Below are 40,718 nucleotides of genomic sequence, written 5' to 3'. Positions count from 1 at the left end.
AAAACCGCGCCGGCGCCGGGCTCGCCTACCTTCACACCGCTTTGGACGATCACACCCGGCTCGCCTACACCGAAGACCTGCCCGACGAGAAGGCAGGCACCTGCGCGGACTTCCTCACCCGGGCCACGGCCTGGTTCGCCGCCCGAGGCATCACCATCGAACGTGTCCTGACCGACAACGCCTGGGCCTATTCCAAGAACACCTGGCGCCGCACTTGTCGCGACCTGGGCATCCAGCCGCGCTGGACCAAACCTTGGCGCCCGCAGACCAACGGTAAGGTCGAACGCTTCCACCGCACCCTGCTCGACGAATGGGCCTACCACCAGCCCTACACCTCAGACACCCAACGACAAGCAGCCTTCCCCGACTGGCTCGACTGGTACAACTACCACCGACCCCACACCGGCATCGGCGGCCACACCCCAGCCAGCCGCGTCACCAACCTCTCCGAACAACACACCTAGTCGCTGGACATCGAACGTCTCCCCCAGGACACCGACGCGGCTCTGGCCACGGCCTCCGTCGTCATCGTGGAGGGGCTGTTCGCCCGCCGTGTCACGCCGTCGACGCCGTGCGCGCGCCTGGACATCTTCGTCGATCTGCCGGCCGACCTCCGGCTCGTACGCAAGATCCAGCGCAAGTGCCTGCGCCACGGCTTCCCGCTCGACGTCCTCCTGCGCAACTACCTCCACCACCGGCGTGACGCGCACGAACGCCACGTCGAACCGGCCCGTCACGACAGCGATCTGGTCCTGGACGGGACCCGGACCGTCGCCGCTTTGGCCCGACAGGTCTGGTCGAAGGCCGAGGACGAGCTTCGTGCCCAGGCCGTCATCGGTGCCGAGGGTACGGATGTGGCGGGTGTCGACTGCGGAAAGTCGATGTGAAGTTCGCACTTTGCTGGTTATTGACTATTTCTTGGCCATTCATTGCCGGTAGCGTCCGGTCCTGATCGGTGATCCCGATCGATCAGGACTGCCATCGGAGGATGCATGACCTCGCGTATCGCCGCCGCCCTCGCCACATGCGCACTGAGCCTCGGAGCCCTCGCCTCGGGCATGGGTGCCGCCGCAGCGGCACCGTCGGCCCCGGCTCCGGCCCCCACCCCCGCCGTCGACGCGCGCGCCGCGGCCGTGGACCGGTGCAGTTATCAGGTGGTCCGCTCCGACGACTCCCGTTACGTCTACTCCGTGAGTTCCGTGAACGGAGTCGGCGGCGTTCGCGAGCTGCCGGTCCAGAAGGAAGATGTCGTGCGGCTCTCCGGCCAGTGGTTCACGGTCGTCCAGGTCGACGCTTGCGCGGGCGGGCAGACGCAGACCCCCGCCACGCTCCGCGTCACGGGGAAGCTGGAGAACCCGGAGGGCTATGAACCGTCCGTGCCGCGCACCATCCGCAGCAGCACCTTCAAGCCGGCGCCCTCCTCGGTGATCCCGAAGGCGCCGGAACCGACCTCCGTCGACCGCATCGACGAGGCCACCGTCCGCGTGAACTGGGCGCCCGCGCCGGGCAGTCCGGACCAGGTCGTCCTGCTGGAACGCAAGCCCTTCTACAGCAGCGAACTGGGCCTGTGGCATCCGTACACGTTCCGCTGGACCGTTCCCGGCGGCGCCACCTCGATGGACCGGAAGCTCCAGCGGGACGCCGCGATCCCCGCCGGCGCCCGGTCGCACTCCTACTGGATGCGCGCGGTCAAGAACGGTTTCGTCAGCGACCTGCGCGCCGAGCGGCCGACCACGGTCGAGCCGTAAGAGCCTGTGCCGTAACCGGCTGGTCAGGGAGGCGGCGCGTCGATCCAGCCCAGCGGATACCGGTCCCGCCCGTTCGGCGGCGTGACCGGCTCGCCAGCGGCGTGGGCGAAGGCGGTGAGCGCTTCGACGAGCGCCGCGCCCTGCTCGGGAGCCATGCACCCGACGATCGCGGCGATCTCTCTGCGCCGGCGGGCTATGGTCTCTTCGACCAGACGCCGTCCGGCCTCCGTGAGCTGGAGCCGGGTCTCCCGCCGGTTCCCCGGGCTGGGCTGCCGGTCGGCGAAGCCGGCCGCGATCAGGCGGTCGATCATGCGCATCGCGGTGGAGGGGTTGACGCCCAGGTGCCCGGCGACGGCGGTCAGTTTGGCGGTGCCGTGGGTGAACAGGACGACGAGCAGCCGGAACTGAGGGAGGGTCACCGTGTCCCCGACGGCTGCGAGCGAGCGGGCGGAAATCCCGACCAGGACACGCGACGCGGCCAGGACCGCGCCGGTCACCGCGTCCACGTCGCTTCTGTCGTGTGACTTTTCCCGCATCTGCTCGGTCATGGTTCTTTTTACCGCGTAATCCTGCTTTCGGACACTCTCCGGCCCGTCCGCCTCATCAGCCACACACTCAGGACCGAGCCGCTACCAGCAGGTCGACGAGGTACGTCTCTTCCAGTACCTCCTCCGGGAACGCGTCGCGCAGCCGCCGCCGTTCATCGGCGAGGAAAGCGGCGTTGGTGTCCCGGCCGAGAACCAGGAACGCGGAACGGCTGCTGATGTTGGCCAGGTGTGTGTCGAGCGGGACCCTGCGGCTCCAGCGCAGTTGGCGGCGCGCCACCCGCAGGCCCGTCAGGCCCGCGAGCCGGACGGCTTCGTCGTCGTCCGGGCGCGGTCCGGACTTCGGGTTCGTTCCGCAGTGGTGTGCGATGCGCTCGTGCTGAGCGCGGATCCACGGCACATCGAAAGCCGTGGTGTTCCACCAGATCGCGAGCGCGCCGCCGGGGCACAGCACCCGCAGCGCCTCCGGGACGGAACGGCTGGTGTCGGTCCACTGCCACGACTGTGCGTACGTGATGAGGTCGTGGGAGGAATCGGCAAGGGGGAGGGCGTTTCCGTCACCTCGGACGACCGGCACGTGCGGCAGCGCCCGGCGGAACCCGGCGGCCATCGCGGCACCGGGCTCGACGGCGACGACCTCGGCTCCCCGGCCGTACAGGAGGGCGGTCGCGATGCCGGTGCCGGCGCCGACATCGGCGACGTACGCACCTGCCAGCGGGCGGCGCGCGCATTCCTCGACGGCGTCGAGGAGCGCCGGTGGGTAGGACGGCCGGTTCGCCGCGTACTGGTCAGCGGCTTCGTTGAAGGCGTGGGCGCGCGGGTCGGGAGACATCCCCGCATCATCGCAACTCAGACGGCGGCCTCGGGCTGTGCCGGGCTGAGGTGATGGATGGCTGTGTGCCCGGCGTGCGGGGTGAGCAGGCTCCGCAGTTCCTCCGCCGCGGCCGTCAGGAGGTGGCCTTCGTGCGGGGCGCGGAGGGTTTCGAGGGCGAACGCGACGTGGGTGGAGTCCTCGGTGACGCGCGTGCGGTGGGCGTCGCGGTGGTTCCAGTGGCGGGTCAGGACGCCGGTGGCGTCCGCGTAGATGACCTCGCCGGGCTTGGGGTGCTCGACGGTGCCGGGTTCGCCGAGCGGGGTGAAGGACTCGGTGCCGTCCGCGTGCCGGATCTCCACGTCCCCGGTGACGCGGGCCAGATCGAAGGCACCGGCAGGCAGGCCGTGCCGGACGGAGACGGCGTTGTAGGAGTCGACGGCCGGGTTGATGCGCGGCAGGGCGCCCTTCTTCGTGAAGCGGCGGCCGAGCGCGTCGACGCTGGGGCGGACGCGGCGCGGGTTCGTACCGAAGGAACGGTAGGCGGTGTGCCATGCCTCGATACGGGGGTCGTTCTCGTCGGCGGGCTGCCAGACGCCGTCGGCGAGCCGGCGCTCCAGGTCCTCCAGCGTGGTGGCGGTGGCGGGCCAGGTCTCACGGCCGCGCAGTCCGGTGGCGGTGACCAGGGCGATGAGGGTGTCGGGGAAGGCGTCCGCGATGGCGGGGGCGATGCGGAAGGTGTGCATGGGGAGGTTCCGGTTTCTGTGCGGGGGAGAGAGGTGGGAGGCCGGTGTTCCGGGCGGCGTGGTGGCTCAGGTGAGGGCCAGGAGGCTGACGGCGACGGCGGCGGTGCCCAGGCCGACGAGCTGGCCGCGGTGGATGCGTTCGGCGAGCACGCCGCGGGCGAGCAGGACCGTACCGGCCGGGTAGAGGGCGGTGATCACGGCGACGACGGTGAGGTCCCCGCTGCGTGCGGCGAGCAGGAACAGCAGGTTGGCCAGCGAGTCCAGCACGCCCGCGGCTGCCGACATCGCGTAGGCGGGCCGTTCCGGGCCCAGCTTGCGGTGCAGCAGGCCGGCCGCGGTCAGGGTGATGGCCGAGGAGACCGTCCGGCCGATGACCAGCGGAGCCACCCCGCTGTCGGCGGGCGCCTGGTGCAGGAAGATCAGCTGGAGGGCGATGGCGGCACCCGCACCGAGGGCCAGCAGCAGCGCCGTACGCGAGGGACGCGCGGCCCCGGCACCGTGTCCGGCGCTGACCAGGACCACCGCCACCAGTGCGAGGGGCAGGCCGATCAGCCCGGCGGTGGCCAGGTGCTCGCCCTGGAGCAGGCCCACGCCGACCGGCAGGGCCGCGGACATCAGCGCGGTCACGGGGGAGAGGACACGCATCGGGCCGATGGCCAGAGTGCGGTAGAGCAGGGCGAACGCGGCGGCGGAGGCGACACCGGACGCGGCGCCCCAGCCGAGGGCGGCGGTGCTGAACGAGGCGCCGAGCACCGGCCACAGCACCAGTTCGATCGCGAGACTGACCGGGGCGGCGATCATCACGGTACGCAGGACATGAGCTTTTCGGGCGCCGAGGCCGCCGAGGAAGTCGGCGCACCCGTAGGCGAGTGAGCTGCCCAGGGCCGGCAGCAGAGCGATCACGGTTCATCCTTTACCATTCAGTGGAACGACTGAACCGTACAACGAAACGACCGGGCGTCGTCAACCAAACGACCGCACGGTTCAATCAAATGCCCCCACTCCGAGGAAGTGATCAGGTGGCCGAGACAGCCGCAGCCCTGCGGACGGTCGCACGCAACGTCCGGGCGGCCCGGGTCCGCGCGGGCCTGTCCCTGGAGGAACTCGGCCGCCGCGCCCAGGTCAGCAAGGGCGCCCTCGTCGGACTGGAGAAGGCCCAGGGCAACCCCAACCTGGCCACCCTGGTCCGGCTGGCCGACACCCTCGGCATCTCGGTGTCCGCCCTGATGCAGGGGCCGTCCGAAGGCCGCGTCCGCGTCGTGGCCGCCGATGAGGTGGCGCCGCTGTGGACCGGAGCGCGCGGCGGCGAGGCCCGGCTGATGCTGACGACCTCACAGCCGGCGCCCGTCGAGGTCTGGCGCTGGCAGCTGGAACCCGGTGAGGAATATCCCAGCCACCCCCACCAGGCCGGAGTCGTGGAGACCGTCAGCGTCACCGCGGGCCGGATGGTCCTGGCCGTCGACGGCACCGAGCACGCGGTCGAAGCCGGGCAGACCGCCACGTTCGACGGTGACGTCCCGCACGGCTACCGCGGCGCGGGCGACGGGACCTGCCGACTGATCATGACGGTCCACCTGCCGCCGGACCCCGCATCCGTGACCTGACCCCCGTGTCATGACGGGGTGGGGTCGCGAGGGAGTCTCAGGTCGCCGGCCACGATGTCGCGGGCGACATCGGCGACGGGGCGGCCGACGGCGAAGGCGTGGGCGCGCAGCCGCGCCAGGGCGTCGGCCAGCGGTACCCGCAGGTGGACACCGAGAATTCCGGTGGCCTGGTGGACTTCCGTACGGTGCAGGTCCGATGGGCTCAGCGGCTGTGACTCGGCGTGCCGGCCGCCGAGCAGGAACAAGGACAGGGCGTCGGCGAGCTGCAGGGCGTCGGCCGCGTTGTCCGACGGAAGCCGGTGCGTCGTGCGCCGGTGGCAGGTCAAGGCGCCGAAGCGCAGAGCGCCGAGCCGCAGAGGGAACGCGAAGACGGCGCGGATACCCAGTTCCAGCGCTTGCGCGGCGAACATCGGCCACCGGGAGCCGTACGGGCGGACCAGGTTGGCGACCAGGCACAGGGCGCCCTCGCGGGCCGCGTCCAGGCTCGGGCCCTCGCCCAGGGTGAATTGGAGATCGTCCAGGCGTGCGCCGTCCTGGTCGCTGTGCCACAGCAGTTGCGACCCGTCGAAGACCAACGAGATCGCCGCGCCGTCGACGCCGAGCAGTACGGCACACTGCGTACACCACTGCGTGGACGGCCCTGGCCCGCCGGGCTGCAGCTTCTCGATCAGGCTCGTGACCGTCTGTCCCGACATGCCTCCCTCACCCACCGCAGCGTGCCTGCTCGTGCCCGCTGCCGGCCGCTGTCCCGCCAATGTATGCCGGTCCTGGGCCCGGGGGGGCAGCCCTCGTGAAGCGGAGCGCGCCGATCCGTGAGCGCGGCCTGACCCGGGTGCGCCGGACTCGGGCCGCGTCCGGCAGCGTGCGGCCATGGACAGCCTCCACAGCGGCGTAGTAGACACTGTCTATGCAGCGAGAAGGCACGGCGCGAGCCGCGGATGGCCGTACGGACCCGAACGATACCGAGATCGCGACGGCCGCGGCCCGGGCCGGCGCGGAGGTGGTGCGTGCCTTGTACGGACAGCACCTCTCCCGCATCGACAAGGGGGCCGGGGACTTCGCCACCGCAGCCGATGTGGCGGCCGAAGAGGCGATCCTCGACGTCATCCGGGCCGCCCGGCCGGATGATGCCGTGCTCGGCGAAGAAGGCGGGCAGCAAGGTGCCGCGGGGGCTGCGCGACAATGGCTGGTCGACCCGTTGTGCGGCACGTTGAACTACGCCGTCGGCAATATGCTCGTGGCGGTCAATGTGGCACTGCGCGATGGCGCGGCGGCGGTGGCCGACCCGTTCAGCGGCGAGATCTTCCACACCGACGGTGCGACCGCGTGGAGGTGGCACGAAGGCGCCGACGCCCAACTGGCACCCACGTCCGCCACGCGGCTCGTGGACGTCAACCTCGACCCGCCATTCCCCAACGCGCCTGGTTTCCGGGCCGCGAGCCTGCTCGGACTTCCCTCGTTCGTCGAGCATTTCCGGCCCCGGGTCGTCTCCACGACCCTGGCATTGGCCTGGGTCGCCGCAGGCAAACGCGCCGCGTACGTCACGGACGGCGGCGACCTGTCCGGCAGCGTGCACTTCGCCGCCGGCATCGCCCTGTGCCGGGCCGCCGGCTGCGTCGTCACCGGGATCGACGGCGCCCCGCTCGGCCCGGCGGGCCGCGGACTTGTCGCGGCCGCCGACGCCGGGACGCATCGGCTGCTGATGTCGGTGATCCGCCGTCAGGAGGAGTTCCGGGCCTGACCATTCCCGGCACCGTCCGGCGTCCGAAAACTCGGTGGCGTGTCACGCAATTCGGAATGCGTACGGCTGAATGTCACGCCTTCATGGGTGTCGCGCGCAAAAGCCCCTAGGGCGCGGAGTCCGGTAATGCGTTCGCGCAGCAGTCCGTTGATGTGGTCCTTGCAGTACCGGGCGACGCTCCAGGGGGCGGGCAGGCCCGGCCGGAAGCCTGTCGAGAGCGCCGGCCGGGCCTGGAGGGGGGCACACACGGACAGTGCAGCGCACCGCTCACCGGAAATTCCCTAGAGTGTCCCGCCGGTGGAGTACTGCGGGCCGTACCGGGACCCGCTTCGGGTACCAATCCCAACAACGCGGTGTGGCCGGGAGTTTGGGACTCGGAAATTCCCTAGAGTGCCCGGAATTTCTTGACACCGTGACCGGCGGCTTGGAAGCGTGCGATTACCCAGCGTCCGGACCACGGCGTGTGCGTTGCCATCCGATGCCATTCGAGGTCAAGCAGCCATGAGGTCAGGTAGCCGAATCGGCTCTGCGTTTGGGCGGTCTGTTCTGTGCGAAGGAGAGGAATGAGATGTCCAAGCGTGCGCTGATCACCGGAATCACCGGGCAGGACGGCTCCTATCTGGCCGAGCACCTGCTGGCGCAGGGGTACCAGGTGTGGGGTCTGATGCGGGGGCAGGCGAATCCCCGGAAGTCGCGGGTCAGCCGGCTCGTCTCCGAACTGAACTTTGTCGACGGTGACCTGATGGACCAGGCCAGCCTGGTCTCCGCGGTCGACAAGGTGCAGCCCGACGAGGTGTACAACCTCGGTGCGATCTCCTTCGTGCCGATGTCCTGGCAGCAGGCCGAACTGGTCACCGAGATCAACGGCATGGGCGTCCTGCGGATGCTCGAAGCGATCCGTATGGTCAGCGGTCTGAACGGCTCGCGCGGCGGTGACAGCGGCGGCGCCGGCCAGATCCGCTTCTACCAGGCGTCCTCGTCGGAGATGTTCGGCAAGGTCGCCGAGACCCCGCAGTGCGAGACCACCATCTTCCGGCCGCGCAGCCCGTACGGCGTGGCGAAGATCTACGGGCACTTCATCACCCGTAACTACCGTGAGTCCTTCGGCATGTACGCGGTATCCGGCATGCTGTTCAACCACGAGTCGCCGCGCCGTGGCGCGGAGTTCGTGACCCGGAAGATCTCCCTCGCGGTGGCCCGCATCAAGCTCGGGTACCAGGACAAGCTGTCCCTGGGCAACCTCGACGCCGTACGCGACTGGGGCTTCGCCGGTGACTACGTCCGTGCCATGCACCTGATGCTCCAGCAGGACGAGGCGAGTGACTACGTGATCGGGACCGGCCAGATGCACTCGGTCCGCGACGCCGTCCGTATCGCCTTCGAGCATGTGGGCCTGAACTGGGAGGACTACGTCAGCATCGACCCCTCGCTGGTGCGCCCGGCCGAGGTGGAGATCCTGTGCGCGGACGCCGAGCGCGCCCGCACCCAGCTGGGCTGGGAGCCCAGCGTCGACTTCCCCGAGCTGATGCGCATGATGGTCGACGCCGACCTGCGCCAGGCGTCCCGGGAGCGGGAGTACGGGGACCTGCTGCTGGCCGCCAGCTGGTAACCGGATGTACGGGACACCCCCGGAGCGCGATGGGCGGTGTCGGCTCCGGGGGCGTCCCGTACGGGTCCGGAACGGCGGGCCCGCCGTCACGTGGAGCGGGAACACTAGGTGATTTCCCGTGGTCCTCCTTGTGGGATGGACGTGTGGAACACAGGGGCCGGTGATCGGCCGCCGTACCCCGGCGGGCCGGTCCGGTGCCATCGCGAGGAGGAGGAAGCAGCACCATGACGACGACCACGGCGGAAGGGCTCTGGGCCCGGTCCTACCACCCGGCGCCGGACCGTCCGCGCCAACTGGTCTGCTTCCCGCACGCGGGCGGTTCGGCCTCTTTCTTCTTCCCCGTGTCGGCACAGCTGACGTCCGTGGCGGAGGTGCTGTCGGTGCAGTACCCCGGCCGTCAGGACCGGCGTGGCGAGACCAGTCCCAGTGACCTGGCGACCATGGCCGATCAGGTGTACGCGGCCCTGGGGGACCGGTTCAGGTCGCGGCCGACGGCGTTCTTCGGGCACAGCATGGGCGCGATGGTCGCGTTCGAGGTGGCCCGGCGGCTGGAGGCGGACGGCGGTGAACTGACGCATCTCTTCGCCTCGGGGCGTCGCGCGCCCTCACGGCACCGCGCGGAGAGTGTGCACCGGCGCGACGACGACGGGATCGTCGCCGAGCTGAAGCTGCTGTCCGGCACGGATGCCTCGCTGCTGGGCGACGAGGAGCTGCTGCGGATGATTCTTCCGGCGATCCGCAGTGACTACACCGCGGTGGAGACGTACCGTTGCGCCCCCGATGTGACGATCAAGGCGCCGATCACCGCCCTGACGGGCGACGACGATCCGAAGACCACGCTGGAGGAGGCCGGGGACTGGCGGGCGCACACCACGGGCGCGTTCGACCTCAAGGTCTATCCCGGTGGTCACTTCTTCCTCGGTCCGCAGGCCCCGGCCGTACTGGCGCTGCTCCGTGAACACCTGGTGGTGGGCGCTTAGTTCAAGCTTTGAAAGATTACCTGGTCGCGAAGTCTGCCGGTCATGTACTGTGGCGCACGTCAGGCATCACTCTTTAGAGTGATTTACAGCACGATGTGGTCATGCCCCGTCGCATCTGTGGTGTCTCTGAGGTGCGAGGAGCTCTATGGTGCAGGACCGGAGCGCCACATCCTGCCCAGCCGGCACCTTGGCCGGCCGAACCGATGCCACGGGGGCGCTCGGCCGTCTCGCCCGCAGGGCACGCCGGGGGCACGCGGGCTCGGCGGTCGTGACAGGCCCGGTCGGTATCGGCAAGTCGGCCCTCCTGCGTGCTTTTCTTGAGGGAGACGCCTGCCGGCAGGCGACGGTTCTGCACGGGCGGTGCGAGGAGGGCGCCTCGGGCGCATTAGGCGGCGTACGGACCCTGCTCGGCCCGATCGCGCAGGACGCGCCCCTCGACGAGGCCGCCCGCTCCGCCCTCACCCCGGGCGCGCTGGCCGGAGAGCCGCCGCACGCCCCCGCCGTCCAGCGCGCGTTCCACGGCCTGTACCGCCTCGCGGCGGACGAGCTGAGCCGTCGCCCGCTCGTCCTGGCTCTGGACGACGTCCACCACTGCGACGAGCTGTCCCTGCGCTGGCTGGACTTCCTGCTGCGCCGTGCCGACGGCCGCCCCCTGCTCATCGTCCTCACCCGGCAGTCCGAGGCCGCCTTCCTCGACCGCGGCGCCCCGGCCCACCGCGCCCTGGCGGACCTCACGGCCCGTCACCGCACCACGGTGCTGCGCCTGCGGCCGCTCACCGAGACGGATGTCGCCGAGGCCGTACGGCAGTTCTTCCCGGCCCCCGCCGCCCCCGCCTTCATCACCCGCGCCCGGGCCGTGACCGGCGGCAACCCCCGCCTCCTGGGCCGCCTGCTGCGCGAACTGCGGGCCGCGGGCGTCGGCTCGGGCGTGCAGGGCGCCGACCGGGTGGACGAGGCAGGCGGCCGTGTCCTGGCCCAGTGGGTACGTGAGTTCCTGGACCGGCGGCCGCCCTGGGTCGGCGAGGTCGCGCGGGCGGTGGCGGTCCTCGGCGAGCGGGATGCCCACCATGCGGGCTCCCTGGCCGCCGTCCCCGCCGACGCCGTCGAGGACGCCTTGGCCCTGCTGCGCGAGGCCGCACTGCCGGTGCACGGCGGCGGCGGGCCGGCGGACGACGCGGTGCGCGCGGCGGTGCTGGCGCCGCTGGACGCCCAGGCGCTGTCGGCGCTGCGCGCGCGGGCGGCCCTGCTCCTCAGCGACGCGGGCCGGCCCGCCGAAGAGGTCGCCGCCCACCTGCTGCCGCTGCCTGCACTGTCCGAGTCGTGGATGCCCGGCGTCCTGCTGGAGGCAGCCGCCCGGGCCGAGGCGCGCGGCGTCCCGGAGGACGCGGCCCGCTGCCTGTACCGGGTACTGGCAGTGGACCCCGGCAGTGTGGAGGTCCGCGTCCGGCTGGCCGGAGCGCTGGCCGAGACCGATCCGCACGGGGCCATGGTCCTGCTGCGCGGAGCGCTGGCGCCCGACGTCGATATCCGTACCCGGGCGAGGGTCGTCGCGCAGTTCGGCACGACCAGCCTGGCCGCCCGCGAGAACTGCGCCGCCCTCCGGATGCTCGAAGACGTCCTGGACGGCCTCGACGCCGAACTCGGCCCCGACCCCCGGCCCGCCGACCGGGAACTGCGCACGCTGGTCGAGTCGGTGCTGCTGATCGTCGGCTCGCACGGCCGCAGCACGATCGCCGCGACGCGGAAGCGGGCCGCGGCGATGACCGTACCCGAGGGCGACACCCCCGCCCAGCGGGAGAAGCTGGCGGCGATGGCCATGGTGACGGCACTCGACGCCCAGGACCCCGAACCGGTCGTGCGCCACGCCCGGCGCGCGGCCCGCTGCTCCGACCTTCCCCTGAAGCACTGGCCCCTGATCAACTCCGCGCTGGTCCTGGACCTCGCCGACCGTTCCGAGGACGTGCTGTACGCGCTGGACCGTCTGCTGAGTCACGGCCGGGAGGACTCCGTCCTGTGGTCCTCCGCACTGGCCCTGGCCACCCGGGCCCGGCATCTGCACGGCCTGGGAGCGCTCCCGGACGCGCTCGTGGACGCCAGGAAGGCGGTGCAGATCACCGACACGGAAGGGTGGCGCGAACTGATCATCCTGCCGCGACTGGTCCTGGCGGACCTGCTCGTGGACCGGGGCGAGACCGTACGGGCCGAGAAGCTGCTGGCCGGCACCGCACCCGGCCGGCGCGCACAGTACGTGTGGACCCACCACCGCTACCTGTTGGTCCACGGCCGGGTGCGTCACGCCCTGGGGGACGCGGCGGGCGCGCTGGCGCAGTTCCGCGAGTGCGGCAGATCGCTGGAGGAGGACGGGATACGGCACGCGGCCTACCTGCCCTGGTGGGTGGAGGCGGCCTGTGTCCTCGCGGAACTGGGCCGCGCGGAGGAGGCCCGGGAGCCCGCGGCACACGGTACGCGGCTCGCCCGGCGCTGGGGCACCCCACGCGTCCTCGGCCTGGCCGCCCTGGCCCGCGGCGTGGCCACCCCCGGCGAACAGGGCATCGAGCTGCTGGGGGAGGCGGTACGGGAACTGGCCGCCTCACCGGCCCGCATCGAGCACGCCCGCGCCGAACTCGTCCTGGGCCAAGCCCTGTTCGCGGCCGACGACCGGCGCGCCGCCCGCGAACACCTGCGTACGGCGGCCGACCTCGCCCAGCGCTGCGGCGCCCTCGCGCTGGGCCAGAGCGCCCGCGGTGCCCTGCTGGCGGCGGGCGGCCGGATGCGGAAGATGACCGCCTCGCCCCTGGACCTGCTCACCAGCATGGAACGCAAGGTCGCGGGCCTCGCCGCGGGCGGCGCCAGGAACCGCTCGATCGCCCAGTCGCTGCACGTCACCGTACGTACGGTCGAGACGCACCTGACCAACGTGTACCGCAAGCTGGGGGTGTCCGAGCGGGCCCAGCTCGCCGCGGTGCTCCGCACCCCGGGCGTCGGCGGGGCGCGGGTGCCCCAGCAGGTGGCGCGGTCGCGCGGACAGCGCTGAGGGCGGCCGGGCCATGTCGGAAACGGGATCGAGCGACGATCAGCTGTACGTGGGGTTCATCCGGGCCGGGCGGCGGCGCAGCGATCCGCCCCTCCTCGAACGCGAGGAAGAACAGGCGGAGCTGCGGCAGGTGGTGCTCGCGCTGGACGAAGGCCGCCCCACCGTCGTCTCCGTGACCGGCCGCCCCGGCTTCGGCCACAACGCACTGCTGCGCTGGACCGCCCGCCTCGCCGAGGAGCGCGCGGTACGGGTCCTGAGCGTCAGCGGCTCCCTGGCCGAACGCGATCTGCGCCACGCGGCCGTGACCCAGCTCTTGGCCCAACTGGGCGAGGAGGCCGAACGGCCCCTGCGGGCCCTGCGCGAGCAGCACGGGCCGGACTGCCTGCGGGGCCTGCCCGAACTCCTGCACGCCGCCCGCCGCACCCCCACCCTCGTGACGGTGGAGGACGCACAATGGCTGGACGCGGCCTCCCTGCACTGGCTGCAGGCCCTGGTACGCCGCCTTTCGGCCGGCGTCCCCCTCGCCCTGCTCGTCGGCCACACCGGACTGGACCCGCACGGCCCCGAATGGCTGGCCGGCGCCGCGCCCTCCGCCTGGCTGACCCGCCGTCTCACCGTCCACCCACTGAGCCGGGACGCGGTCACCGCCCTCGCCGAACAGATCTGCGGTACCCCCTGCGACGAGGAGTTCGCCGCCGCGGCCACCCAGGCCTCCCAAGGCGGCCCCGCCGTACTGCACGCGGCCCTGCACCGCTTCGCCGACACCGGCCACCGGCCGGTCGCCGAACATGTCCCGCAGTTGCGCGCCCTGATCACCGGCATCGTGGGCGATCGCGCGGGGCGCGCCCTGAGCGGACTGACCGATGAGGCCACCGTCGTACTGCGCGCGCTGGCCGTCGCCGGTGACCTGCTGGACTTTCCGCTGATCTGCACCCTGGCCGGGCTGCGTACCGTACGCGAATCCCAACTGCGCGCGGCGCTGGAAACGGCCGGCTTCACCATCCCCGTCGGCTCCTACGAACGCATCCGGCTGCCGGTCGTCCAGGCTCGCGTCCTGGAGGACATACCCGCCGCCGAACGCGCCGACCTGTACGCCCGCGCCGCCCGCCTCGCCCACCAGGCCGTGGCCCACGACGAGGACATCGCCCGCCTCCTCCTCCAGGCACCCCCGATGGGTGAGCCCTGGGCCATACACGTCCTGCGCGGCAGCTACGGCGCCGCGGTCCGCCGCGGTGATCTCGCCCGCGCCGCCACCTACCTCGAACGCGCCCTCGACGAGCCCCAGGAACCATTGCAACGCGCCCAGCTCAGCCTCGACCTGGCCAGCGCCGAAGCCGTGGCGGCGCCCGAAGCCGGTGACCGCAGACTCGCCGCCCTCGCCCACGCTCGGGGTGACGGCGAAGCCTGGTCCCAACTGCGCGTACAGGCAGTCGACATGGGGATGGCCCGCGGCGACGACGCCTGGGGCCGCCGAGTGGCCGCCCAGGCCCTCGCCACCGCCCACGGCAGTGAGCGCGACGACATGATCGCGCTGTACTGGTACGCCGCCGAGGCAGGGCCCGGGGTCGCCGAAGGCTCCCATGCCGACGTCCCCGGCCTGCCCGACCACCCTCTCGCCCCCGCCCAGGCCGGCATCCGCGCCGGACAGCTAGCCGCGCGCGGCCGCAACCGCGAAGAGGTCGCGGAGCTGGCCCGACGCGCCCTGGACGCGGGCAGCGCCATCCCCGCGGCGCCGCGCCTGGTCGCCGCCAGGGCACTGTGGCTGACCGACGCCGCCACCGAAGCCGAGGACCGGCTCGCCGCCATCGTCACCGAACTGCGCCGCCGCCACTGCCACCCCGTACTGGCCCGCGCTCTGAACCTGTGCTCCGAACTGCATCTGCGCAGCGGCCGTCTGGACGCCGCCGACCGCGTCGCGGACGCCGCCGAACGGGCACTGCCCATCGCCGCGTGGCACCCCCTGGCCGCCACGCACCACCTGGCCGTACGCGCCGTCATCGCCCTGGAGACCCGCCGCTACGACGAAGCGCGCGCCCTGTCCGAGGCCCCCATGCCGCCCGGAGCCGAATACGGCATCCACTGGCCCGACCTGCTGTACGCCCGCGCCCGCGTGGCCGCCGTCGAAGAACGCTGGGCCGAGGCCGTCGAACTGTTCAAGGAGAGCGGACGCTGGCTGATGCGCAGGGGATGGGCCAACCCCGTCGTGCTGCCCTGGCGGTCGGCGGCCGCCCGGGCCTGTCACACACTCGGCGACCAGGACCAGGCTCAGCGCCTGATCCAGGAGGAACTGGCCCTCGCCCGCCAGTGGGGCGCCCCCACCGCACTGGGCCTGGCCGAACTGAGCGCCGGCAGCCTCGATCCCCGGTCGTCGACGGCCGCCGCCGGCGGCCGCGAAGCGGTCGAGGGCCGCGAACCCGCCGGCGGCCGTGCACCTGCCGATGCCCCGCTGCCCACCCGGCTCGTCTACGCCTGGGTCCTGGCCGAACGCGCCACCGAGGAAGTCGCCGCGGGCGATCGCGCCACCGCCGCCCACCTGCTGACCGAACTGTCCCGGCTCACCGTCACCCACACCTCCAGCCGCCTGGCCGAACGCGTACGGTGGCTGACCGCACGGCTGGAGCAGCCCACCACCGCCGACGACACGGCGCTCCCCGAGGGGTGGGCCGCCCTGTCGCCGGCCGAGCGGCAGACCGCCGAACTGGCCCGCCGCGGCCTGGGCAACCGGGAGATCGCCGAACAGCTCGTGGTGAGCCGGCGCACCGTCGAGCACCGGCTGAGCAGTGCGTACAAGAAGCTGCGTATCACTTCACGCAAGGAACTCCGCGCGCGGAGCCGGCCGACGGAAAGGGACGTAACGGATGCTGTATGAGCGGGAAACCGAACTGACCCGCATCGATACCGCAGTACGCCGAGCGCAGGCGGGCCGTTCTTCCGCACTGCTCCTGACCGGCCCCCTGGGCATCGGCCGGTCCATGCTCGTCCAGGAGGCCGGCAGCCGCGCCCCCGACACCCTGCAGGTGTTACGAGCCAATGCCGCACCCATGGAGCAGGACTTCGCCTTCGGCATCGTCCACCAGCTCCTGGGGCCCCTCCTGGGCGGTGGCTTCACCGCCCCCGGCGACCAGGAGGCGGACGGCGCCGGCCGGCCGGGCCACACCGACGGCCTCCCCGTACCCGGAGACCCGGACACCCCCGCCTCCGAAGCGATCCTGCACAACCTGCGGTCCGTGCTGGCCGAAGCCTGCGCCACCGCCCCCGTACTCATCCTCGTCGACGACCTCCAATGGGCCGACCGCGCCTCCCTGCGCTGGCTCGCCTACCTGGCCCGGCGCCCGTACGGGCTGCGCGTCGCCCTCGTGTGCACCCTGCGCGACGGCGACCCCCGCGCCCAGCACCCGCTCATCCGCGACATCGCGGACGCCGCCGACGTGCTGCGCCCCGCGCCGCTCTCCCTGGACAGCACCCGGGCCCTGATCCACGACCTTCTGGGCGAACCCGCCGACGACGCCTACGCCCAGGCCTGCCACGAGACCTGCGCGGGCAGCCCCCTCATCCTCCAGTCGGTCCTGCGCGACCTGGCCCACAGCGGTCACCACCCCACGGCCGAACACATCGGCCAGCTCCGCGTGCACCGCCCCGCCCAGCTGCGTGACCACCTGGCGGGCTGCCTCTACACCCAGCCCGCCCCCGTACGCGACCTCGCCGCCGCTATCGCCGCCTTCGGCGACCACGGCGAGCCCGACCTCATCCGGCGCCACGCGCGACTGGACTCCATCGGCTTCCAGCAGGCCCTGCGCGCCCTGCACCACCTCGGACTGCTCGCCCCGCACGACACCCCGCGCTTCATCCACCGCGTCGTCCGCGACGCCGCCGACTCCGCCCTCACCGTCGCCGAACGCGAACGTTCCCGGGACACCGCGGCGGACCTCCTCCACCAGGCCGGCCGGCCCGCCGAACACGTCGCCGATCTGCTGATGGCCGTCACCACCACGCACCGCCCATGGGCCGTACGGGTACTGCGGACCGCGGCGCAGGCCGCGCTGCGCCGCGGTGTACCGGGCACCGCCGCCCGCTACCTGCAGCGCGCGCTCCTGGGCAGTACGGGCGACTTCGAGCGCGCACGCCTGCTGATCGAGCTGGCCGGCGCCGAACGCAGCTTCGACCCCGCCGCCTGTGAACGCCACATCGGCCAGGCCATCCGCCTCCTGCCGTCGGCCACCGACCGGGCCGCCGCCGCCCTGCTCGTCCCGCCCAATCTGCTGGGCGAGGCGCCCCCCTCGGCGGTGGACCTGCTGCGCCGGGTGGCCGAGGACCTCGACGTCACGGCGTCGCACCAAGGATGCACCCGCGAGATCGCCCTCCGCCTGGAAGCCCGCCTGTGGCACTCCGCGCACGAGAACCCCACGGAACTGGCCGGTGCGGTGGAACGCCTGCGGGCACTGGGCACCCCGCCCGCCTTGGACACCGGCGGCGACCGCGAGCTGGCGGCCGTCCTGGCCAACGCGGCGGTGCTCTCCAGCGCGTTGCCGGCGTCGGATGTCGCGGACCTGGCCGGAAGAATCCTGGAACGCGAACCGGTGACCGCCGCCCGCGCCTGCCTCGCACTCCCGCTGGTCGCGGTGGCCCTGTACGCCACCGACTCGGCGGAAGGCATCCACACCCGCCTGGCCTGCGCACAGCACTCGGACCGCCCGAACGCCGTGCTGCACGCCGAGAACGCCCTGATCCAGCTCGCCCGCGGCCATCTGACGCAGGCCCGCGAACAGGCCGACCGGGCCGTCGAACTGGCCGACGCCGACTGGCGGGAGCCGATCGTCGTCGTCCTGGCCGCCGTGGCCATGGAGACCGGCGACATCCAGCTGATCGAACGCCTCCTCGAAGACGCCGGGAAGCGCTGGACGGACAGCCTCGGCCTGACGGCCATGATGCAACTCCTCAAAGCCTCGCTCGACGCCCGCCGAGGCCGCGGCGTCCACGCCCTGGAGTCCCTGCTGGCCTGCGGCCGCCGGCTGGAAGCGGCCGGCTGGCGCAACTCCGCCCTCTACCCCTGGCGGCCCCGCGCCATCGCCCTCCACCACCGCCTGGGCGAACTGCGCCCGGCGCTGGCCCTGGCGGAGGAGGAACTGGCCTGGGCGCGGCAGTGGGCGGCCCCCGCCACCCTCGGCCGCGCCCTGCGGCTGAAGGCCCTGCTGCCCGGCGGCGGGGGCGTACCCGTCCTGCGCGAGTCGGCCGAGGTGCTCGGCGCGTCCGCCAACTCGCTCGAACGGGCGCGTACGCTCCTCCAGTTGGGCCGGGCCGTGGAGAGCGGCAAGGAGGCGAAGGCGATGCTGCGCGAGGCCGCCGATCTCGCCACTGCCTGTGGCGCCCCCTGGCTGACCGAACGCGCCTACGCGGCCCTGGGGGCCACCACCACCGCCCCGAGTGCGGAGGTCTCGCTCACGCACAGCGAGCGCAAAGTCGTCTCTCTGGTGGGCCGGGGGCTGACCAATCAGGAAATCGCCGATGAACTGGGTGTGAGTACCCGTGCGGTGGAGAAGCACCTGACCTCGTGTTACCGCAAGTTGGGCGTGGCCGGGCGGCGGGAGCTGCTGGGCGGGCGGAGCGGGGCCGGGGTGTTCGCGGCACGGTGAGCGCTCCGTGGCGGTGCCTGCGGCTTACCGGCGGTAAGGGTGCGGAGTGTTCGGGGGGACCGAAAGGGCGGGGCGGGACCGTACCCCGCGGGAGGGCGACCACAGGTTTAGCGGCGGCGGCCCGGGCGGACGTTGACGCTTGTCTGGACCTATCCCTAGTGTCGAACGTGTCGGGGAGAGCGGAATTCTCCCCGGGCAACTACCGGGCCTCCCAGGTTTCCAGCACGTTAAATTCTTCGGGTTTCTCTTTCTCGCTCGGTCACTCTTGAACTTTGATTTGCGGACGGGGGTTGAAAGGATGTCGGTCCCTTGAAGTTCTCTGCTCTGGTGGATTCCCCGCAGCTTTCGGCAGGCCGGAGTGCGGCCGGCGCGGTCGCCACGCTCGGTGCCACGGGACGGCGGGAAGAGCGGCCGCCGGCCGACCGGCCGGGTGTGTGCATGGCCGTACTGGACCCGTCGCTGACGATCCGTCAAGCCTCGCAGGATTTCTACCGCCACTTCGCGACCCCCGACGCGGCCGCCGCCGACGTGCTCGCCGCTTCCCCCTCCGATTCCTCCACAACGGCTCCCGACGTCTGCGGCCGTGATTTCCGCGACCTCGTGCACCCCAGCGTCCGCCAGCCGCTCATGCGGCAGTTCGAACGGCTGCTGACCGGCCGCTGCGACCGGTTCGCCGCCCACGTGGTGGCGCTGCGGTCGACCGGCGACACCTTCACCGGAAACCTCACGGCCACCGCCGTGAGCGGCTACGCCCCCGGCCCGGCCGCGGTGCTCGTCACGATGCGGTCGGGGCAGAGCGCGGACGGCGACGCGGTGATGGCACCGCGGAAGAAACTGCTCAGCGAGATCGACGCGCGCATTCTGGAAGGAATCGCGGCGGGCCTGTCCACGATTCCGCTGGCGTCCCGGCTCTACCTCAGCCGGCAGGGGGTGGAGTATCACGTCACCGGACTGCTGCGGAAACTGAAGGTCCCCAACCGGGCGGCCCTGGTCTCCCGCGCGTACGCGATGGGAGTGCTGACGGTGGGAACCTGGCCGCCCCGTGTCGTGGACGGCTTCATCAAGTAACACCCTCGTGAAGTAACACCCTCGCGTTCCCCGGGGTTCGCCGCGTACGGACCCGTCGGCCGGGCCTGCCCTCGCGGCCCGGCCGGAATGCGAGCCGAAGGGACACCAGGCGCCGGGGCACCGCGGAGCATCCGCGGCACCCCGGCGCCTCGCAGTACGGCCGGCCCCGATGACCGGCCGATTCTAGGGAATTCCATGGCCGCCCTTGCCGAGACTGGGCTGGTGGCGTGCGGGAAGTCGAGCTGCCTCGTGCAGGGCACGCAGAAAACTCAGTCGCTGTGGAACAGCCGTCCCCAGTGCCGGATGTCCACAACGAAATGCTCTGCTGTCCGCCGGTCTTGAGATGGGTTGGGTTGAACGTGGCGAACATGGACCAGGAACAGAAACTCCGCGACTACCTGAAGCGGGCCAGTGCCGATCTGCGGCGCTCCCGGCAGCGGGTGGGCGAGCTGGAGGCGGCGGCCCGCGAGCCGATCGCGATCGTCGGTATGAGCTGCCGCTTCCCGGGAGGAGTACGCAGCCCCGAGGAGCTCTGGTCCCTCCTCGCCGCCGACGGGGACGGCATCACCCCGTCCCCCGACGACCGCGGCTGGGAGCTGACGGCCGAGGACGCGGGGGAGTTCTCCGGCGGCTTCCTGCACGACGCGGCCGAGTTCGACGCCTCCTTCTTCGGGATATCCCCCCGTGAGGCCCTCGCCATGGACCCGCAGCAGCGCCTGCTGATGGAGTCCTCCTGGGAGGCCTTCGAGCGGGCCGGCATCGACCCGGCGGCCGTCCGGGGCTCCCGTACGGGCATGTTCGTCGGAGCGATGCCCCAGGAGTACCGGGTGGGGCCGGACGACGACGTCCAGGGCTTCGCCCTGACGGGCACCACCACCAGCGTCATCTCGGGCCGGCTCGCGTACTTCTTCGGGGCCGTGGGCCCGGCGGTCACCATCGACACCGCCTGCTCGTCCTCCCTCGTGGCCCTGCACCTGGCCGCCCACTCCCTGCGCCAGGGCGAGTGCTCCCTGGCGCTGGCCGCCGGCGTCACCGTGATGTCCAGCCCCACCACCTTCGTGGAGTTCAGCCGCCAGGGCGGGCTCTCCGAAGACGGTCGCTGCCGATCCTTCGCCGACTCCGCCAACGGCACCGGCTGGGCCGAGGGCGTCGGCGTCCTGGTCCTGGAACGCCTCTCGGAGGCCCGCCGCAACGGGCACCGGGTCCTGGCCGTCGTACGGGGCTCCGCCGTCAACCAGGACGGCGCCTCCAACGGCCTGACCGCGCCCAACGGGCCCTCGCAGCGCCGGGTCATCGAGCAGGCCCTGGTCAGCGCGCGGCTCTCGGCCGACGAGGTCGACGCCGTCGAGGCCCACGGCACCGGCACCACCCTGGGCGACCCGGTCGAGGCCCAGGCCCTGCTGGCGACCTACGGCCAGGGCCGCGAGGCCGACCGCCCGCTGCTGCTGGGCTCCGTCAAGTCCAACCTTGGCCACACCCAGGCGGCGGCCGGCATGGCCGGAGTCATCAAGATGGTGCTGGCCATGCAGAACGGCCTGATCCCGCGCACCCTCCACGTGGACGCGCCGTCCTCGCACGTCGACTGGACGCAGGGGGCCGTGCGCCTGCTCACCGAGCAGGTCCCCTGGCCCCAGGGCGAACGGCCCCGCCGGGCCGGTGTCTCCTCGTTCGGGCTCAGCGGCACCAACGCGCACACCATCCTGGAGGAGGCCCCGGCCGCCCCCCAGGAAGACACCGAGCAGCCGGTCGCGGCCGAACCCGTGGCGGCGGGTGCCGTCCCGTGGCTGGTCTCCGGCCGTACCCGCGAGGCGATGCGCGCCCAGGCGGCGCAACTGCTCGAACACCTCGCATCCCACCCCGACCTCGCGCCCGCCGACGTGGCCTACTCCCTGGCCACCGCCCGCTCCGGCATGGAACACCGCGCCGCGTTCACCGCCACCGACCTGGACCGGGCGCGCGCCGCCCTCACCGCGCTCGCCGACGGCGTGCCGGACCCGGGCCTGGTGCAGGACACCGCCCGGACCCGGTCCAAGCTCGCCTTCCTCTTCACCGGACAGGGCTCCCAGCGCCCGGGGATGGGGCGTGAACTGGCCGCCCGCTTCCCCGCCTTCGCCACCGCCCTCGACGAGGTCCTCGCCCACTTCGACCAGGGCCTCGAACGGCCCCTGAAGGACGTGCTGTTCGCCGCCGAGGGCACGCCCGAGGCCGCCCTGCTGGACCGGACCGGCTACGCCCAGCCCGCGCTGTTCGCGATCGAGGTGGCGCTGTACCGGCTCGCCGAGTCCTTCGGCGTCAAGCCGGACTTCGTCGCCGGACACTCCATCGGCGAGATCGCCGCCGCGCACGCGGCCGGGGTCTTCTCCCTGGCCGACGCCGCGGCCCTGGTGCTCGCCCGTGGCCGCCTCATGCAGGCGCTCCCCGAGGGCGGCGCCATGATCTCCCTCGAAGCCACCGAGGAGGAGGTGCTGCCCCTCCTGGAGGACCGGCGGGACCGCCTCTCGGTCGCCGCCGTCAACGGGCCCGCCGCCGTCGTGATCGCCGGCGCGGCCGACGACGCCGCGGCTGTCGCCGAGCACTTCGCCGCACTGGGCCGCAAGACCAAGCGGCTGCGCGTCTCGCACGCGTTCCACTCCCCGCTCATGGAACCCATGCTGGCGGAGTTCCGCACGGCCGTCTCCGGGCTCGCGCCGCAGGCGCCCGTCCTCCCGGTCGTCTCCGGCCTGACCGGCACCCTCGCCACGGTGGAGCAGCTGACCTCCGCCGATTACTGGGTGGACCACGCCCGGCACACCGTGCGGTTCGCCGACGCCCTCGCCTGGCTCGACGGCCACGGCGCCGCCACCTTCCTGGAACTGGGCCCCGACGGCGTCCTGTCCGCCATGGCCCAGACCTGCCTGGCCGCCACCGCCGACAGCACCCCCGCACCCGGACCCGCCGACGGGGCACCGGCCGACGGCGTGCCCGCGACCCTCGCCGTGCTGCGGCCGGGCCGCCCCGAAGCCGAAACCCTCACCACCGCGCTGGCCGGCCTGCACACCCGCGGCGTGACCGTCCAGTGGGAGTCCTACTTCCAGGGCACCGGCGCCCGGCACACCGACCTGCCCACCTACGCCTTCCAGCGCCGCCGCTACTGGCCCAAGAGCCTGCCCGCGACGGGCGGCGACGTACGCGCCGCCGGCCTGGGCGCGGCACACCACCCGCTGCTCGCCGCGGCCGTGTCGGTCGCCAACTCCGACGGCCTGCTGCTCACCGGCCGCCTGTCGCGGCGCACCCACCCCTGGCTCGCCGACCACGCCGTACGCGGCACCGTGCTGCTGCCCGGCACCGCCTTCCTGGAGCTGGCCGTACGCGCCGGGGACGAGGCCGGCTGCGGCCGCGTGGAGGAACTCACCCTGGCCGCCCCGCTGGTACTGCCCGAAGAGGGCGGCGTCCAGGTGCAGGTGTGGGTGGGCAGCCCGGACGAGACCGGCCGCCGCGCCGTGAGCGTCCACGCCCGCCCCGACGGACCGGAGGAACTGCCCTGGACCCAGCACGCCGTCGGCACCCTCGTCGCCGGCGAGCACCACACCGGCTTCGACGCCACCGTCTGGCCCCCCACCGACGCGCGCCCGCTGGACCTCGACGGCTTCTACGACCGCATGGCCGCCACCGGCTTCGGATACGGCCCCCTGTTCCAGGGCCTGCGCGCCGCCTGGCGCAGCGGCGACGACGTGTACGCCGAGGTGACCCTGCCGGCGGCGGACGACTCCGGGGCCGCCGCGTCGTTCGGCATCCACCCGGCCCTGCTGGACGCCGCGCTGCACGCCGCGGCCTTCGTCGACCTGGGCGAGCACGCCCGCGGCGGCCTGCCCTTCGCATGGCAGGACGTGACCCTGCACGCGAGCGGCGCGAGCACCGTCCGCGTCAAGCTGTCCCCGGCCGAGGACGACGCGGTGGCGATCGCCGTCGCCGACACCTCGGGCGCTCCCGTCGCCTCCATCGGCTCGCTGGTCCTGCGCACCATGCCCGACGAGCAGCTCGGCGCCGCCGGGGCCCTCGTCCGCGACGCCCTGTTCGAACTGCGCTGGACCGCAACCCGACAGGCCGCCCAGGCGGCGCCCGCCACGGCCGCCGTCCTCGGCCCAGACCTGTTCGGCCTGGAGCAGGCCCTCGCCTCGCCGGACCGCACCGTCACGGCGCTGACCGGCCTGGACACCGTCACGGACGCCCCGGACGTGGTCCTCGCCCCCGTCGCGGGCGCGGCCAGTGACGAGCCCGTGACGGCCGTGCACGCCGGCACCGCCCACGCCCTGGAACTGCTGCGGACCTGGCTGGCGGACGAGCGGTACGCCGCGTCCCGCCTGGTCCTCGTCACCCGCGGCGCCGTCGCCACCGACGCCCGGCAGGCGCCGGACCCGGTGGCCGCCGCCGTCTGGGGCCTGGTGCGGGCCGCACAGAGCGAACACCCCGGCCGCTTCGCACTGCTGGACCTCGACCCGGACACCGACCGGCCCGCCGCTGAGCCGCTGGCGCGGGCCCTGGCCCTGGACGAGCCGCAGACCGCCGTCCGCGGGGCCACCGTCCTGGCCGCGCGGATCGCCCGCGCCCAGATCTCGCAGGCCGCTGCGGAATGGGACCCCGAGGGCACCGTGGTGCTCACCGGGGCCACCGGCGGCCTGGGCCGCGTACTGGCCCGGCACCTGGTCACCGAGCGCGGCGTACGGCACCTGCTGCTCGCCAGCCGCCGCGGTGCCGACGCCGACGGCGCCGGAGAACTCGTCACCGAACTGACCGGCCTCGGCGCGCACGTCGCCATCACCGCATGCGACCTGGCCGACCGCGACGCCGTGCGGACCCTGCTGGCCGGCGTGCCCGCCGAACACCCCGTCACCGCTGTCGTGCACAGCGCCGGCACCCTCGACGACGGCGTACTCGAATCGCTCACCCCCGAGCGGATCAGCGCGGTGCTGCGGCCCAAGGCCGACGCCGTCTGGCACCTCCACGAGGCCACCCGGGACCTGGACCTGGCCGCCTTCATCGTCTTCTCCTCCCTCTCCGGCACCGTCGGCGCGGCGGGCCAGGGCAACTACGCCGCCGCCAACGCCTTCCTCGACGCGGTCGCCCAACTGCGCCGCGCCGAAGGCCTGCCGGGCCTCTCGCTGGCCTGGGGCCCGTGGGCGCCCACCGCCGGAATGACCGGCGGCCTGACGGACGAGGACCTCGACCGCCTGGCCCGTATGGGCACGCCCGCGCTCACCGAGGAACAGGGCGTCACCCTCTTCGACGCGGCCACCGCCACGGACGCCGCGGTCCTGCTGCCCACCCGCCTCGACCTGTCCGTCCTGCGCGTCCAGGGCGAGATACCGCCGCTGTGGCGCGGCCTGATCCGCACCCCGGCCCGCCGCGCGGTGGTCTCGGGCTCGGAGACCGCCGTCACCCTCGTACAGCAGCTGTCCCGGCTGGCGGAGACCGACCGCCGCGAGGTCGTCCTCGACCTCGTGGCCGGACAGGTGGCCGGGGTGCTCGGCCACTCCACCACCGCCGACATCGACGCGCGGCGCCCGCTGCGGGAGCTGGGCTTCGACTCGCTGACCGCCGTGGAACTGCGCAACCGGCTCAGCGCGGCCACCGGCCTGCGCACCGCCGCCACGGTCATCTTCGACTACCCGACCGTCGACGCCCTCGCCACGCACATCCTGGCCGAACTGATGGGCTCCGAAGCCGCCGCCGCGGCCGGCGCCCCCCGGGCCGCCACCGACCAGGACCCCATCGTCATCGTCGGCATGAGCTGCCGCTACCCGGGCGGCGTCGCCTCGCCCGAGGACCTGTGGCAGCTGGTCAGCGAGGGCACCGACGCCATCTCCGGCCTGCCCACCGACCGCGGCTGGGACCTGGACGCGCTCTACGACCCGGACCCGGACCGCACCGGCACCTCCTACTCCCGCTTCGGCGGCTTCCTGCACAACGCCGCAGACTTCGACCCCGCGTTCTTCGGCATGAGCCCCCGCGAGGCCCTGGCCACCGACTCCCAGCAGCGGCTGCTCCTCGAAGCGTCCTGGGAGGCCGTCGAGCGGGCCGGCATCGACCCGGTGTCTTTGCGCGGCAGCCAGACCGGTGTGTTCGCGGGCGTGATGTACAACGATTACGCCACGGTGCTCTCCGGCGGGCAGTTCGAGGGCCACCAGGGCAGCGGCACCGCACCGAGCGTCGCCTCCGGACGCGTCTCCTACACGCTCGGCCTCGAAGGCCCCGCCGTCACCGTCGACACCGCGTGCTCGTCCTCGCTGGTCGCCATGCACTGGGCGATGCAGGCACTGCGCTCGGGGGAGTGCTCGCTCGCCCTGGCCGGCGGCGTCACGGTCATGTCGACACCGGGCGCCCTCATCGAGTTCTCCCGGCAGCGCGGCCTGTCCCCGGACGGCCGCTGCAAGGCGTTCTCCGACAGCGCCGACGGCGTCGGCTGGTCCGAAGGCGTCGGCGTACTCGTCCTGGAGCGCCTCTCCGACGCGCGCCGCAACGGGCACCAGGTACTGGCCGTCGTACGCGGCTCCGCCGTCAACCAGGACGGCGCCTCCAACGGCCTGACCGCCCCCAACGGCCCCTCCCAGCAGCGGGTGATCCGGCAGGCACTGTCCGCCGCCGGGCTGACCGCCACGGACGTCGACGCCGTGGAGGGCCACGGCACCGGCACCACCCTCGGCGACCCCATCGAGGCACAGGCCCTGCTCGCCGCATACGGGCAGGAGCGTGACGAGCACAACCCGCTGCTGCTGGGCTCCGTGAAGTCCAACATCGGCCACACCCAGGCCGCGGCCGGCGTGGCGGGCGTCATCAAGATGGTCATGGCCATGCGCCACGGCGTACTGCCCCGCACCCTGCACGCCGACGAGCCGTCCTCGCACGTGGAGTGGGACTCCGGAGCGGTGCGCCTGATCACCGAGGAGACCCCCTGGCCGCAGGCCGGCCGGCCGCGCCGCGCCGCCGTCTCCTCCTTCGGCTTCAGCGGCACCAACGCGCACCTCATCGTCGAAGAGCCGTCGGCCGCCCCGGAGGAGCGCGAAGAGCCGGCGCTCAGCCCGGCCGTCGTGCCCTGGACGCTGTCCGGCAAGAGCCGGGCGGCGCTGCGCGACCAGGCCGCCCGCCTGCGGTCCTTCCTCGACGAGCGCCCCGGCCTCGACCCGGCCGACGTCGGGCTCTCCCTCGCCACCACCCGCTCGGACTTCGACCAGCGCGCCGTCGTCACCGGCGACCGCGACGAACTGCTGCGCGCCCTGGCCAGCCTGGCCGCCGACCGCCCCGACTCCGCGCTCACCGAGGGCGAGGTCGGCGGCGCCGGCAAGCTGGCCGTGGTGTTCTCCGGGCAGGGCAGCCAGCGCCCCGGCGCCGGCCGCGAACTCGCCGCCCGATTCCCCGCGTTCGCCCAGGCCGTCGACGAGGTGGCCGCCGCACTCGACCCGCACCTGGACCGTCCCCTCAAGGACGTCCTGTTCGCCCCGGAGGGCACCCCCGAGGCGGCGCTGCTGGGCCGCACCGAGTGGACCCAGCCCGCGCTGTTCGCCATCGGCGTCGCGCTCCACCGCCTGCTGCGCACCTGGGGCATCCGTCCCGACGTGCTGCTCGGCCACTCCATCGGCGAGATCACCGCCGCGCACGTCGCGGGCGTCCTCTCGCTGCCCGACGCGGCCCGCCTGGTGACCGCCCGGGGCCGGCTGATGCAGGAGCTGCCCGCCGGCGGCGCGATGATCTCCCTCCAGGTCACCGAGGACGAACTCGCGCCGCTGCTCGCCGGGCGCGGGCACGAGGTCTCCGTCGCCGCCGTCAACGGCCCCCGCAGCATCGTGATCGCCGGGGACCTGGCCGCCGCCGAGGAGATCGCCGCCCACTTCGCCGACCAGGGCCGCAAGACCAAGCGGCTGCCGGTCAGCCACGCCTTCCACTCGCCGCTCATGGAGCCCGCGCTCGACGGGCTGCGGGAGGTCGCCGCCGGGCTCGCTTACCACGCGCCCGACGTGACCGTGATCTCCGGCCTGACCGGACGCCCCGCCACCGAGGCCGAGCTGCGCTCCGCCGATTACTGGGTCGCGCACGCCCGCGGCGCCGTCCGCTTCGCCGACACCATGCGCGCCGCGCACGACTGCGGCGCCGGCACCTTCCTCGAACTCGGCCCCGACAGCGTGCTGTCGGCCGCCGCCGAAGAAGCCCTCGGCGACGACGCGGACGCGCAGATCGTCCCGATGCTGCGCACCGGGCGCGGCGAGGAGCGCTGCGCGGCCACCGCCCTGGCCCGGCTGCACGTACGCGGCACCGCCGTCGACTGGACCGCGTACCTCGCCGGCACCGGAGCGCGTACGGTCGGCCTGCCCACCTACGCCTTCCAGCACGAACGTTACTGGCCCGAGCCTGCCCCGGCCCGCCTCACGCAAGGCGCCCCCGATCCCGCCGACGCCGAACTGTGGAGCTCCGTCGAACGCGGCGACGCCGCGCAGGTGGCCACTCTGCTGGGGCTGCGCGACGAACAGCACGCCTCCCTGTACGCGCTGCTGCCCGCGCTGTCGTCCTGGCGCCAGCAGCGGCACGAGAAGGCGCTGCTGGACTCCACCCGCTACCGCGTCGCCTGGCGGCCCGTACGGGCGGCCGCCGCACCCGTACTCGACGGCACCTGGCTGCTCGTCACCGCCGACGGCATCGACAGCGACGAGATCCTGGACGCGCTGCGCGGCCACGGCGCCCAGTTCGAAACCCTCGTCCTGGACGACGCCTGCCGCGACCGCGCCGAACTCGCCGCCCGGCTCGACACCGTACGCACGGAGGAGCGCGGCTTCTCCGGCATCCTTTCCCTGCTCCCGCTCGCCGACCGGCCCGGCCACCGGCCCGGCACCGACGTGCCGGCCGGGCTCGCGCTCAGCCTCGTGCTGACCCAGGCGCTCACCGACACCCCGCTCGACGCACCCCTGTGGGCCCTGACCCGCGGCGCGGTCACCACCGGCCCCGACGACCCGCTGACCAACCCCCTCCAGGCCGCGGTCTGGGGGCTGGGCCGCGTCGCCGCCCTGGAACACCCGCAGCTGTGGAGCGGCCTGATCGACCTGCCGGCCACCCTCGACGCCCCCGCCACCCAGCACCTCGTCAGCACGCTGGCCGCACAGGGCGGCGAGGACCAGCTCGCGATCCGCGCCACCGGGGCACTCGGCCGGCGCCTGGTGCGCCACCCGCAGGCCGAACTGCCCCCGGCCGACGCGTTCACCGCGCGCGGCACCGTACTCGTCACCGGCGGCACCGGAGCGCTCGGCGCCGAGACCGCGCGCTGGCTCGCCCGCAGCGGCGCCGGCCACCTCCTCCTCACCGGCCGCCGCGGCCCCGACGCTCCCGGAGCCGCCGAACTGGCCGCGGAGATCGAGGAACTGGGCGCCCGGGTCACCATCGCGGCCTGCGACACCGCCGACCGCGACGCCCTCGCCGCGCTCCTGGCCTCCGTCCCCGCCGAACACCCGCTGACCGGCGTCGTGCACGCGGCCGGCGTCGGCCAGAACGCCGCCCTCACCGACACCCCCCTGGACGACGCAGCGGCGGCGATGGCCGCCAAGATGCTCGGCGCCGCCCACCTCGACAGCCTCCTGGACGGCCACGACCTGGACTTCTTCGTCCTCGTCTCGTCGATCGCCGGAGTGTGGGGCAGCGCCGGACAGAGCGCGTACAGCGCCGCCAACGCCTACCTCGACGCCCTCGCCGCACACCGCGCGGCCCGAGGCCTGCCCGCCACCTCCGTCGCCTGGGGCCCCTGGGCCGAAGCCGGCATGGCCACCCACGAGGCCGTCACCGACGAACTCCAGAGGCGCGGCCTGCGCTTCCTCGCTCCCACGGCCGCCATCACCGAACTGCGGCGCGCCGTCGTCCACCGGGACGTCACCGTCACGGTCGCCGACATCGACTGGGAGCGCTACCACCCCGTCTTCACCTCCACCCGGCCCAGCGCCCTCTTCGACGAACTGGGCGAGGTCCAGGCCCTCGTACGCGCCGAGAGCGACACCCGGGGCGCCGTGCCGGAGTTCGCCGCCCGCCTCAGCGGCCTGGACCAGGACGAACAGGAACGGCTGCTGGCCGACCTGGTACGTGCCGAGGCGGCCATCGCCCTCGGCCACGACTCCGCGGACGCCATAGCGGACCGGCGGGCCTTCCGGGACGCCGGCTTCGACTCGCTGACCGCCGTCGAACTCCGCAAGCGGCTGGCCACCCTCACCGGCCTGAACCTGCCCGCCACCCTCGTCTTCGACTACCCGACCCCCGCCGTCCTCGCCCGCCACCTGCGCGGGGAACTCCTGGGCACCGGCGGTGCCACGGCCGCCCCGGCGGCCACGGCGGCGGGCGGCTTCGACGAGCCGATCGCCATCGTCGGCATGAGCTGCCGCTTCCCCGGCGGCGTCCGCTCCCCGCGGCAGTTCTGGGAACTGGTCTCCGAAGGCGTCGACGCGATCACCGACTTCCCCGTCAACCGCGGCTGGGACACCGCCCTGCACCACCCCGACCCGGACCACCCCGGCACGACGTACTCCAGCCAGGGCGGCTTCCTGCACGACGCGGGCGAGTTCGACGCCTCCTTCTTCGGCATCTCGCCGCGCGAGGCGCTGTCCATGGACCCGCAGCAGCGGCTGCTGCTGGAGACCACCTGGGAAGCGTTCGAGTACGCCGGCATCGACCCCACCACCGTCCACGGCAGCGCGACCGGCACCTTCATCGGCTCCACCTACCAGGAGTACGGACTCGGCATCGAGGACGGCTCCGCCGGACACCTGGTGACCGGCACCAGCCCCAGCGTCCTCTCCGGACGCCTGGCCTACCTCTTCGGCCTCGAAGGACCGGCCGTCACCGTCGACACCGCCTGCTCCTCGTCCCTGGTCGCCCTGCACCTGGCCTGCCAGTCGCTGCGCAACGGCGAGAGCTCCCTGGCGCTGGCCGGCGGCGCGACCGTGATGACCAACCCCAACCCGTTCGTCGCCTTCAGCCGGCAGCGGGCCCTGGCCGGCGACGGCCGCTGCAAGGCGTTCTCCGACGGCGCCGACGGCATGACCCTCGCCGAAGGTGTCGGCATCCTCGTCCTGGAACGCCTGTCGGACGCCCGGCGCAACGGGCACGACATCCTCGCCGTCGTCCGCGGTTCCGCCATCAACCAGGACGGCGCCTCCAACGGCCTGTCCGCCCCCAACGGCCCCTCCCAGCAGCGCGTCATCCGCCAGGCCCTGGCCAACTCCGGGCTGGCCCCGGCGGACATCGACGCCGTCGAGGCACACGGCACCGGCACCGCCCTCGGCGACCCCATCGAGGCGCAGGCCCTGCTCGCCACGTACGGGCGGGACCGCGACCCGCAGAACCCGCTGCTGCTGGGCTCCGTCAAGACCAACATCGGGCACACCCAGTCGGCGGCCGGCGTGGCCGGCGTCATCAAGATGGTCCTGGCCTTGCGCCAGGGCGAGCTGCCGCGCACCCTGCACGCGGACACCCCCTCCAGCCACATCGACTGGACACCCGGCACCCTCGCCCTGCTGAACGAACCCGCCGACTGGTCCGAGGGCGAGCGCCCACGCCGCTGCGCGGTCTCCTCCTTCGGCATCAGCGGGACCAACGCCCACACCATCCTGGAAGAGGCCCCCCGGCCGAGCGGTACGACGCCCGAGCGGCCGGTGCCCCCGGCCGGTGACGCCATCCCCTGGGTGCTGTCCGCCCGTACCCCGGGCGCGCTGCGCGCCCAGGCCGCCAACCTCGCCGCCCACCTCGACGGCGAGCAGGCACCCGACGCGTCCGACGTCGCCCACAGCCTGGTGGCCTCGCGCACGCTCTTCGACCACCGCGCCGTCGTCGTCGGCACCGACGACACGGCCCGGCGCGCGGCCCTCGCCGCCCTCGCCGACGGCGGCTCCGCACCCGGCGTCGTCCAGGGCACCGCCGACACCGACGGCAAGACCGTCTTCGTCTTCCCCGGCCAGGGCTCCCAGTGGGCCGGCATGGGCGCACGGCTCCTCGAAGAGTCCCCGGTCTTCGCCGAGCGTCTGACCGAATGCGCCACCGCCCTCTCCGAGTTCACCGACTGGTCACTGCTCGACGTGCTGCGCCAGACCGAAGGCGCACCGACCCTGGACCGCGTCGACGTCGTCCAGCCCGCCTCCTTCGCCGTCATGGTCTCGCTGGCCGCGCTGTGGAAGTCGCACGGCATCACCCCCGACGCCGTGGTCGGCCACTCGCAGGGCGAGATCGCGGCGGCCGCCGTCGCCGGGGCGCTCACCCTGCAGGACGCGGCCCGGGTCGTCGCCCTGCGCAGCCAGGCCATCGCCCGCGGGCTGGCCGGGTCCGGCGGCATGATGTCGGTGCCGCTGCCGGCCGCCGAGGTCGAACAGCGCCTCGCTGCGTACGACGCCCTGTCGATCGCCGCCGTGAACGGCCCCCGGTCCACCGTCGTCTCCGGTGCCGTCGCGCCGATGGACGCCCTGCAGGCCGAGCTGGTCGCCGCGGACATCCGCGCCAAGCGCATCGCCGTGGACTACGCCTCGCACTCCGCGCAGGTCGAGCTGGTGCGGGACGAACTGAGCACCGTCCTCGCGCCGGTCCGCCCGCGCGCGGCCGAGGTGCCCTTCTTCTCCACCGTCACCGGCGACTGGCTGGACACCACGGTCATGGACGCCGGTTACTGGTACACCAACCTGCGGCAGACCGTCCACTTCCAGCCCGCCATCGGAGCCCTCCTCGACCAGGGGCACCACTTCTTCATCGAGGTCAGCTCCCACCCCGTCCTCTCCATGGGCATCCAGGCGACCGCCGAGGAAGCCGGCACCGCGGCCGCCGTACTCGGCACGCTCCGGCGCGACACGGGCGGCACCGACCGCTTCCTGACCTCCCTCGCCGAGGCCTTCGTACGGGGCGCGGACGCCGACTGGGCCGGTGTCCTCGCCGGCACCGGCGCCCGCCGCGTACCGCTGCCCACGTACGCCTTCCAGCGCGAGCACCTGTGGGCCGTCCCCGAGCGGCCACGGGACCGGGCCGAGGCGGACCCCGCGGACGCCGAGTTCTGGACGGCGGTCGAGGAGGAGGACGTCGACGCCCTCGCCTCCAGCCTGCGCCTGGACCGCGCCTCCCTGGCCCCGGTCCTGCCGGCCCTCTCGCACTGGCGCAAGCGCCGCCGCGACCTGACCACCGTGGACTCCTGGCGCTACCGCACCACCTGGAAGCCACTGACCAGCCTGCCCACGGCGGCCCTGACGGGCACCTGGCTCGTCGTCGCCCCCGAAGGCACCCGCACCGACACCGTCACCGCGATCCTCGCCGCCCACGGCGCCGACCCGCGCACCCTCGCCCTGGACGACGCCTGCACCGACCGCGCCACCCTGACCGCACGCCTGACCGCCCTCGACGACGTGGCGGACTTCACGGGCGTGGTGTCCCTGCTGGCCGAGGCCGAAGGACACAGCGCGGCCCATCCGGCGCTCACCCGCGGGATCGCCCTGACTCTCACTCTCGTCCAGGCACTCGGCGACGCCGGGGCCGACGCACCCCTGTGGTGCCTGACCCGCGGAGCCGTCTCCACCGGCCGCGCGGACCGGCTGACCCGCCCCGACCAAGCCCAGATCCTCGGCCTCGGCTGGACCGCCGCCCTCGAACACCCGCAGCGCTGGGGCGGCCTGGTCGACCTGCCCGAGCAGCTCGACCAGCGGGCCGGCGAACGGCTGGCCGCCGTCCTGTCCGGCCGCACCGGCGAGGACCAGCTCGCCCTGCGCGCCTCGGGCGTCCTCGCCCGCCGCGTCGTACGCGCCACCCCCGCCGACCCCGCGCCGGCCCGCCCCTGGACGCCGAGGGGCACCACCCTCGTCACCGGCGGCACCGGCACCCTCGCCCCGCACCTGGCCCGCTGGCTCGCCGAGCAGGGCGCCGAGCACGTCGTGCTCACCAGCCGCCGCGGCCCGGCCGCGCCCGGCATGGACGAACTCGTCCGCGAACTGGCCGACCTGGGCTGCGAGGCCGGCGTCGTCGCCTGCGACCTGACCGACCGCGACGCGGTCGCCCGGATGCTCGCCGGACTGGCGGCCGAGGGACGCACCGTACGCACCGTCGTGCACACCGCCGTCACCATCGAGCTGGCGACGCTGGACGAGACCACCCACGACGACTTCGCGAAGGTCATGGACGCCAAGGTCACCGGCGCCCGGCACCTGGACGAACTCCTCGGTGACGACCTCGACGCCTTCGTGCTGTACTCCTCCACCGCCGGTATGTGGGGGAGCGGTGCCCACGCCGCCTATGTGGCGGGCAACGCCTACCTGAACGCCCTGGCGGAGCACCGCCGCGCCCGCGGCGCCCACGCCACCGCCGTCTCCTGGGGCATCTGGGCCGACGACCTCAAGCTCGGCCGCGTCGACCCCGGCCAGATCCGCCGCAGCGGACTGGTCTTCATGGACCCGCAACTGGCCCTCACCGGCCTGCGCCAGGCCCTGGACGACGACGAGACACAGCTGGCCGTCGCCGACGTCGACTGGGAGCGCTACCACCCCGTCTTCACCGCCGCCCGGCCCACCCGGCTCTTCGAGGACCTGCCCGAGGTCCAGGGACTCGCAGAGGGCAGCACGAACAACGCGGACCACGCGGCCTCCGGCAACGAGTTCGCCACCCGGCTGCTCGGGCTGGCCACCGTCGAGCAGGACCGGCTGCTGCTGGACCTCGTCCGTACCGAAGCGGCCACCGCACTCGGCCACGCCTCACCCGACGTGCTCTCCGGACAGCGCGCCTTCCGCGACGTCGGCTTCGACTCGCTGACCGCCGTCGACCTGCGCAACCGGATCGCCACCGTGACCGGGCTCGCCCTGCCGAGCACCATGGTCTTCGACTATCCCAACCCGCTCGCCCTCGTCACCTTCCTGCGCGAGTCCCTCGCCGGGTCCGCCACGGACACCACCCCCACGGCCACCGGCACCGCCACCGCCGCCGACGACGATCCCATCGCCATCATCGGCATGAGCTGCCGCTACCCCGGCGGCGTCGGCTCACCGGAAGACCTGTGGCGCCTGGTCACCGAAGGCGGCGACGCCACCGGTGAATTCCCCACGGACCGCGGCTGGGACGCCGAGGGCCTCTACGACCCCGACCCCGACCGGGCCGGCCACACCTACTCCACCCGGGGCGGCTTCCTCCACGACGCCGCCGACTTCGACGCCTCCTTCTTCGGCATCTCGCCCCGCGAGGCTCTGGCCATGGACCCCCAGCAGCGCCTGCTGCTGGAGACCTCCTGGGAGGCGATGGAGCGCGCCGGCATCGACCCCGCCACTCTGCGCGGCAGCAGCACCGGCACGTTCATCGGCGCCAGCTACCAGGACTACGGAGCCTCCGGGGCGAGCCCGGAGAGCGCCGAGGGCCACCTGATCACCGGCACCATCTCCAGCGTCCTGTCCGGCCGGCTCTCCTACACCTACGGCTTCGAGGGCCCGGCCGTCTCCCTCGACACCGCCTGCTCCTCCTCGCTGGTCGCCCTGCACCTGGCCTGCCAGTCGCTGCGCAACGGCGAGAGCTCGCTGGCCCTCGCGGGCGGCGTCAGCATCATGTCCACGCCCGGCGCGTTCGTCGGCTTCAGCCGGCAGCGCGCGATGGCGGCCGACGGCCGCTGCAAGGCGTACTCCGACCAGGCCGACGGCATGAGCCTGGCCGAAGGCGTCGGCCTGCTCCTCGTCGAGCGGCTCTCCGACGCCCGCCGCAACGGGCACCAGGTGCTGGCCGTCATCCGCGGTTCCGCCGTCAACCAGGACGGCGCCTCCAACGGACTGACCGCGCCCAACGGCCCGTCCCAGCAGCGGGTCATCCGCCAGGCCCTGGCCAACGCCCAGGTGGACGCGGACGGCATCGACGTCATCGACGGACACGGCACCGGCACCGCCCTCGGCGACCCCATCGAGGCGCAGGCCCTGCTCGCCACGTACGGCCAGGACCGCGACCCGCAGAACCCGCTGCTGCTGGGCTCCGTCAAGTCCAACATCGGCCACACCCAGATGGCGTCCGGCGTGGCCAGCGTCATCAAGATGGTCATGGCCCTGCGCCACGCCACCGTGCCGCAGAGCCTGCACATCGACCGGCCCTCCACCCACGTCGACTGGAGCTCCGGCGCCATCCGCCTGCTCACCGAGCCGCTGCCCTGGCCGGGCACCGGACACCCGCGCCGCGCGGGCGTCTCCTCCTTCGGGCTCAGCGGCACCAACGTCCACACCATCCTCGAACAGGCCCCGCAGGAGCGGGCCGAGGACGCCACCGAGACCGCATCGGCCAGCCCGGCGGACCTCGTACCCGTCCCCGTGACCCTGTCCGGACACACCGAGGCGGCCCTGCGCGCCCAGGCCGGGCGGCTCCTGTCCCACCTCACCGACCACCCGGACCTGCCGCTGACCGACCTCGCGTACTCCCTCGCCGCCTCCCGGGCCGCCCTGGAGCACCGCGCGGCCGTCGTCACCGACGACCCCGCCACCCTCGCCCGCGCCCTGACCGCGCTGCGCGACGCGGCCCCCGACGGCGGGCTGCTGACCGGCCGCCCGGACCGCGGCCGGCTGGCCTTCCTCTTCACCGGACAGGGCAGCCAGCGCCCCGGAATGGGCCGCGAGCTGTACGACCGCCACCCGGTCTACGCCCAGGCGCTGGACGCCGTACTGGCCCGCTTCGACCTCGAACTCGACCGCCCGCTGCGGGACCTCCTCTTCGCGGACCCCGGCACCCCCGAGGCCGAGCTGCTGGACGACACCGGCTACACCCAGCCCGCCCTCTTCGCCCTCGAAGTGGCCCTGTTCCGCCTCGCCGAGTCCTGGGGCCTGCGCCCCGACTACGTCGCGGGCCACTCCATCGGCGAGTTCGCCGCCGCGCACGCCGCCGGGGTCCTCTCCCTGGAGGACGCCTGCACCCTCGTCGCGGCCCGCGGCCGCCTGATGGCGGCCCTGCCCGCGGGCGGCGCCATGGCTTCCGTCGAGGCCACCGAGGACGAGGTGGCCATCGTGCTCGCCTCCTACGAGGGGCGGGCCACGGTCGCCGCCGTCAACACCCCCGGCTCCCTGGTCGTCTCCGGCGACGAGGACGCGGTCCTCGCCGTGGCCGCCCACTTCCAGGAGCTCGGCCGCCGCACCAAGCGGCTGCGCGTCAGCCACGCCTTCCACTCGCCGCACATGGACCCGATGCTGGCCGACTTCGCCCGCGCCGTCGGCTCCGTCACCTGCCACGCACCCACCGTGCCGCTGGTCTCCACCGTCACCGGCGCGCTCCTCACCCACGAGGAGCTGGCCACGCCGGAGTACTGGACCGGACAAGTCCGCGGCACCGTCCGCTTCGCCGACGCCGTACGCCACCTCACCGAACACGGCGTGACGACCTTCTTCGAGCTGGGCCCGGACGCCGTGCTCAGCGGCGCGGTGCGCGAGAGCACCGGCGAGCAGGTCCGGGCCACCGCCGTCCCGGCGCTGCGCCGGGACCGGCCCGAGGCCCCGGCACTGACCACGGCACTGGCCCGGCTCCACCTCCACGGCGTACGCGTCGACTGGGACGCCGTGTTCGCGGACAGCGGCGCCCGGCGGACCGACCTGCCCACCTACTCCTTCCAGCGCGAGCGCTACTGGCCCGAGGCAGCAGCCGGAACCACCGCGCCCGCACACCCCGCCGACGCGGCGGACGCGGAGTTCTGGTCCGCCGTCGAACGCGCGGACCTGGAGTCCCTGGGCTCCTCGCTGGACCTGGACGACGACACCCTCACCGCCGTCGTACCCGCCCTGTCCTCCTGGCGGCGCAAGAGCCGGGAGCGCTCCACCGTCGACGGCTGGCGCTACCGGGCCACCTGGAAGCGCCTGACCGGCCCGGCCGCCGCCGGACACCCGTCCGGCACCTGGCTGGTGCTCGCACCGGCCGACGGTGACCAGGCCTGGACCGACTCGGTCGCCGACGCCCTGGGCACCGGTTCCGTACGGCTCGACGTCACCGCCCCGCAGCGCCGGGAGCTGGCCGGAGGACTGGGCGAACTGGCCGCCGAGCACGGCGGTTTCGCGGGCGTCCTGTCCCTGCTGGCGACGGCCGGCGACGGCACCGACGACGCCACCGCCACCGGCCTGCTGCTGACCACCACCGCCGTCCAGGCCCTGGGCGACGCCGGAATCGAGGCACCGCTGTGGTGCGTGACGCGCACCGCCGTGGCCGTGGACCGCGCCGAACATCCGGCCCGGCCCGCCCAGGCCGCCGTCTGGGGCCTCGGCAGAGTGGCCGCACTGGAGCACCCGGAGCGCTGGGGCGGTCTCGTCGACCTCCCCGACGAACTGGACGGCACCACCCTGCGCCGCCTGGCCACCGTCCTCGCCGACGGCGGCGGCGAGGACCAGCTCGCCGTACGCACCGCCGCGACCTTCGTCCGCCGCCTGGTACACCACCGCGCCGCACCGGCCCCCGAGACGGGCACCTTCAGCCCCACCGGCACCGTGCTCGTCACCGGCGGTACCGGTGCCCTCGGCGGCCACGTCGCCCGCTGGCTGGCCGAAGCGGGCGCCCCGCACCTGCTGCTGGTCAGCCGCCGCGGAGCCGACGCACCCGGCGCCGCCGAACTGACCGCGGAGATCGAGGGCCTGGGCGCCCGGGTCACCATCGCGGCCTGCGACACGGCCGACCGCGACGCGCTCGGCACCGCCCTGGCCCTGGTCCCCGACGAGCACCCGCTCACCGCGGTGTTCCACACCGCCGGCACCGTCGACGACGGCACCCTGGACACCCTCACCCCCGAGCAGTTCACCACCGTCCTGCACGCCAAGGTCACCGCCACCGTCAACCTGCACGAGGCCACCCGCGACCGGGACCTGACCGCCTTCGTGCTCTTCTCCTCCGTCGCCGGTACCCTCGGCGCACCCGGCCAGGGCAACTACGCCGCCGCCAACGCCTTCCTCGACGCCTTCGCCGAACACCGCCGCGCCCACGGCCTGCCCGCCACCTCACTGGCCTGGGGCCCCTGGGCCGAGACCGGAATGGCGGCCGACGGCACCGGCATCCAGGACCGCGTACGCCGCGGCGGCTACACCCCCATGGCACCCCGGCTCGCCCTCACCGCCCTGCGCCGGGCGATCGAGCACGACGCCACGACGCTGGCCCTCGCCGACATCGACTGGCAGCGCTACGCGGAGGTGTTCACCGCCCTGCGCCCCAGCCCCCTCGTCGGCGACCTGCCCGAACTGCGCCGCGCCACGGCGCCCGGCGGAACACCGGACGGCACCCCGCGGGAACCGGCCCTGCGCCGGCGGCTCGCCGGACTCGCCCCGGCCGCCCGCCCGCGCTTCGTCCTGGACCTGGTACGCACCCAGGTCGCCGCGGTCCTCGGACACACCGGCACCTCGGGCATCGGCGCCGACCGCGCCTTCAGCGACCTCGGCTTCGACTCGCTGACCACCGTCGAACTGCGCAACACCCTCACGGCCGCCACCGGCCTGAAACTGCCCGCGACCCTCGTCTACGACCACCCGACCCCGACCGCCCTCGCCGACTTCCTGCTTGCCGAACTCCAGGGCACCCTGCCCGCGTCCGGAACCGACACCCCGGCCCCCGTCGGCCGGGCGGCGGACGACGACCCCATCGCCATTGTCGGCCTGAACTGCCGCTTCCCCGGCGGCGTACGGTCCCCGGAAGACCTCTGGCAACTGCTCAGCCGGGGCGAGGACGCCATCTCCGGCTTCCCCGCGGACCGCGGCTGGGACCTGGAAGCCCTCGCCCAGGGAGCCTCCGCCACCCTCGAAGGCGGCTTCCTCGACGGCGTCGGCCTCTTCGACGCCACCTTCTTCGGCATCTCGCCCCGCGAGGCCCTCGCCATGGACCCCCAGCAGCGCCTACTGCTGGAGACCACCTGGGAAGCGTTCGAACGCGCCGGCATCGACGCGACCACCCTGCGCGGCAGCCGCACCGGCGTCTTCGTCGGCACCAACGGCCAGGACTACGCCACCCTCCTGCGCCAGGGCACCGGCACCGCCGACGTACGCGGCCACGTCGCCACCGGCAACACCGCCAGCGTGATGTCGGGACGCCTCTCCTACGCCTTCGGCCTGGAGGGCCCGGCCGTCACCGTCGACACCGCCTGCTCCTCCGCGCTGGTCGCCATGCACATGGCCGCCAACGCCCTGCGCAGCGGCGAGTGCACCCTCGCACTGGCCGGCGGCGTCTCGGTCATGTCCAGCCCCGACTCCTTCACCGAGTTCACGGTCCAGGGCGGGCTCGCCCCCGACGGCCGCTGCAAGCCCTTCGCCGACGCGGCCGACGGCACCAGCTGGTCCGAGGGCGTGGGCATCCTCGTCCTGGAACGGCTCTCCGACGCCCGCCGCAACGGCCACGACGTCTGGGGCATCGTGCGCGGCACCGCCGTCAACCAGGACGGCGCCTCCAACGGGCTGACCGCCCCCAGCGGCCCCGCCCAGCAGCGCGCCATCCGCCAGGCCCTCGCCGACGCCGACCTCACCCCCGCCGACGTCGACGTCGTCGAGGCCCACGGCACCGGCACCACCCTCGGCGACCCCATCGAGGCACACGCCCTGATGGCCGCCTACGGAACGGACCGGCAGCGCCCGCTGCTGCTCGGCGCCGTCAAGTCCAACCTGGGCCACACCCAGGCCGCCGCCGGCGTCGCCGGCACCATCAAGGTGCTCCTCGCGATGCGCCACGGCGTGCTGCCCAAGACGCTGCACATCGGGTCCCCGTCCTCGCACGTCGACTGGACGGACGGCACGGTCGCGCTCGTCACCGAACAGCAGGAGTGGCCCGAGACCGGACAGGCCCGGCGGGCCGGCGTCTCCGCCTTCGGCGTCAGCGGCACCAACGCCCACGTCATCATCGAGCAGGCACCGGACACCGAGGAGCCCGCGGCGGACGAGCCCGCCACGCCCGCCACGGTCCCGGGCCTCGTGCCCTGGCCGGTGTCGGCCGGGTCCGAAGCCGCGCTGGCGGCACAGATCGAGCAGGTCACGGCGCTGACCGGCCCGTCACCGGTCGACGTGGGCCACACCCTCGCCACCGCGAGGGCGGCCTTCGCCCACCGCGCGGTCCTCGCGGCCGACGCGGAAGGGGTACGGGAACTCGCGCGCGGCGTCAGCCGGGAGACCGACGGGAAACTGGCGGTGCTGTTCTCGGGTCAGGGCGCGCAGCGCGTCGGGATGGGCCGGGAGCTGTATGGCCGGTTCCCGGTGTTCGCCGAGGCGCTGGACGAGGT

At 73.7% G+C, this 40,718-nt stretch carries 17 protein-coding genes; 12 read left to right on the top strand and 5 right to left on the bottom strand.

What is annotated here, in order from left to right; all coding sequences use genetic code 11:
* The 3 genes from ACZ53K_RS39635 to ACZ53K_RS39625 form a co-directional block, all read left to right on the top strand.
* Window positions 1-464, top strand: a 464-nt coding sequence (locus tag ACZ53K_RS39635) for an integrase core domain-containing protein (protein WP_468847074.1), incomplete at its 5' end; no start/stop codon positions are given.
* A 3-nt stretch (window positions 465-467) separates the two neighbouring features.
* Window positions 468-887, top strand: a complete 420-nt coding sequence (locus tag ACZ53K_RS39630; protein ID WP_468847076.1) for a hypothetical protein — start codon at window positions 468-470, stop codon at window positions 885-887.
* A 105-nt stretch (window positions 888-992) separates the two neighbouring features.
* The gene (locus ACZ53K_RS39625) at window positions 993-1,748 is read left to right on the top strand and encodes a hypothetical protein (protein ID WP_468847071.1); all 756 of its coding nucleotides are present in this window, start codon (window positions 993-995) and stop codon (window positions 1,746-1,748) included.
* Between the two features lie 23 nt (window positions 1,749-1,771).
* Here the strand turns inward: ACZ53K_RS39625 and ACZ53K_RS39620 are convergent, their stop codons facing one another.
* From ACZ53K_RS39620 to ACZ53K_RS39605, 4 genes are all read right to left on the bottom strand, one after another.
* Window positions 1,772-2,296 (bottom strand): MarR family winged helix-turn-helix transcriptional regulator, encoded by a 525-nt coding sequence (locus tag ACZ53K_RS39620; protein WP_468847069.1) that lies wholly within the window; start codon window positions 2,294-2,296, stop codon window positions 1,772-1,774.
* 67 nt (window positions 2,297-2,363) lie between these two features.
* Entirely contained in the window at window positions 2,364-3,125 is a 762-nt protein-coding gene (locus tag ACZ53K_RS39615) for a class I SAM-dependent methyltransferase (RefSeq protein ID WP_468847066.1), read from the bottom strand.
* 17 nt (window positions 3,126-3,142) lie between these two features.
* A complete protein-coding gene (locus ACZ53K_RS39610) occupies window positions 3,143-3,850 on the bottom strand; it encodes a B3/B4 domain-containing protein (protein WP_468847064.1) in 708 nt (235 codons plus the stop codon).
* A gap of 66 nt (window positions 3,851-3,916) precedes the next feature.
* Entirely contained in the window at window positions 3,917-4,753 is an 837-nt protein-coding gene (locus ACZ53K_RS39605) for an EamA family transporter (RefSeq protein WP_468847062.1), read from the bottom strand.
* Between the two features lie 116 nt (window positions 4,754-4,869).
* On the opposite strand from ACZ53K_RS39605, the gene ACZ53K_RS39600 reads away from it, so the two are divergent.
* A complete protein-coding gene (locus ACZ53K_RS39600) occupies window positions 4,870-5,454 on the top strand; it encodes a helix-turn-helix domain-containing protein (RefSeq protein WP_468847060.1) in 585 nt (194 codons plus the stop codon).
* Between the two features lie 8 nt (window positions 5,455-5,462).
* On the opposite strand, the gene ACZ53K_RS39595 is transcribed toward ACZ53K_RS39600, so the two are convergent.
* A complete protein-coding gene (locus tag ACZ53K_RS39595; RefSeq protein ID WP_468847057.1) occupies window positions 5,463-6,149 on the bottom strand; it encodes a GAF and ANTAR domain-containing protein in 687 nt (228 codons plus the stop codon).
* A gap of 212 nt (window positions 6,150-6,361) precedes the next feature.
* Here ACZ53K_RS39595 and ACZ53K_RS39590 point away from each other — a divergent pair, with 212 nt between their 5' ends.
* The 8 genes from ACZ53K_RS39590 to ACZ53K_RS39555 form a co-directional block, all read left to right on the top strand.
* A complete protein-coding gene (locus tag ACZ53K_RS39590) occupies window positions 6,362-7,195 on the top strand; it encodes an inositol monophosphatase family protein (RefSeq protein ID WP_468847055.1) in 834 nt (277 codons plus the stop codon).
* Between the two features lie 568 nt (window positions 7,196-7,763).
* Window positions 7,764-8,804, top strand: a complete 1,041-nt coding sequence (locus ACZ53K_RS39585) for a GDP-mannose 4,6-dehydratase (protein ID WP_468847053.1) — start codon at window positions 7,764-7,766, stop codon at window positions 8,802-8,804.
* Between the two features lie 224 nt (window positions 8,805-9,028).
* A complete protein-coding gene (locus ACZ53K_RS39580) occupies window positions 9,029-9,784 on the top strand; it encodes a thioesterase II family protein (RefSeq protein WP_468847051.1) in 756 nt (251 codons plus the stop codon).
* Between the two features lie 145 nt (window positions 9,785-9,929).
* Window positions 9,930-12,818, top strand: a complete 2,889-nt coding sequence (locus tag ACZ53K_RS39575; RefSeq protein WP_468847049.1) for a helix-turn-helix transcriptional regulator — start codon at window positions 9,930-9,932, stop codon at window positions 12,816-12,818.
* A 13-nt stretch (window positions 12,819-12,831) separates the two neighbouring features.
* Entirely contained in the window at window positions 12,832-15,687 is a 2,856-nt protein-coding gene (locus tag ACZ53K_RS39570) for a helix-turn-helix transcriptional regulator (RefSeq protein ID WP_468847046.1), read from the top strand.
* A complete protein-coding gene (locus tag ACZ53K_RS39565; RefSeq protein ID WP_468847044.1) occupies window positions 15,677-18,448 on the top strand; it encodes an ATP-binding protein in 2,772 nt (923 codons plus the stop codon). The genes ACZ53K_RS39570 and ACZ53K_RS39565 overlap by 11 nt, the downstream gene beginning before the upstream one ends.
* Before the next feature lie 309 nt (window positions 18,449-18,757).
* Window positions 18,758-19,516 (top strand): LuxR C-terminal-related transcriptional regulator, encoded by a 759-nt coding sequence (locus tag ACZ53K_RS39560; protein ID WP_468847042.1) that lies wholly within the window; start codon window positions 18,758-18,760, stop codon window positions 19,514-19,516.
* Between the two features lie 368 nt (window positions 19,517-19,884).
* On the top strand, window positions 19,885-40,718 hold a 20,834-nt coding region (locus tag ACZ53K_RS39555), incomplete at its 3' end, for a type I polyketide synthase (RefSeq protein WP_468847040.1).

Source organism: Streptomyces sp. NPDC033221 (genome assembly GCF_055577005.1).
This window is presented reverse-complemented; position numbering and strand designations above follow the sequence as displayed.

Bases quoted from the DNA above. Each gene is read 5' to 3' on its own strand.
- ACZ53K_RS39625 (WP_468847071.1), top strand. From the start codon at position 993: ATGACCTCGCGTATCGCCGCCGCCCTCGCCACATGCGCACTGAGCCTC.
- ACZ53K_RS39620 (WP_468847069.1), bottom strand. From the start codon at position 2,296: ATGACCGAGCAGATGCGGGAAAAGTCACACGACAGAAGCGACGTGGAC.
- ACZ53K_RS39615 (WP_468847066.1), bottom strand. From the start codon at position 3,125: ATGTCTCCCGACCCGCGCGCCCACGCCTTCAACGAAGCCGCTGACCAG.
- ACZ53K_RS39610 (WP_468847064.1), bottom strand. From the start codon at position 3,850: ATGCACACCTTCCGCATCGCCCCCGCCATCGCGGACGCCTTCCCCGAC.
- ACZ53K_RS39595 (WP_468847057.1), bottom strand. From the start codon at position 6,149: ATGTCGGGACAGACGGTCACGAGCCTGATCGAGAAGCTGCAGCCCGGC.
- ACZ53K_RS39590 (WP_468847055.1), top strand. From the start codon at position 6,362: ATGCAGCGAGAAGGCACGGCGCGAGCCGCGGATGGCCGTACGGACCCG.
- ACZ53K_RS39585 (WP_468847053.1), top strand. From the start codon at position 7,764: ATGTCCAAGCGTGCGCTGATCACCGGAATCACCGGGCAGGACGGCTCC.
- ACZ53K_RS39580 (WP_468847051.1), top strand. From the start codon at position 9,029: ATGACGACGACCACGGCGGAAGGGCTCTGGGCCCGGTCCTACCACCCG.
- ACZ53K_RS39575 (WP_468847049.1), top strand. From the start codon at position 9,930: ATGGTGCAGGACCGGAGCGCCACATCCTGCCCAGCCGGCACCTTGGCC.
- ACZ53K_RS39570 (WP_468847046.1), top strand. From the start codon at position 12,832: ATGTCGGAAACGGGATCGAGCGACGATCAGCTGTACGTGGGGTTCATC.
- ACZ53K_RS39565 (WP_468847044.1), top strand. From the start codon at position 15,677: ATGCTGTATGAGCGGGAAACCGAACTGACCCGCATCGATACCGCAGTA.